We start from the raw sequence: 57,522 nt of genomic DNA, 5'->3' as shown, positions 1-57,522 counted from the left end.
ACGGCAGCAGGCCCTCGGCCAGGGTCTGCCGGGGCGCGTCCCGCAGCTCCCGCACCTCCTCGAACGCGGCCGTGCAGTGCGGGCAGCGCGCCATGTGGGTGTCCAGGTCGGCGCTGCGACGCGGGGCGTCCGGCCGTACCGCCTCCTCGATCAGCCGCCGGAAGTCCGCGCAGCGCGGGTCGTCGGAGGCGGCCAGCCGGTGCCGCAGGCAGGCCCCGGCCAGGGCGGTGAGGGCCCGCGGGGTGTCGTGGGGGACGTCCGCGCGGCCGAGGCCGAGGAAGGCGGCGGTGCGCTCCTCGGGTTCCGCGTCGAGGACGCCGTACCAGAGCAGTCCCTGGGCGCGGGACGGCAGCGACTGGAAGGCCGGGAGCAGGGGCGGGGTCGGGCCCCCCGGGCGGCCGGCCGTGGTCAGCACCAGCAGCAGGCCCGGGTCGACGCCCGCGGCGCGTTCGTCGCGCGCCCAGTCCGCCGCCAGCCGCACGGTGAGCAGCAGCAGCCGGTGGCGCAGGGGGAGGGGCGGTTCGACGCCCCGGGCCGTCTCGCGGGCCGCCGTGGTGAACGTCTCCGCCGCCAGCCGCCTGGCCGCGGGCTCGCTCGTCGCGCACAGCCGGGCGTAGGCGAGGACCGCCGGGTGGTGGCGGTGGCGCAGCTCCCGCAACGCCGGGTAGGCCGTGGGCGCGGGGGAGCGCAGCAGTCCGGTCAGCCGTGCGTCCGGCGCGTTGTCGTGGTCCCCCGCCGTGGCGTGGCCCCGCTCAGCCATGCAACACCCTCCGTCCCGAGAAGGCCGCTGACATACCAGCCAGTCTGGGGACCCATGGTGGTGGACGGGGAAGGCCCCGGGCAGAGGTTTCCGTGAGGAACCGCATAACGGTTGGGCCGCTGGGCACCCGGCACCCGGCGCGGTGGGTGACGGGACGGCGGAGCGGCCCGGCATTCCGGCCGGGCCGCTCACCGCAGTGCGGGGAAGCGCGAGTTCCGTGCGGAGCTCACTCCTCCAGCGTCAGCCCCTTGCGCAGCCGTACCAGCGTGCGCGACAGCAGCCGGGACACGTGCATCTGGGAGATGCCGAGTTCCTCGCCGATCTCCGACTGGGTCATGTTCGCCACGAACCGCAGGGAGAGGATCTTGCGGTCCCGGGGCGGGAGTTCGGCGATCAGGGGCTTGAGCGACTCGATGTACTCGATGCCTTCGAGCCCGTGGTCCTCGTATCCGATGCGGTCCGCGAGCGCGCCCTCGGACTCGTCCTCCTCCGGCTGGGCGTCCAGCGACGCGGCGGTGTAGGCGTTCGAGGCGGCCATGCCCTCGACGACCTCGTCGTTGGAGATGCCCAGCCGCTCGGCCAGTTCCGCGACCGTGGGGGCGCGGTCCAGTTGCTGCGCCAGCTCGTCGCCGGCCTTGGCCAGGTCGAGCCGCAGCTCCTGGAGCCGGCGCGGGACGCGCACGGACCACGAGGTGTCACGGAAGAACCGCTTGATCTCGCCGATGATGGTCGGCATCGCGAAGGTGGGGAACTCGACGCCGCGGGAGAGTTCGAAGCGGTCGATCGCCTTGATCAGGCCGATGGTGCCGACCTGGATGATGTCCTCCATCGGCTCGCTGCGGGAGCGGAAGCGGGAGGCGGCGAACTTGACGAGCGCGAGGTTGAGCTCGACGAGGGTGTTGCGGACGTACGCGTGCTCGTGCGTCCCTTCCTCCAGCGACTCCAGGCGCTCGAAGAGGGTCTTGGACAGGGCCCGCGCGTCGACCGCGCCGATCTCGTCGTAGGGGGGGATCTCCGGGAGTCCCTCGAAGGGGTCGAGGGGGCCGATGGGATGATCCAGTTGTTCCGGTGGGGGTGTCGACGTCGCGAGCGGGGTAGGCGATGCGTCGAGCCGGGGTGACATGGGTGTCCTCCATCGTTCTCGGCATATGGCTGCCGAAGCCAGTACGTGCACTGCGGTGTGCGGCGCCTCCGAAGCCGGCGTGTAGGGGTGTGTGTCCTTACTAGCCCTACCCGCTGCACCGAGCGAGTCGCAAGTGCGTTCTGTAGCTATATGTCCGTTTCTGCGCGGATGTTCGGGTGTCGGAGTGCGCATGGAAGGCGTAATGTTCGAGGGCATCAGCAGCCACGACCTCGGGAGAGAGACGGCATGGACCACGGGACGGTCGGCAGCGCACAGTCGGGCCGGCTTCTGGTGGAGGTGCGGGAAGAGGGCTCCAGCGCCGTTGTGACACCGGCGGGTGAGCTCGATCACCACACCGCCGATCTTTTGCGTGAGCCCCTCGACGACCTCCTGGCCAAGGGCTTCTCGCGGCTCGTAGTGGACTGCTCACGCCTGGAGTTCTGCGACTCCACGGGGCTGAACGTCCTGCTCGGCGCCCGCCTGAAGGCGGAGGCCGCCGGCGGCGGGGTCCACCTGGCCGGGATGCTGCCGGTGGTCGCCCGCGTGTTCGAGATCACCGGGGCCGAGGCGGTCTTCACCGTCCACGACTCCCTGGAGGCGGCCCTGGCCGAGGGTGCCGACTGATCCGCCGCCCCGGCGTCCGGTCCGGTCCCTCGCCGCTTCTCGTGGGCGTTACATGCATCACGTCCAAAACGGGGGGTGTTCCGTCGGATCGGTCGGGCAGGAGAGGGCAGAAGAAGGCGGGAGGCATTCCGCCGGCTGTCGGCCGTCCACCGGGCACCGGTGGCCGGAGGGCGCCCGGGACGGGGCGTGCGTCCGGCGGACGGGCGGGTATGGATCTCCTGGCCGGGCGGCGTGCGGACGGCCGCCGGGCGGTGTGCGGACGGCGCGCGGACGACGACGTTCGGGTGGCGTGCGGACGACATCCCGACCGGACGGGGCCCAGGGTGCCGACGGTGCCGGGCCTTCGACAGGACTGACCGGCCCGAGACCACGGCCGGACTATTGACCGGACTTTTGAATCGTGAACTGGCGAATCGGTGAGGTGAAGCGCTGATGAGCACCACCCGGCCTTACTCGCCGGGCGACCGCGGCCCGGAGCCCAGCGGCGCTTCCGGGGCGTCCGAGGGGGCTGCGCCGACCGTCGGCGCGGCCACGGGGGCAGCCGCGCCGTCCGTGCCGTCCGGGCCGCCGGGCCCGGCCGACGGCGCCCCGCAGCCCCGGGGCCGGCAGGTCCGCAGGCTGCGCCTGGAAGGCGAGAGCGGGGTCGTCCCGCTCGCCCGCGACTTCACCCGCCAGGCGCTGTACGCATGGGGCTGGCTGCCCGCCGCCACCGCCGACCGGCGGGCCGCCGCCGAGGACGTGCTGCTCGTGGTCTCCGAACTGGTCACCAACGCCTGCCTGCACGCCGAGGGCCCCGACGAACTGCTCCTCGCCTGCGACAACAAGGTGATCCGGCTGGAGGTCTCCGACCGGGGCGCCGGCCAGCCGGCCCCGCGCACCCCGCACCGCGCCGGCCGGCCCGGCGGGCACGGCATGTTCATCGTGCAGCGGCTGTGCCTGGACTGGGGCGTGGTCCGCGCCGCCGGCACGCCGGGCAAGACGGTCTGGGCGGAACTGGGCGCTCCCGCCTGAGCACCGGTGGAGGCCACCCGGGAGCACTCGGGTCCCCGCCTCCACTCCGACACCGCTTCGCGCACGCCGGATCACCACAACTCCGGCGTGTGACGTGTCTTCCTTCCTCGCGACCCCGGGCGTACCTTGACGGCCAAATCTGATATGCCGTCAGGAATGGATGGGGTGGGCCGACCGTGTCGTACCCGAAACGAACCGCCGCGCTCGCGTCCGCCGCGGCCCTGGCCGGCTCGGCGGTGCTGCTGGCCGCGCCGACGGCCCACGCCGACGTCGTCGACGTCAACTACCGCTGTCAGACGCCGATCGGGGTCAAGAGCGCCGTCTCGCCGATCGACATCAAGGGCGTCAGGAGCGGCGGTAGCTACAAGATCACCATGTCCTGGCGGAAGGGCGTCTCCTCCAGCCCGGTCGAACTCGGCAAGGGGGCGATGAGCCCGAGCGCCACGATCAGGCTGGGCGGTGCCGGCAGTGGCACGCTCGCGGTCAGCGGACCCGCCAACGACGCGGCGATCCCGGCCGACACGCCGATCAAGATCAGCGACCTGAGCGGCACCTACACGCCGAAGAAGAGCGGCAAGGTCACCTTCACGGCGGGCACGCTCACGATCAAGGCGCTCGGTACGACGACGACCTGCACGCCGACGAACGGTCCGGGGCCGTCCCTGACCCTGGACGTGACAGCGCCCGGCGGCTCGTCATCGTCATCGTCCACATCGGGTGGCACCTCCTCCGCCGGGCAGCTTCCGCAGACCGGCCCCGAGGACTCCGCGGTCGCGCTCGGCACGCTCGGCGGCACGGTCCTCCTCGCGGGCGCGGCGGGCACGCTGTGGCTGACCCGACGGGGTCAGACCGCTCGGCGCTGACCGGTCGGGCAGACGCCGGGCCCCGTCGGGACGGGCCGGCCAGTCCGGCGCAACCGTGTCGGAGCCGACCGGCCGCACCCCTGTCCCGGCCGACCGCGCACCGCCGCCAGGCCCCGACCGGACCGCCACCCGTCGCCCCGGGCCCCGGCCGCCGCACCTCCGGCCACCCCCGCTGAACCGTCCGGCCACCTCTCCCGAACCGTCCGGCCACCCCCGCTGGAGCCGCCCATGCCGCCCGCCGCCCGTGTGCCGGGCCCGCCCCACTCGCCACGCGCCTTCTCCGAGCCGCGCACCTCACCGGCGCCGTTCGCCCTGGACACCCGCCGCACCCGCAGCGCCCCCAGCACCGCCGGCACGCCCAGCACCCAACGCACTCCCAGCACGAGCACCGCCGGCACCCCCAGCACCCGCCACCCTTCCCGCACCCCACTCGCGCTCGTCACCCTGCTCCTGCCGCTCGTCCTCCTGACCAGCGCCCCGCGAGCGTTCGCCGGGTCCGGGGGCTGGTCGGTCGCGCCCCTGGGCGCCGGGCGCGCCGCGTTCTACGCCGAGGGCGCCCCCGGGACGGTCCTGCGGGACAGCGTGTCCGTGACCAACCGGAGCCGGACGCCGGTCACGGTCCGGCTGCGCGGCACCGGTGTGCCGACGGTCTTCGCCCGGAGCGGCCTGCGGGTCCCGCCCCGCACCCGTGCCGAGGTGCCCTTCACGCTGACCGTGCCACCGGGTGCCGCGCCCGGGGACCGCACCGGCGCGATCGTCGTGCGGGACGCGCACGGCCGTGGTGCGACCGTGCGGGTGTGGCTGCGCGTGAGCGGCCCGTCGCTTGCCGCGCTGACCGTCGAGCATCCCGCCGTACACGCCGACCGGATCACGTACGAGCTGGTCAACCGGGGTACGACCGTTCTCGTACCGAAGCTCGCGGTGCGCGCCGACGGACTCTTCGGCCGGGTCCTGGACCGCGCCCCGCGCACCCTGCCGGTCCGGCTGGCCCCGGGCGCCCGGCGCACGCTCAGCGAGCCGTGGCCCGGCCGGCCGGTGCTGGACCGGGTGCGCGTACGGCTGACGGTGACGGCGGCGGGCGGCGCGCACGACACGACGGGCACCACGGCGGCGTACGTGCCGTGGGGCGCGGTGACCGGCGGCGCGGCAGCGGTGGCGGCGGGGGGTGCGGCCGTACTGCTCCGGACCCGCCACCGGCGCCGCCGCCCCGCACGCCCCGGACCACGACCCGGCGCGGTGGAGCCGACGGGAGCGGTGTCGTGAGGCGCGTGCGGCCGGCCCGGACACCGGACCGGCGCCGGGCGACCGGTGCGGCCGGTGCCGGACGGCGTGCGGGACCGGCCCGGACACCGGCCTCGCGTCGGCGAGCGGGCGCGGGTGCTGTCGTGAGGTGGGTCGCCCTGGCGGTGGCCGGTGCGCTGCTGGTGGCCCTCGGCGGGCCCGCCGGGCAGGTGCGGGCCGCCGAGGGGCCGGTCGTCGAGGTGTCGCCGGTTCAGGCCGGTGCCGGTGGCTCGGTCGCCGTCAGGGGTAGCGGCTGGCGGCCCCGCACCTTGCTCATGGTGCTGGTGTGCGGGCGGGCCACCCCGGCACGAGGGGTCGTCGGCGGCACCAACTCCTGCGCGAACGGCGACGGCCGGGCCGTGACCACCGGCGCCGACGGTGCCTTCCGCCGGAAACTGCCGGTCGCCGAACCTCCCGTGCCCTGCCCCTGCGTGGTGCACGTGGCCACGGTGACCGGCGCCCAGGCCGAGGCGGACGCCGTCCTGGAGGTCGCCGGCCATCCCGTGGCCCCGCTGCCCGCCGAGCGCTCCGCGGGCCGGCTGGCGGTGCTGTCCGACACCCGGCTGGCCGGGGCCGGCGGACTGCTCACCTGGTTCGGCGCGCCACCCGGCCGCACCCTGGTCCTCACCGTCGGCAACACCGGCACCGGCCCGATCGAGAACCCGGTGTTCCAGGTCGGCACCGCGCACGGCGTCTTCGCCCCCGAGTGGGACGAGCGGCAGTGGCACGGCACCCTGGCGCCCGGGAAGAAGGCACGGATCAAGCTGCCGGTCGAGCTGTCGGCGGGGGCGCACGGCGACTACACCGTGACGCTGAAGTACGGCGGCCGGGTGCTCGCCGAGCAACCGTGGGGCGTGGGCCGGCCCTGGGGCGTGACGCTCTTCTGGATCCTGCTCTGCCTGGTCGTCCCGGCCGCCCTGTTCCGCGCCGGGATGGCCGTGGTGGACCGGGTCCGGCCCCGTCGGCATCGCCCGCACCGGTCCACCGCCCAGAGCCCCCGTCCCCTCCTGGGCCCGCGCCTGCGCCGCCTGCTCCCGCGCTCCCGTTCCGCCGGGCCCCCGGCCGCCACCGCCCCCGTGGCCGACCCGGCCGCCCCGACCCTGCCGTGGTTCGTCCCCCATTCCGCTCCGGGCGGCCCGGCCGGCCAGACCTCCGCACCGCACGACGACAGACCGGCGAGTCCCACGACTCCCACCACTCCCACCAGGAAGGGACCCACGTGAGCAAGCGAAGGAGAGGCACAGCGGCCGGGGGCACGGGCGCCCTGCTGGTGCTCGGTGCGGCGGGCGTCCTGCTGGGCGCGGCGGTGACCCCCGCGCAGGCGGCCGAGGTGTCGTACGCCACCCACTGCGTGCCGCCCGCGGGCATCGACCCCGTCGACGGCACCACCAAGGTCGAGATCACCGCGCCGGCCACGGCCAAGGTGGGCGACACGGTGGACATCGGGTGGAAGTTCGTCCAGGCCGCCTCGAAGAACCCGGACATCATCGACCTGCCCGCGAACTCGGTCCAGCCGTCCGGCGTGCTGAAGGCGGCCGGCGCGCAGAGCGCCGACATCGCGATGGAGGGCCCGCGGGAGAACCCGGCGATCCCCAAGGGCGGGAACATGGTGCTGTCCGCCATGAAGGGCAGCCTGAAGCTGACGGCGGCCGGCGAGGTGACGCTGACGCCGGACGCGTACACCGTCAACGCCATGTCCACCGACACCAAGTGCGCGCCGAAGGAGGCCGTGCAGAAGGCGGCGACGATCCAGGTGACGGCGGGCGGTGGCGGCACGTCCAGTGCGACCCCCACCCACTCGGCCACGCCGACCGGATCCGCCACGCCGACCGGATCCGCCACCGCCACCCCCACGGCGACCGGCGGCACCGGGCAGACCGACTTCACCGGCAAGGAAGTGCAGATCCCGTACGCCTGCAAGACCCCGATCGGCGACAAGAGCGCGACCTCGCCGGTGCAGATCGACGCGAAGAAGAGCGGCGGCGGTTACGACCTCACCGTGCGGTTCAAGAAGTCGGTGATGGACAGCCCCGCCGACATCCCGAAGGACTCCGTGAAGCCGTCCATGGAGGTCGTGCTGGGCGGCGCCGACAAGGGCACGGTGCATGTGGAGGGGCCGACGAACGCGAACCCGGTCAAGTCCGGCGACCCGATCGGGATCCCCGACCTCACGGGCACCTACAAGCCCGGCGCGAGCGGCACCTCGACGCTGTCCCCGGGCGTGCTGACGGTCAAGGCGCTCGGTACGACCACGACCTGCACGCCGGTGAAGACGGCCGTCTCGCTCACCCTGGACACGACGGAGCAGCCGGGCGGCGCGGCGGGCGGCACGTCGACGTCGGGCGGTTCCTCGGGTTCCGCCACGACCGACGGCGGCGACGGCGGCCTCGCCGAGACCGGCGCGAGCGACCACGGCGCCCTGAAGGCCCTGGGCCTGGTGGCGGGCACGGCGATCCTGCTGGGGGCGGCGGTGTTCACGGTGCTGCCGAGGCGCGGCACGCGATAGCCCACCCCGTCGGCGCTCAGCGGTTCCCCGCACAGCGGAAGGGCCGCCGCACCCCCCTGGGTGCGGCGGCCCTCCCGGCCGGGCCCGAGGGCTAGTTCACGTTGCCCATCAGCTTCTTCACCTTGCCGCGGTACATCCACACCGCGACACCCGCGACCACGGCGAGCACGGCCTCCAGGGCGACGAAGCCCATCTTGTCGAGGTTGACGCCACCGACGGCCGGGTTCGACAGCAGGGCGGTGACGGAGTCGCCCGCGGTCACCGCGAGGAACCAGACGCCCATCATCTGCGAGGCGTACTTCCTCGGCGCCATCTTCGTGGTCACCGACAGACCCACCGGCGACAGCGTCAGCTCACCGACGGTCTGCGCGAAGTAGATCGCGACCAGCCACATCGCCGCGGCCTTGTGACCGCCCTCGGCGATCGACAGCGGGGCGAGGAAGACGAAGAAGGACGCGCCGACCAGCACCAGACCGGAGGCGAACTTCACGATCGTGCTCGGCTCCTTGCCGCGCTTGTTCAGCCACAGCCACAGCCAGGCGAAGACCGGTGCGAGGGCCATGATCATGACCGGGTTGACCGACTGGTACCAGGAGACCGGGAACTCCCAGCCGAAGATGGTGTTGTCGGCGCTCTTCTCGGCGAACAGCGAGAGCGTGGAGCCGCCCTGGTCGTAGATCATCCAGAAGACGGCGGCGGCCACGAAGAACCAGATGTACGCGGACACCTTGGAGCGCTCGGCCGGCTCCAGGTCCTTGTCGCGCAGGATCCGGGAGATGACCAGGATCGGCACGATCAGGCCGATGAGCGTGAGCGGGATCAGCGCCCAGTTCAGGGTGAAGTGGCCGGTGCCGCCGACGACGCCGTAGAAGACCGCGGCGATGGCCAGCCAGATCAGGCCCTTGCGCAGGGTGGACGCCTTCTCGGCGGGCGTCAGCGGGGTCGGGACCTCGCTGCTCTTGGCGTTCAGGTGGCGACCGCCGAGCAGGTACTGGGCGAGGCCCAGCGCCATGCCGAGCGCGGCCAGCGCGAAGCCCAGGTGCCAGTTGACGTTCTCACCGACGGTGCCGATGACCAGCGGGGCGACGAAGGCACCGAGGTTGATGCCGATGTAGAAGAGCGTGAAGCCACCGTCCCGGCGCGGGTCCTCCGGGCCGTCGTAGAGGTGGCCGACCATCGTGGAGATGTTGGCCTTCAGCAGACCGGAGCCGATGGCGACGAGAACCAGGCCGACGAAGAAGCTCGCGGCGGCGGGCAGCGCCAGGCACAGGTGACCGAGCATGATGACCAGGCCCGCGACGGCGACCGTCTTGCGGGGGCCGAGGACGCGGTCGGCGAACCAGCCGCCGGGCAGGGCGAGCAGGTACACGAGCGACAGGTACACGGCGTAGATCGCCGTCGCCGTGCCCGCGCTCAGGTGCAGGCCACCCGGGGCCACCAGGTACAGCGGGAGAAGGGCCCTCATGCCGTAGTAGGAGAAACGCTCCCACATCTCGGTCATGAAGAGAGTGGCCAGTCCGCGGGGGTGGCCGAAGAAGGTCTTCTCGGAACCGGGGGTGCCCGGTCGGACCGAGTCCTTCGTCAGGCTGGACGCCATGGTCGTTCCTTGCTGGTCGGGACGCGCGGTGGAGCGTTGCGCGCCCGGTGGGGGTGTCGGCCGGCACCGGCGGGGTCGGCCGGCCACCCCCACGCCCAGGGGGAGTCCGCCCCGGATCGCGGAGCGGCGGACGGCGACCACCGGGATCCACGCCCCTGACGCGTCACCGCGTCCGGAGCCCGGCCAGAGGTCATTCCTTTCAAGGCTGGTCTGGACCAGCCCGCACACAAAGAAGACCCTCAGCGTCATATGCCCGCCAAAGGTCCCCGGTGTACTACAGGCGTTCAGATCACCATACGGCAGCACACCGCCGGATATGGAAGGACTTGAGACAGGGATCACAGGTGTCGCGGGGACCACGGGACCGGATCGAAGGTCTCTTCTACGATCGCATCCCCAGGTCAATGGTTCGTACCAGCAGCATACGAAGGTAAGAGGCCGGGGTGGCGATCACGCCCCGGCACCGCACGCGGGCGGTCTACCATCACCTCATGACCCGTGTACTGCTCGCCGAGGACGACGCGTCCATCTCGGAACCGCTGGCCCGCGCCCTGCGCCGGGAAGGTTACGAGGTCGAGGTGCGCGAGGACGGACCCGCCGCGCTCGACGCCGGAATGCAGGGCGGCGTGGACCTGGTCGTGCTGGACCTGGGCCTGCCCGGCATGGACGGCCTGGAGGTCGCCCGCCGGCTGCGCGCCGACGGTCACACCGTGCCGATCCTCATCCTGACCGCGCGGGCCGACGAGGTGGACACCGTCGTCGGCCTGGACGCGGGCGCCGACGACTACGTCACCAAGCCGTTCCGGCTCGCCGAACTGCTCGCCCGGGTGCGGGCCCTGCTCCGGCGCGGCGCCGCCGAACCGCAGCAGCCGCCGGCCACGCACGGGGTGCGGATCGACGTCGAGTCGCACCGCGCCTGGATGGGCGACGAGGAACTCCAGCTCACCGCCAAGGAGTTCGACCTGCTGCGGGTGCTGGTGCGGGACGCGGGCCGGGTGGTGACCCGGGACCAGCTGATGCGCGAGGTCTGGGACACCACGTGGTGGTCGTCCACCAAGACCCTGGACATGCACATCTCCTGGCTGCGCAAGAAGCTGGGCGACGACGCGGCGAACCCCCGGTACATCGCGACGGTGCGTGGCGTGGGCTTCCGGTTCGAGAAGAGCTGAGTCCGGGCCCCAGCGAGCACCCCAGGTAACGGAGCATGCGCCGACGTCTCATCCAGTCCACCCTCGCCGTCGTCCTCGTGGTGATCGCGGTCTTCGGCGTGTCCCTGGTGATCGTCGAGACGCGGACGATCGGCAACAGCGCCCAGGAGCGGGTCGAGTCGGAGGCGGTGCGGCTGGCCAGCATCGTGGACAGCCGGATCCTCGCCGCGGAGAACGTGAACGCGGACGTGCTGCGCAACCCGGTCAGCAAGGACCAGTACGCGGTCATCCGCATGCCCGGCAAGCCGCCCATCGAGATCGGGACCAAGCCCGAGGGCGACACCATCCACTACACGCAGCGCGGCGAGGAGGGCGAGACGGTCACCGTGCAGGAGCCCCGCTCCGCGGTGACCCGCGAGGTCGGCCGGACCCTGCTGATCATCGGGCTGGTCGCGCTGCTCGCCGTGGTGGCGGCGGTGCTGCTCGCCGTACGGCAGGCCAACCGGCTCGCCTCCCCGCTGACCGACCTCGCCGAGACCGCGGAACGCCTCGGCTCCGGCGACCCGCGCCCCCGGCACAAGCGGTACGGCGTCCCCGAGCTGGACCGGGTCGCCGATGTGCTGGACGCCTCCGCCGAGCGGATCGGGCGCATGCTGACGGCCGAGCGGCGCCTCGCGGCCGACGCCTCCCACCAGCTCCGCACGCCCCTGACCGCGCTGTCCATGCGGCTGGAGGAGATCACCCTCACCGACGACCCGGACACGGTGAAGGAGGAGGCGACCATCGCGCTGACGCAGGTCGAGCGGCTGACGGACGTCGTGCAGCGGCTGCTGACGAACTCAAGGGACCCGCGGACCGGCTCCGCCGTCACCTTCGACCTGGACGAGGTCATCCAGCAGCAGCTCGCCGAGTGGCGGCCCGCCTACCGCAGCGCCGGCCGGGCCATCGTCAGCTCCGGCAAGCGGCACCTCCAGGCGGTGGGCACCCCGGGCGCGGTCGCCCAGGTGCTGGCCGCGCTGATCGAGAACTCGCTCATGCACGGCGGCGGCACCGTCGCCCTGCGCACCCGGGTCACCGGCAACCAGGCCGTGATCGAGGTCACCGACGAGGGGCCGGGTGTGCCGGCCGACCTCGGCGCGCGGATCTTCGAGCGCACGATCAGCGGACGGAACTCCACGGGGATCGGCCTGGCCGTCGCCCGGGACCTCGCGGAGGCCGACGGCGGACGGCTGGAGCTGCTCCAGGCGCAGCCCCCGGTCTTCGGCCTGTTCCTCTCGCGCACGCCCCCGGCACGCACCCCGGACGACGAACAGCCGACGGTCCGTTAGCCGGTCCGCGCGCCTACGGCACGTGCTGCTTGGGCGTCCGCTTCGTCGGGTCCGGCTCCAGAATCGATTCCGCGCTCGACACGGTCTCGCGGGCGGGCATCGCCCGGAACACCCAGGAGCGGTACGACCAGAACCGGAAGAGGGTCGCGACGCCGATGCCGACGAACTTGAAGACGTTGCTCTGGAGCGGGCTGTCCCAGCCGAAGCCGTAGGTCGCCAGGTACAGCACGCCGTTCTCGATCACCAGGCCGATCGCGCTGAACAGCAGGAACAGCGTGAGTTCCTTGGTGCGCCCGCTCTTGTCGCGGTCCCGGTACGTCCAGTAACGGAAGCCGACGTAGTTGAAGACGATGGCCACGACCGTCGCGATGATGCTGGCCCGCACCACCGGCAGGTCGGAGACGTGCCGGACCAGGTTGAAGACGCCGAGATTGACGAGGACGCCGGCACCGCCCACGGCACCGAACTTGACCACCTCGCGTACGAGCCGTTGCAGCCCCGAGGAACGAGGTTCCATGGCTGTGCAGCTCCCGTCGGTAGGTTTCCTCAACCCCGCCATGCTAGCCGGGCGGGATCGCCGGTGCCCGTGGACCGGGCCACGCCGTGGAAACAGGTCGGAAAGAGGCGGGGAAGCACCGGGTAAGAGTCCGTGAGAGGGACGCGATCCGGCAGCCTCCGCGTGGCCGATACGCTAGGGGTGTGACGTTCCCGGTAGTCGGCATGGTCGGCGGGGGTCAGCTCGCGCGTATGACGCACGAGGCGGGCATCCCGTTGGGCATCAGGTTCAAGCTTCTCAGTGACACTCCTCAGGATTCCGCGGCGCAGGTCGTGAGCGACGTCGTCATCGGCGACTATCGCGATTTGGACACGCTCCGCGAGTTCGCGCGTGGCTGTGACGTGATCACTTTCGACCACGAGCACGTGCCCACCGAGCACCTGCGCGCCCTGGAGGCGGACGGCATCCCCGTGCGCCCGGGGCCGGACGCGCTCGTGCACGCCCAGGACAAGGGGGTGATGCGTGCGAAGCTCGACGCGATCGGCATCCCCTGCCCCCGGCACCGGATCGTGAGCGACCCGGAGGACGTGGTCCGGTTCGCCGAGGAGGGCGACGGCTTCCCGGTCGTCCTCAAGACGGTCCGCGGCGGCTACGACGGCAAGGGCGTGTGGGTCGTGGACAGCGCCGAGGAGGCGGCCGAGCCGTTCCGCGCCGGCGTGCCCGTCCTCGCCGAGGAGAAGGTCGACTACGTCCGCGAGCTGGCCGCCAACGTCGTGCGCTCCCCGCACGGCCAGGCCGTCGCCTACCCGGTGGTGGAGTCTCAGCAGGTCAACGGCGTCTGCGACACGGTCATAGCCCCCGCGCCGGACCTGGAGGAGGACCTGGCGCTGCACGCCGAGCAGATGGCGCTGACCATCGCCAAGGAGCTCGGCGTCGTCGGGCACCTCGCCGTCGAGCTGTTCCAGACCCGCGACGGCCGCATCCTCGTCAACGAACTGGCGATGCGCCCGCACAACTCCGGCCACTGGAGCATGGACGGCGCGATCACCTCGCAGTTCGCCAACCACGTCCGCGCGGTCCTGGACCTGCCGCTGGGCGACCCGCGCCCGCGCGCCAAGTGGACCGTGATGGTCAACGTCCTGGGTGGCGACTTCCCGGACATGTACTCCGCGTACTTGCACTGCATGGCCCGTGACCCCAAGCTCAAGATCCACATGTATGGCAAGGACGTGAAGCCCGGCCGCAAGGTCGGACACGTCAACACCTACGGCGACGACCTGGACGACGTGCTGGAGCGCGCCCGTCACGCAGCCGGCTACCTGAGAGGCACCATCACCGAATGAGCCCCGTTGTTGGCATCGTCATGGGGTCGGACTCCGACTGGCCCGTCATGGAAGCCGCCGCCAAGGCCCTGGACGAGTTCGAGATCGCCTACGAGGTCGACGTCGTCTCCGCGCACCGCATGCCCCGCGAGATGATCACGTACGGTGAGCAGGCCGCCGACCGCGGCCTGAAGGTGATCATCGCGGGTGCGGGCGGCGCCGCCCACCTGCCCGGCATGCTCGCCTCCGTGACCCCGCTGCCGGTCATCGGCGTGCCCGTGCCGCTGAAGTACCTGGACGGCATGGACTCCCTGCTCTCCATCGTGCAGATGCCGGCCGGTGTCCCCGTCGCCACGGTCTCCGTCGCCGGTGCCCGCAACGCCGGTCTCCTCGCCGCCCGCATCCTCGCCGCGCACGACGAGGACCTGCTGCACCGGATCCGCGACTTCCAGCAGGACCTCAACGACCAGGCCACCGAGAAGGGCAAGCGGCTGCGCTCCAAGGTCGAGGGCGCGGGCAGCGGCTTCGGCTTCGGGAAGTGACCGCCGTGGCCACCCTCGACGAAGCACACGCGCTGCTGCGCGAGTTCCCCGTGGTCGACGGGCACAACGACCTGCCCTGGGCGCTGCGCGAGCAGGTCGGCTACGACCTGGACGCCCTGGACATCGCCGGTGACCGGAGCGAGCGGCTGCACACCGACCTGCCGCGGCTGCGCGCGGGCGGGGTCGGCGCCCAGTACTGGTCCGTGTACGTGCCCTGCGAGCAGCCGGATCCGGTCGCGGCGACGCTGGAGCAGATCGACTGCGTCCGGCAGCTGCTGGCCCGCTACCCGGCGGCGCTGGCGCCCGCGCTGACCGCCGCCGACATGGAGGCGGCGCGCGGCGAGGGCCGTATCGCCTCGCTCATGGGCGCCGAGGGCGGGCACTCCATCGCCAACTCGCTCGGCACCCTGCGCGGCCTGTACGCGCTCGGCGTGCGCTACATGACGCTCACCCACAACGACAACGTGGACTGGGCCGACTCCGCGACCGACGAGCCGGGCGTGGGCGGGCTGTCCGCCTTCGGCCGCGAGGTCGTGGCGGAGATGAACCGCCTCGGCATGCTCGTCGACCTCTCCCACGTGGCGGCGACGACGATGCGCGACGCGCTGGACGCCACCTCCGCGCCGGTGATCTTCTCCCACTCCTCCTCCCGCGCGGTGTGCGACCACCCCCGCAACATCCCCGACGACGTCCTGGAACGCCTGCCCGCCAACGGCGGCGTGGCGATGGTGACGTTCGTGCCCAAGTTCGTGCTCCAGGCCGCCGTCGACTGGACGGCCGCGGCCAGTGAGAACCTGCGCGCCCACGGCATGCACTCCCTGGACACCAGCCCCGAGGCGATGAAGATCCACCGGGCCTTCGAGGAGCGCAACCCGCGCCCGGTCGCCACGGTGTCCACGGTCGCCGACCACCTGGACCACATGCGCGAGGTCGCCGGGATCGACCACCTCGGCATCGGCGGCGACTACGACGGCACCGCGTTCACCCCGGACGGCCTGAACGACGTCTCCGGCTACCCGAACCTGCTCGCCGAACTGCTGGACCGCGGCTGGTCCAAGGCCGACCTGGCCAAGCTGACCTGGCAGAACGCGGTGCGTGTGCTCGGCGCGGCGGAGGACGTCGCCCGGGACCTCCAGGCGACCCGCGCGCCGTCCCTCGCCACGATCGAGTCGCTGGACGGCCCGCGCGACGCGAACTGACCGGGGTACGCCCGCCCGGCGAAGGCCAGGATCACCGAGGCGGGCGTTCCCGGAGCGTCACGACCGTTCGATCCGGCACAGGCAGAACGGATGCCCGGCCGGGTCGGCGTACACCTGGAAGTCCTTCGTCTCGCGGTCCTGAAGGTCCAGCGGGCGGGCGCCGAGCGCCAGCACCCGCTCGTGCGCCGCGTCGAGGTCCGCCCAGGTCGGCCCCGCGTCGAAGTCGAGGTGGAGCTGCTGGCCGTTGCGGTCCGCGCGCGGCCACTCCGGCGGGGTGTGTCCCTCGGCCCGCTGGAAGGCGATCCGCGGCCCGTCCGGCACCTGGAGCACGACCCAGTCGTCGTCCTCCGGCCGCGGGGTTCCCCCGGCCACGGCCGCGTAGAAGGCGGCCAGCACGTGCGGATCGGGGCAGTCGAGCACGACGTTGCGGAAACGGGCCACGGACGCCATGGGGTCCTCCTCCGGGACGGGTCAGCAGGCGCAGAGACAGAACGGGTGCCCCGCCGGGTCGGCGTAGACACGGAAGGTCCGCTCGCGGTCCTGCGCGTCCAGCGGCTTGGCGCCCAGTTCCAGCACGCCCTTCTCCGCCGCGTCCAGGTCCTCCACCACCAGGTCCAGGTGGAACTGCTGCGACCGGTCCGCCGCGGGCCACTCCGGCGGCACGAACCCCTCCGCCCGCTGGAAGGCCAGTGCCGCCCCGCCGGGCACCTTCAGGTCCACCCACGCGCTGTCCGCGGGGTCCTCCTCCACCGTGCCGCCCAGCACACCGGCGTAGAAACCGGCCAGCGCGCGGGGGTCGGGACAGTCCAGGACGACGACACCGAGCTTGGCGAGAGCCATGACTACCTCCTCGTAGCGTTACCTGTGGAGACGGGTAACCGGTAACCGTTACTGCATGCTCCCGGTATAGGGGGTAACGTCGCAAGCATGAGCGAGAGATCGGCTGCTCCCGGCGGCCTGGCCCTGATCGAGTCCCTGGTCAACACCCTGGACATCGAGTCGGGCGCGGACGGGCTGGACACGCCGGAGGGCCGCGCCCGCCTCGGGATAGCGGAGGAGGGGCTGGCCGACGCCCGGGAGCTGCGCGAGTCGCTGCGGGCAGCGCTGCTCGCGCACGCCGGACATCCGCCGCACCGCCCGGTGACCCCGCTGGGCACCCTGCTGGTACGCGCCCCGCTGTACGTCGCCGTCGACGACCACGACGGCTCGGCCCGCCTCGCCCCCGCCGACGCGGACCCGTTGCTCTCCCGGGTCGCCGCCGCCGTCGCCGAGGCGCTCGTCGCGGGCACCTGGACCCGGCTCAAGGCGTGCGAGGCCGAGACCTGCCACTGGGCGTACTACGACCGCAGCCCCGCCGGGCGCGGACGCTGGTGCTCGATGCAGGTGTGCGGGGCGCGCGCGAAGATGCGCCGGTACCGGGCGAAGGGCGCGTGAGCGGCGGCGGTGTGGTGCAGAATGCGGACAGACGCCGGTTCGGCCGACTGAGCCTCGGCCGAACCGGCGTCGCCATACGGGCCTCGGGCGCCTACGCCTTGGGACGGCCCATCGCGCGGTACGTCCAGCCGGCCCGGCGCCACAGCTCCGGGTCGAGGGTGTTGCGGCCGTCGAGGATCACCCGGGCCGCCGCCGTCTCGCCGAGCGCCACCGGGTCCAGCTCGCGGAACTCGCGCCACTCGGTCAGGTGCAGGACGACGTCGGCGCTCCGGGCGGCCTCCAGCGCGGAGCCGGCGTAGCCCAGGGTCGGGAAGACCTTGCGGGCGTTCTCCATGCCCTTCGGGTCGTACACGGTCACCTGGCCGCCCTGGAGGTGGATCTGGCCGGCCACGTTCAGCGCGGGCGAGTCGCGGACGTCGTCCGAGTCCGGCTTGAAGGTGGCGCCGAGCACCGCCACCCGCTTGCCGAGGAAGGAGCCGCCGCCGAGCGCCTCCCGGGTCATCTCCACCATCTGGCCGCGCCGGCGCATGTTGATGGAGTCGATCTCGCGCAGGAAGGTCAGCGCCTGGTCGGCGCCCAGCTCGCCCGCGCGGGCCATGAACGCCCGGATGTCCTTGGGCAGGCAGCCGCCGCCGAAGCCGATGCCGGCCCGCAGGAACTTGCGGCCGATCCGGTCGTCGTGGCCGATGGCCTCCGCGAGCTTCGCCACGTCACCGCCGGCGGCCTCGCACACCTCCGCCATCGCGTTGATGAAGGAGATCTTGGTCGCGAGGAAGGAGTTCGCGGCCGTCTTCACCAGCTCGGCGGTCGGGAAGTCGGTGACCACGAACGGCGTGCCCTCGCCGACCGGGCCCGCGTACACCTCGCGCAGCAGCTTCTCGGCGCGCTCGCTGCGCACACCGACGACGATCCGGTCCGGGTGCAGGGTGTCCTGGACGGCGAACCCCTCGCGCAGGAACTCCGGGTTCCAGGCCAGCTCGGCGTCGCCGCCCGCCGGGGCGTGCTCGGCCAGGTAGGCGGCCAGCCGGTCGGCGGAGCCCACCGGCACGGTCGACTTGCCGACGACCAGGGCGGGGCCGCGCAGATGCGGGGCGAGGGAGGCGACGGCGGAGTCGACGTAGCTCATGTCGCAGGCGTACTCGCCGTGCTTCTGCGGGGTGTTCACGCACACGAAGTGCACATCGCCGAAGGCGCCGACCTCGGCCCAGTCCGTGGTGAACCGCAGCCGCCCGGTGGACCCCTCGATCCCGGCCACGTGCCGGCGCAGCAGCTCTTCGAGCCCCGGCTCGTACATCGGGGTCTCGCCGCGCTCCAGCATGGCGATCTTCTCGGGTACGACGTCCAGGCCCAGCACCTCGAAGCCCAGTTCGGCCATGGCCGCGGCGTGCGTGGCGCCGAGGTAGCCGGTGCCGATCACGGTGATCTTCAGGCTCATGGGGTGCGCTCCAGCTCCGGTCCGTCGGTCCTGCTCGGTCATGCTCGGTCATGCGGTGCCTGAGCATAGTCGGGCCGCTCGGCGGGCAGCTTCCCCGCTGTCACCAAGCTCACGTAGGCGGGTTCACACGGGGGCTCTAAAATTCAGTTACTTAACGGTAATTAGCGTCAGTATCACTGCGTCTTTGGAGCGTGAGAGACCGTGGCCGGATCGGCTGACTTCGACCTGTACCGCCCGTCCGAGGAGCACGACATGCTCCGGGACGCCGTCCGCTCCATGGTCGAGGCGAAGATCGCGCCCTACGCCGCGGCGGTGGACGAGGAGGCCCGCTTCCCGCAGGAGGCCCTCGACGCCCTCGTGGCGAACGACCTGCACGCCGTGCACGTCCCCGAGGAGTACGGCGGCGCCGGCGCCGACGCGCTCGCCACGGTCATCGTGATCGAGGAGGTGGCCCGCGCCTGCGTCTCCTCCTCCCTCATCCCGGCCGTGAACAAGCTCGGCTCGCTCCCGGTGATCCTCTCCGGCGGCGAGGAGCTGAAGAAGAAGTACCTGACGCCGCTCGCCAAGGGCGACGCCATGTTCTCGTACTGCCTCTCCGAGCCGGAGGCCGGCTCCGACGCGGCCGGCATGAAGACCAAGGCGGTCCGCGACGGCGACCACTGGGTGCTCAACGGCGTGAAGCGCTGGATCACCAACGCGGGCGTCTCCGAGTACTACACGGTCATGGCCGTGACGGACCCCTCGAAGCGCTCCAAGGGCATCTCCGCCTTCGTCGTGGAGAAGTCGGACGAGGGCGTCTCCTTCGGCGCCCCGGAGAAGAAGCTCGGCATCAAGGGCTCCCCGACCCGCGAGGTCTACTTCGACAACGTCCGCATCCCCGCCGACCGCATGATCGGCGAGGAGGGCACCGGCTTCATGACGGCCATGAAGACCCTGGACCACACCCGCATCACCATCGCCGCCCAGGCCCTCGGTGTCGCCCAGGGCGCCTTCGACTACGCCAAGGGCTACGTCCAGGAGCGCAAGCAGTTCGGCAAGCCGATCGCCGACTTCCAGGGCATCCAGTTCATGCTCGCCGACATGTCCATGAAGATCTCGGCGGCCCGCGCCCTCACCTACCAGGCCGCCGCCGCCTCCGAGCGCGGTGACGCCGACCTCACCTACCTGGGCGCCGCCGCCAAGTGCTTCGCCTCGGACGTCGCCATGGAGGTCACCACCGACGCCGTCCAGCTCCTCGGCGGCTACGGCTACACCCGTGACTACCCGGTGGAGCGCATGATGCGCGACGCCAAGATCACCCAGATCTACGAGGGCACGAACCAGGTCCAGCGCATCGTCATGGCCCGCAACCTGCCGTAACCCGACATGCGGGACGTCGCTCCCCGGCGTAGGACGGAAGCACACGGGCCCCGCCCCGGGTCCCGCCTGCCTCCGAGGAGGAGCCATGACCCAGTCCCAGTCCGGAATGATGCCCGCCCTCACGCAGCAGATGCAGGACTGCATCGACGCCTGCATGGACTGCCACAACATCTGCGAGGAGGCCATGAGCTCCTGCATGCAGCAGGGCGGCCAGGCGCAGATGCAGATCATGCGCGCGCTCATGGACTGCTCCGAGACGACCCGCATGTGCGCCGACATGATGATGCGGCGCTCGCCCATGGCCGGCGAGATGTGCGCCGTCTGCGCGCGGGCCTGTGACATGTGCGCCGAGGCGTGTATGTCCATGCCCGACGACGAGATGATGATGCGCTGCGCCGAGGCGTGTCGCCGCTGCGCGGAGACCTGCCGGGCGATGGCGGGCGCCAGCATGTGAGCCCGCCCCGGCACGGCCGAGGGCACCCCGCGGGGTGCCCTCGAACCGGTGCGTGACGAGGTCAGTTGCCGGAGACGGTGACCTTCTCGTCGTTGTTCAGCTCGTTCACCAGGGTCTTCACCTTGGCCTTGTCCCAGACGAGGTTGCCGCCCACGGAGCCGGAGATCGGCATGTTCATCGAGGTGCCGTCACCGCCGCTGACGCCCTTCATCGCCCAGAACATCGAGCCCAGGTCCCACAGCGACATGTCCTTGTCGACGATCAGGGAGTCCAGGCCCGCGCCCATGGTCGGGTAGAACTTGAACGGGTTGAGGATCGTCGAGGGGGTGGCCACCTGGTGGGCCAGGGCGGCCAGGAACTTCTGCTGGTTCTTGGTGCGCTGGAGGTCGGACGCGGCGAACGCGTGCCGGGTACGGACGAAGGCGAGCGCCTGCTGGCCGTTCAGGGTCTGCTTGCCGGCCTTGAAGTCGGCGCCCGACCACTTGTCCTTGAAGCCCTTGTCGATGGTGATGTCCACGCCGCCCACCGCGTCCACGATGCTGGCGAATCCCTGGAAGCCGATCTCCACGTAGTGGTCGATGCGCAGCCCGGTGTTGGCCTCGATCGTGCGGACCAGCAGCGTCGGCCCGTCCTCGGCGTAGGTGGCGTTCAGCTTCGTGTGCCGCCCCTGCGCCGGGTAGGTCTTCCCGGACGTCGAGCCCTGGTACGACGGGACCACCACGTCGGAGTCGCGCGGCAGCGAGATCAGCGTGTCGCCGTTGCCGCCGACGTGCAGGATCATCATCGAGTCGGTGCGCTTGCCCTCGGCGCCGCCGGTGTGCAGCTTCTTCTCGTCCTCCTTGGACATGCCCTCACGGCTGTCCGAGCCGACGATCAGGTAGTTCGTGCCGTCGCCGCCCTCCGGCCGGTCGATGACCTTCGACAGGTCGACCTCGCGGCGCAGCTTGGAGTCGGCCCAGAAGTAGGTCGCGATCGAGGTGACGACCAGCACGGTCGCCAGGGTGATCGCCGTCCACTTGATCCGGCGCCGCCAGTTCGGAGCGGGGCGCGGCGCCCGGGTGGGCGCCCCCGCCGTGCCGCCGGGGCCCCGGCCGCCGGAGCCGCCGTAGACCTGGCCGGTGTTGTAGCCGCTGTCGTAGTCGCTGTAGCCGGCGCCTTCCTCGTGCCCCTGGCCGTCGACGTACGACGGCTGCCGCGGCACACCGGCCCCGTACGGCGGCGCCGCCGGGCCGCGCCGCACCTGACGCATCACGCGGGCCCCCTCCGGCTGCGCGCCGGCACTGCCGCGTCCGTAGCGCGGGCCGCGGTTGTCGTCGGACCATCCCTCGGGCCAGTCATTCATGCGCCCCAGTGTGCAGGGCTCGGCTATGTACTCGACAAGGGCTGTCGGGAAATCAGGGCCTCGCTGTTGCGAACCCGACACAAAGTCCGCGAATGAGGCTTCGGCATAAGGTAGGGGGCATGACAGACCAGGTCACGGACACGGATCCGGCGATGGAACCGGACATCCCGGGCAAACCCACGTCCGCCTCGCGCACCACCCTCAGCCACATCATGACCCACAACGACACCAACCTGCTGGGGACCGTGCACGGTGGCGTGATCATGAAGCTCGTCGACGACGCGGCGGGCGCCGTGGCCGGCCGGCACTCCGGCGGTCCCGCCGTCACCGCGTCCATGGACGAGATGGTGTTCCTGGAGCCGGTCCGCGTCGGTGACCTGGTCCACGTCAAGGCGCAGGTGAACTGGACCGGCCGGACCTCGATGGAGATCGGCGTCCGGGTCCTCGCCGAGCGCTGGAACGAGTCGGACCCGGCCACCCAGGTCGGCTCCGCCTACCTGGTCTTCACGGCCGTCGACGCCGACGGCAAGCCGCGCCGGGTGCCGCCGGTGATACCGGAGACCGACCGCGATCGCCGCCGCTACCAGGAGGCCCAGATCCGCCGCACCCACCGCCTGGCCCGCCGCCGGGCGATCCGGGAACTGCGGGAGAAGCGGGCGGCGGAAGGCTTCCAGGACTGATCCGGGGACTGATCCCGGGACTGATCCGCGGACCGGTTCGAGGACCGGTTCGAGGACTGGGGGGACGGCCTCAGCACGTCACCTCGTTGCCCCGTACGACGCTCTGGTCCGGCTGCGCCGGGTCGTCGAACCGTACCTTCCGCACGGTCGTGAACTCCGCGCCCGCCGTCACCTTCAGCAGCGGTCCCTGGCCCGGCACGGCCCGCAGCTCGCTGCCCGGCAGCGCCGCGGCCAGGGAACGGGCGGAGCGGTCCCAGCGGGGGTCGTAGAAGACGACCGTGCGCGCCACCCGGGCGGGCGCGGTCACCGGGCGGCGGGTGGTGGCGAAGCCGGTCGCCGCGAGCGCCGCGTCGACCCGTTTGGCCAGCCCCACCGTGCCGCTGCCGTTCGCCACCTGGACCCGGATCGTGTCCGGGGACACCTCCACCGGCACCGGAGTCCGCGCCGGGTCACGGCGCGGCTGCCGATCGGCGAGCGGCTTGTCGTCCCGCAGTGCCCCGAACAGCTGCTCCGCCTTGGCCGGGTCCCACTTCAGGGTCGAACCGATGCCCTTGACCGGGTAGTCCATCCGTCCGATCGGGACGGTGGTGAACTCCGACGAGGACGGCGAGAAGTTCCGCATCGCGCGGCCGAGGTCGAGCAGCTCGTCGGTGCCGAAGCCCGCGTCGGCGCGGACCGAGCCGAGCACCGCCCGGGTCACGTCCCGGAACCGCATCGGGTTCAGCAGCACCCCGGAGGAGGTCGCCCTGTCCAGCAGCGCGGCCAGGAACCGCTGCTGCCGCTTCATCCGGCCCAGGTCGCTGGCCCCGTCGACGTGCCGGGCCCGTACGTACTGGAGCGCCTGCCCGCCCCGGAGGGTGTACGTGCCGGGCGCGAGGTCGAGCCCGGTGTACCGGTCCTTCAGCGGCGTCGGCGTGCACACCTTGACCCCGCCGAGGACGTCCACGGTCCGCATGAAGCTGGTGAAGTCGATCTCCAGGTAGTGGTCGATCTTCACATGGGTCATGCTCTCGACCGTGCGGATGGTCAGCTGGGGGCCGCCCTCGGCGTAGGCCGCGTTGAGCCTGACCGGGTGCGGGCCGTGCCGCTGACCGGTGTTCTGGTCGACGTGCGCGGGCACCTCGGCGTAGGAGTCGCGCGGCAGGCTCACCACGGTGGCCCGCTCCCGGTCCTCCGCGATGTGCACGATCATCATGGTGTCGGTGCAGTGACAGGGTGCCCCGCCCAGCCGGTAGGCCCGCCGGTCCCGCTCGCTGAGCTTGTCGCGGCCGTCGGTGCCGACCAGCAGGACGTTCATGCCGTGCCCGGCCCGGGGCCGGTTCTTCATGTCCTTGAAGGCGTCGATCCGGGCGATGCCCGCGTCCAGGCTGGCGACCACCGCGTGCCCGATCCCGGCGGAGGCGAGCACCACGACCGACAGCGTGGTGACCGCCCGCATGGCCCAGCGTGGCCGCCGCGGCGGCCGGACCGGCCGTACCTGCCGCTCGGGCGGGCGCGGCACCCGGCGGGGTGGCCGCGGGCGGCGCTGCGGGCTGGGAGCCCCTCCCACGCTTCTGGCGGTGGGGGAGGGGGACCGGGGCGGGCTGGGCAAGGGGGACACCTCCGGACGAGGCCGTACGTGGGATCCGCGAGCACAGTAGGCCGATACGATCTCCAGCCCGCGTCGCAGGCCCGGCGGCGCGCACCCGTATCCCCCGTTCGCGGTAACGTGAGGCCCCTATGAACGCCAAGCCCGACGTGCGGCTCCCCGCAGTGTCCGTGATCATGCCCGTCCTCGATGAGGAGCGGCATCTGCGCGGGGCCGTCCAAGCGATCCTCGCGCAGGAGTACGCCGGCGAGATGGAGGTCGTGATCGCCCTCGGTCCGTCCACGGACCGCACGGACGAGATCGCCGCCGAGCTGGTCGCCGAAGACCCGCGCGTGCACACCGTCCCGAACCCGACCGGCCGCACGCCCGCGGCGCTGAACGCGGCGATCAAGGCCTCCCGGCACCCCGTCGTGGTCCGCGTCGACGGCCACGGCATGCTCTCGCCGGACTACATCGCGACCGCCGTACGGCTCCTGGAGGAGACCGGCGCGCAGAACGTCGGCGGCATCATGCACGCCGAGGGGGAGACCGACTGGGAGCACGCGGTGGCCGCCGCGATGACCTCGAAGATCGGCGTCGGCAACGCGGCGTTCCACACCGGCGGCCAGGCCGGCCCCGCCGAGACGGTCTACCTCGGCGTCTTCCGCCGCGAGGCGCTGGAGCAGCAGGGCGGCTACAACGAGGAGTTCATCCGCGCCCAGGACTGGGAGCTGAACTTCCGCATCCGTGAGGCGGGCGGGCTCATCTGGTTCTCGCCCGAACTGAAGGTGTCGTACCGGCCGCGGCCGTCGGTGCGGGCACTGGCCAAGCAGTACAAGGACTACGGCCGTTGGCGGCACGTCGTCGCCCGCTACCACTCCGGCTCGATCAACCTGCGCTACCTGGCGCCGCCGACGGCGGTGTGCGCGATAGCCGCGGGCCTGGTCGTCGGCGCGGCGCTGACCCCGTGGGGCCTCGTGATCCCCGGCGGCTACCTGGCCGCGATCGTCGCGGGCTCCGTCCCGGCCGGCAAGGGGCTGCGGCCGAAGGCCCGGCTCCAGATCCCGGTGGCCCTCGCCACCATGCACATGTCGTGGGGCTGGGGCTTCCTGACCAGCCCGAAGTCCCTGGCGAAGAGGGTCATCGCCTCCCGGCGGCCCGCGGTCGTGGACGCCGCCGCCTGACGGACACACGAAGGGGCCCCTCCCGCGCGGGAGGGGCCCCTTCATGTGCGCCGGGGCGTCACTACCACTGGTAGGGCCCGTACACGTCCATGCAGTCCCCCTTGTCCGAGGCGTTGACGGCGTCGGTGCCCTCGGGCAGGTCGCCCGCCTTCGGCTGGGACTGCTTGGGGTAGCTGCTGCCCGAGCGCCAGTCCGCGCCGACGACGACGGTGACCCCCGACACGTCGGTCGACTTCTTGACCGAACTCATCGGGATGCCCAGCGCCTTGGCCACCGCCTGGGCGTCACCCTCCAGGTCCGCGCTCGGATACCGCACGACCGTCTTGTCCTCGGCCAGGCTCCCCGAGGTGTCGGCCTGCGCCCGCGCGTAGCCCTTCTGCACGAGCACCTGGCCGATCGCCGACGCCCGCTGCTGCACCGGGGCCTCGGTGCCGGTCCGGGTGGCGTTCTGCACCAGCACCCCGAGCCGGCTCGCGTCGAGCGAGGGCTTCTTGGCCGGCTCGTCCTTGCCCGTGTCCTTCTTCGGTCCGGACTCGCCGCCGTTCTTGTCGAGCGGCACGTCGTCCTGGAGCATCTGCCACAGCTTGGCGGCCTTGTCGTCGTCCGGTACGACGTGGTTGTCCGGGTCGTTCGGGTCCGGGAGGTTGGGCATCGTCAGGCTGGTGATGCGGTCGGTCGGCACCGACTTCATCTCCATGCCCAGGTCGTACAGCTTCTTGACCGTGCCGATCTCCTCGGAGACCTTCAGGGACTTGGTGGCCGCGTCGGCCAGGTCCATCAGCCGGCCGGTGTCGGTGAACACGTTCTGCTGCTTCAGCGTGCGGACCATCGAGTTCAGGTACATGTGCTGCGCGCGGGCCCGCATCAGGTCGCTGCCCCAGGCGTGCCGGGTGCGCAGCCACTGAAGTGCCTGCTCGCCCTTCACCTGGTGCGGACCCTTCGTCAGCTTCAGGCCGGAGCCGCCGCGCTGTCGGGGCGTCGAGTGGTCCCAGACGTTCTGGTTGACGCACACCTCGACACCGCCGATCGCGTCCGCCATCCGCACCACGCCCGCGAAGTCGATCGTCATCCAGTGGTCGATGTAGACCCCGGTGAGGTTCTCCCAGGTGAGCAGGGTGCAGCCGGCCCCACCGCGGGCCAGGCTGACGTTGATGATGTCGTTCGTCGCCGGATAGACATGGTCGGTCTTGGGGTCCGTGCACTCGGGGATGTCCACCCGGGTGTCCCGCGGGATGCTCACCATGGCGGCGCTCTTGCGGTCCGCCGAGAGGTGGATGAGCATCTGCACGTCACCGAGCGGCGGGTCGCCGACGTGGTCCCTGCTGCCGCCGAGCTTCAGGTTCTCCTTGGAGTTCCGGCTGTCGGAGCCGATCAGCAGGATGTTCAGCGGGGTCTGGCCGGCCGCGTTCGGACGGGTCCTGTGCGCCTTGGAGTCGTCGCCGTTGGCCCGCTTGCCCTTCTCGATGTTGCTGTTGAGATGCTGGTAGTAGAGATATCCGGCACCGGCCGTGCCGAGTATCACCACCGCCAGCACGGTGGCCGACCAGCGCAGCACCCGCCGTCTGCGCCGCGGCCGTTCGGTCTTCGGCCCACCCGTCCGCCGTCTGCCGCCACGTCCACTGCCGTGCCGGCCGGAACGCGCCGGCGCGTCCGAGTTCTTCGGCGCGAGCGACTTCGTGTCCTCGACCGCCGGAGCCTCCCCGCGCACCTCGCTCTGCGCCAAACTCCCTGCCCTCCCCACCCTTGCGCCAAGCAACGGGCCCGTCCCGCGTCCGGTTAGACGCTTGACGGGCCCGTAGGGTTACCTACGAGGCGCACTTCACCTTGTCCGCCGTGGACTTGTCCACGTCCGGCGCCTTCGTCGGCGCCGTCAGGGAGACCCCCGCTCCCTTGAAGTCCTTGCCCAGGGTCAGCGTCATCGCCGGCAGCCCCTGGGAGTTGGTCACGCTCTCGCCCGGTTTCAGCGCGGCCCCGGACAGGCCCATGATCGCGGCCAGCCGGCGTGCCTGGGCCGCCTCGTCGGGACCGTACTCCAGCGTGGTCCTGGCCAACGGGGCGGGCGCGTTGCCCGCGTTCTCCGACTTGGTCACGCCCTCGTCGTTCTGGAGCCAGTTGAGCACCGCCTGGGCGCTGCCCGCCTGGGCCCCGCCGTTGAGGATGCGCACCCGCACCTCGGAGGCGGGCGCCTTGGTGCCCTTGAGCCGGGCGGCCTGCGCGTCCTTCGCCGCCTTCTCCTTCTTCTTCACGTCGGTGAAGGAGACGTCGTTGCTGATGGCGTCGAAGACCGCCGGAGCCTTCGACTCGTTGAGCACGACCGTGGCGTGGATCTTCTCCGCCGGGTTGTCCACGACCGGCACCGTGGTGAAGGTCAGGTTCTTCGGGTTGAGCTTGCCCAGCTCCAGACCCAGGTCCTTCAGCTTGCCGATGTCCTCGAGCTTGTCGTCGACGGTGAGGGCCTTGGTGCCCGCCTCCGCCAGCTTCACCATCTTCGTCGGGCTGGTGAGCGTGGCGTTGCCCTTCAGCTTGCGCATCAGCGCGCCCAGGAACTGCTGCTGGAGCTCGATCCGGCTCAGGTCGCCGCCGAAGCCGACGGAGTGCCGGGTGCGCACGAACGCCAGCGCCTGCTCGCCGTAGATCGTGTGCTTGCCCTCGGACAGCTTCAGGTGCGACTTGGGGTCGTCGATGTTCTTGGCCAGGCACACCTCGACGCCGCCGACGGCCTCGGTGAGCGTCTTGACCGCGTTGAAGTCGGCGACCATGAAGTCGTCCGGCTTGATCCCGGTCAGCTCGGTCACCGTGCGCATGGTGCAGCTCGGCGTACGGTCGTCCTGGCCCAGGCTCTCGTTGAAGCGGACGCCCTGTGAGCCCGGGATGACCTTGGTGGTGCCGTCCTCCTGCTCGGTCGGGCAGTCCGGGACGTCCACGATCAGGTCGCGCGGGATGCTCAGCGCGGTGGCGTTGGACCGGTCCTTGGAGACGTGCAGCAGGATCGTCGTGTCGGCGTGCCCGACGCTGCCCGAGTCGCCGTAGCCCTCGTTGCCCGCGCCCGTGCGCTTGTCCGTGCCGATCACCAGGATGTTGATCGCCTCGTCCTTGCGGAAGCCGCCGGTGCCGGCGCCGTCGTCCGACACGGACGTGATGTTGTCGTTCAGGTGCTTGATGTAGAGGTAGCCGGCGGCCGACACGGCGACGAGCACGAAGGCCATGGACCCGCCGGTCCACAACAGCACCTTCTTCGCCGTCGACTTCTTCTTCACCGGCCGCCGGGAGGCGCGCCTGCCCTGCGGTGCCTCCGGCTCACCGCCCCGGCGCCGGGCCGAGCGCGGGGCCGGCACCTCGGCGCCGCGCGCCCGGGGCGTCTGCCGGTCCTTGCCGGTCGTCTGCCGCTCCTTGCCGGTCGTCTGCCGGGCACGGCCGCCCGCCGCGTCATCGCCGTCCCGGGGGGACGGTCTGCGCGGTCCGGGAACCGGCGACTGCGCTGCGGTAGGGCTCAGTCGCAGTTCGTATTCGCCGGTGTTCGGATTGAGCACCCACTGGTCTGCGGGGTCGATGTTGTCCGCCCGCCCACGGCCTTGCGCGTCCACGGTTGTCCGAATCCTCCGTCGGGGCCACGCGGCGCCTTCCCCCTCCAAGGCGCTCGGGTCTCGGTGAAACAGTGCACGGCCCCGACAAAGCCCGTCGGACCTCGCGGCCAGGTGCACCGGATCGCTCACACTATCCGCCCAGTTCAGCGTCGAGCGACGCTGGTGACAAATTCGACATGCCTACAACCGGGCAATCCCCCTCATTTTCTGAACGGATTTTCTGAACGGCAGTTCACCACCCCGGTGCACGGCTCACTCACAGGTCTGTTCGGCGGCGGTCCGCCCGCGGAACGTCGGGGCGGGCGAGGGGTCGTCCGCCGTGCCGGACCCCGTGTCCTGCCCGGGAATCTCCTGCGCGTTCTCCTGGGTCACCACGACCGGCCGATCGGCCCGCAACCGGGCGAACAGCATCTCGGCCTGCGGCTCCACGAGTTGATCGCGGTTGGCGTCGTAGACGTACGACTCCCTCGGCACCGTCAGGAACTGGACACGTTCGGTGGGGATGTCACGCAGTCCACGCACCAACTGGTACAAACCGCTCAGGCTTGCCAGTTCCGGATCGGTGGTCAGCGAGGAGGTCGCCGCGTCCAGCACCGGATACAGCTTCACCGGGTTCAACAGGACGTCACTGCTCTGCACCTTGTTGACGAGCGCGCCGAGGAACCGCTGCTGCCGCTCCATGCGTTCGGTGTCGCTGCCGTTCCCCAGCGACTTGCGGGCGCGGACGAACCCGAGCGCCTGCTCCCCGTCGAGCCTGACCTTCCCCGCGGGCAGCTTCAGCTTCGCCGCCTTGTCGTCCACCGGTTCCTTCAGGCACACCTCCACGCCGTCGACGGCGTCCACCATCTCCTTGAACCCGCTGAAGTCAAGGACCACGTGGTGGTCGATCCGGATGCCGGTCAGCTTCTCGACGGTCCGGATCGTGCACGCCGGACCGCCCACCTGGAAGGCGTGGTTGAACATCGCGAACACCGGATCGCTGCGCCCGCCGTCCTTCTGCCCGCAGCCCGGGACGTCCACCATCAGGTCCCGGGGCAGCGAGACGGCGGTGGCGCTGTGCCGGTCGGCGGCGAGGTGCAGCAGGATCGTCGTGTCCGACCGCTCGGTGCCGGCGTCCTTCCCGTACGTGCCGTTGCCGGCCCCGGCCCGCGTGTCGGACCCGATCAGCAGGATGTTCTGCGCGTCCCGCACCAGCGCGGTGGGCCGCTCCCGCTCGAACCGCGCCAGCTCGGCGGCGGCGGCCTCGTCGGCGGTGATGTTGGCGCTGAGCCTGGCGTAGACGGCCCACCCGGCACCCGCGGCCACGACGAGGAGTACGGCAGCCCCCAGCGCGGAGTTCCGCGCCCACCGCCGCCGGCGCCGTATCAGCCCGTCCCCGGTCGCGGAGGCCCCCGCCCCCGGACCGGGACCGACGGGCTTGCCTGCGGTGTCGGTCACGGTAGGGCCATCCCCTCATGGCGTACGAGCGGCGCGTCCTGCACTTACGACGATGGCGGGGCGGGGGAGGGGAGGCGCCCTTTGCTGCTCCAGTCGGGTGACGCGCCACCCGGAAGCCGCCGAATCGCCGGAGGAGCCCCAGGGCCTTTCGTGCGGAGCCCGGCGTCATCCAAGCGAAAGGCCCTAGCGGTACTCGGCTGAGTACGCCTAGCGCAGCACCGTGGTCACCCTCTCGGTCTCCACCCGCTTGGCGAGCGCCTCCTCGTCCAGCCGGTCCAGGTTCCGGCACAGCACCACCGACCCGCCGACGGCCAGCGGCGAGAACAGCCCCGCGCTCAGCCCCTCCCAGGTGTCGTACGGCAGCCCCGACAGCAACCGGGACCCGGGACCCGTGAGGCCCAGCGCCCCCGCTTCGGAAGCGGCCAGCTCGACGACCTCGGCCCCGCTGAACTCCCGCCCGGCGACGATGAGCGCCGGCTCCTCCGGATCCACCGGGGCGAACGGGGCGAACCGGTCGCCCTGAGCCGGGACTTCCACGGCGTAGTCGATGAACCCGGGCGGAGTCTGCGGGAAGCGCCCGCCCAACGGCCGCAGCGCCAGCGCCACTCGCTCACCGGTGCAGGCGCGCGCCGCGTCGAGCGAGTCCGGCCCGCTCACGACGACGTCGGCCGCCGCCGGGTCACCGGCGACGTCCGCGACCGCACCCACCGACGAACAGGCCAGCAGCCACACCGCCGTCTGCCAGTGTGCGGGCAGCAGCACCGCGACCCGGTCGCCGGGCCCGGTGGCGAGGTCGCCCTGGAGGAGGTTGGCGGTCTTGGCCACCCAATTGGCGAAGGTGGCCACGGACAGTTCGACGCGTTCGCCCGTGGCGTCGTCGTAGAAGGTCACCAGCGGGCGGCCGGGATCCGCGGCGAGCGCGGAAGTCAGCAGGTCGGCAGGGGTGCGATCGGTGGCGTTCACCCGGGACAGGGTACGCGCGGGCGGGCGGGCGCGGCGGGCGGTGGGGCCACTGGTTCGGCGGTACGTCCCCCGACAGGCCGTCAGTTCATGGATGGACAGATATGTATGGCTATGTCCAAGATCATGCACATGCGTGGATCCCTCACCTCCTGTCCTGGCGTCTCCCCGCTCGCCGCCTGCTCGATCGGCCTCACCTTCGCCACGGCCCTCGCGCTCGCTCCCGCCGCGCCCGCGACCGCCGCGACCGCGCCCGCGCCCACGACCGGCGCGACCGCACCCGTTTCCGCCGCGACCACTGCGACCACTGCGACCGCCGCGACCGGCCGGGGTCAGGCCGCGGTCCCGGGCAGCACCCGGTCGCTGCCGCTCGTCCCGCTCTCCCGGGAACGGGTCCTCGGCGGAGCCCCGGAACAGGGGCTGTACCGCACCGGCCTCGACCGGTTCGCGCTGGTCGGCGTGGTCTGGGACGACCCGGGCACCGAACTGCGGGGACAGGTGCGGGTGCGCACCCGGTCCGCCGTGACGGGGCAGTGGTCCGGCTGGCAGGACGTCGAGGCGCACAACGCCGACCACGGCGCCGACCCGGACACGGCGGAGGGCTCGTCCCGGCGGGTGCGCGGGGCGACGGCACCGCTGTGGGTGGGGGACGCCGACGGTGTGGACGTGCGGGTGCGGGCGGCCGGGCCGGGCGGCGGGGACGGCACCGGGCTCCCTCCCGGGAAGCGGGCCGGCGGTCCGGGGGCGTCGCTGCCGCCGGGGCTGCGGCTGGAGTTGGTGGACCCCGGGGGCGGCCAGGGCCGGGTGACCGGTGAGGGGCTGCCCGCGAACCCGCGCGGCGACGACCCGCCCCGTACCGCCCTGGACACGGAGGCCGCGTTGGCCGCCTCGGCCGCCAACGCGGACATCACCGCGTTCGGCGCCACCGCGATCCCGGAACTGGACCGGTCGGCCACCGAACAGGAACGGACCCGCCTCCAGGGACCGGTGCGGGGGAAGCCGTACATCGGACCGCGCCCGCGGATCGTCACCCGCCGGGGCTGGGGCGCGGACGAGTCACTGCGCGAGCGCGGGTTCGTCTACACGAAGAAGATCAAGGCGGCCTTCGTCCACCACACCGCCACGGGCAACGCGTACACCTGCGCCCAGGCCCCCTCCGTCATCCGCAGTATCTACCGCTACCACGTGAAGAGCATGGGCTGGCGGGACATCGGCTACAACTTCCTCGTCGACAAGTGCGGAACCCTCTACGAGGGCCGGGCCGGGGGCGTCGCCAAGGCGGTGCTCGGCGCGCACACCCTCGGGTTCAACACCAACAGCATGGGCATCGCGGTGATCGGCACGTACGGCGCGACCAGGCCGTCGAGCGCCGCGGTGAAGGCCATCGCCCGGCTCACCGCGTGGAAGCTCGGGCTCTACGGGGTCAATCCGAGCGGAAAGACATATCTCACGTCGGGCGGTGGGAATCTCTACCCCAAGGGGAAGAACGTACGGCTGAACGTGATCTCCGGCCATCGCGACGGGTTCGCCACCGAGTGCCCCGGCAAGCGGCTGTACGCCAAGCTCGGCACGGCCCGCTCCAGCGCGGCGGGCTACCAGGGGCGCTGAGGCCGGAGCGGGGCGGTCGGGGGAAACCGCACGCCGATCTCGCGGGACACCGCGCGGCCATCGAAGGTGTCGTCGCACGGTCTGCATACACTGACCGGCCGAAACGAGTATGACGAGTAGTTCGGCCGGTCCCGGCAGGAAGCAGAGACGACAGGTGACAGAAGCGATCCTCCTGGTCGGCGGCAAAGGCACCCGGCTCCGGCCGCTCACGGTGCACACACCCAAGCCGATGGTCCCGGCCGCCGGGGTGCCGTTCCTCACCCACCAGCTGGCGCGGGCGCGAGCGGCGGGCGTCGAGCACATCGTCCTCGCCACCAGCTATCTGGCCGAGGTCTTCGAGCCGTACTTCGGCGACGGCTCCGCGCTGGGCCTGCACATCGAGTACGTGACGGAGGAGGAGCCGCTCGGCACGGGCGGAGCCATCCGCAACGTCGCCGCCCGGCTGCACTCCGGCCCCGAGGACCCGGTGCTGATCTTCAACGGGGACATCCTGACGGGGCTGGACATCAGGGCCCTCGTGGACACCCACGAGTCGACGGGCGCGGACGTCTCGCTCCATCTGACGCAGGTGACGGACCCGCGCGCCTACGGCCTCGTGCCCACGGACGGGACCGGCCGCGTCCTGGCCTTCCTGGAGAAGCCGCAGACGCCGGAGGAGATCGTCACCGACCAGATCAACGCGGGGGCGTACGTCTTCCGCCGCTCGGTCATCGACACCATCCCGGCGGGCCGCCCGGTGTCCGTGGAACGCGAGACCTTCCCCGGCCTCCTGGCGGCCGGCGCCCATCTGCAAGGCATGGTCGACTCCACCTACTGGCTGGACCTCGGCACCCCGGCCGCCTTCGTCCGCGGCTCGGCCGACCTGGTCCTGGGCCGGGCCCCGTCCCCGGCGGTCCCCGGCCGCTGCGGCGACCAGCTCGTGCTGCCGACGGCCACGGTGGCACCCGACGCCAAGCTGACGGGCGGCACGGTGGTGGGCGAGGGCGCGTTCGTGGCGCAGGGCGCGCGGATCTTCGGCTCCACGATCCTGCCGGGCGCCGTCATCGAACCCGGCGCCGTCATCACCGACTCCCTCATCGGCACCCGCGCCCGCGTCGGCGAACGCTCCGTCCTCACCGGGACGGTCATCGGCGACGGCGCGATCGTGGGCGCCGACAACGAACTCCGCGACGGCGTGCGGGTCTGGTGCGATGCCCGGATCCCGGCGGGAGCGGTGCGTTTCTCTTCCGACCAGTAGAGGGCACCCGGAGCCTCGGCCACCGCCCATGGGGCTACGCCCTCGGACGCCCGTGGCCCAGGGGTCCCACTCGCCGGATGCCGTCGACCGGCCAGGGGTCCCACTCGCCGGATGCCGTCGGCCCGCCAGGGTCCAAGCCGCCGGATGCCGTCCGCGGCCCGCGGTGGGTCACCCGCGCAGTTCCCCGCGCCCCTGGGGCACTGCACCGCCGTCGGCCGCACAGTGCCGTTCGCCGCTGGGCCGGCCGCCCCCGCTTTGCTGCAAGCAGCCTGCCGCCGCAGCTGCGGGCAGTCGTGCCGCCGGGGCGGCACGGGTGGGCCGGGGGTAATCCCTCCGGGGGAGGCACCCCGCCAGCACCGGTGAGTGACACCCACCCCCGGCCGACCGCAGCGCCGCACACCCGGCCAGCGCCGGCAAGCGAGGCCAGTTGCCCAGACCGCGCCGGGTCACAGCAACCCGATGTCCACCCGCCGCATCTTCGGCTTACGTCGCGCCGGTACGTGCCCGCTCAGCAGGATCAACCGAGCCGCCCGATGCCGCTGCCCGGCATACGGCTCAAGCAAGCGCAGCATCTCCGCATCGTCGGCCTCCCGGTCCCCCGCCAGCGCCCACCCCACGATCCCGGGCAGATGCAGGTCCCCGACCGTCACCGCGTCCGCCGCCCCATGACTGCGCTGCACCACTTCCGCCGACGTCCATGGCCCCACCCCCGGCACGACCTCCAACCGCGCCCGAGCCTCGTCCGCCGGCATCCCCACCGCCTGCTCCAGCCGCGCAGCGACCCGTACGGCCCGCAGAATCGTGGACGCCCGCTTGTCGTCGACCCCGGCCCGGTGCCACTCCCAGGACGGAACCAGCGCCCAGGTCCGCGGCGCCGGCATCACCCACATCGCCCGTTCGCCGACCCCCGCGGGGCCCGGCGCCGACTCCCCGAACCTCCGGACGAGCCGCCGCCACGCCCGGTACGCCTCGTCGGTGGTGACCTTCTGCTCCAGCACGGACGGGATCAGCGACTCCAGCACCAGCCCGGTCCGGGTCAGCCGCAGCCCCGGCCGTCGGTGCCGCGCCAGCGCGACCAGCCGGTGCCGCGGCACGAACGCCTCGGGATCGTCACCGGCACCGAGCAGCTCCGGCAACTGCTCCAGCAGCCACGCGGCACCCGGCCCCCACGCCTCGCCGAGCACCTCACCGCCCTGTGCCCGCACCCGCAGCGTCCCCGGCCCGGCGGGCGTACGGCAGGCCCGCCACACGGAGCCGTCGGCCGTGGCCCGGAAGGTCGGGTCGGCGGGACCGCGCCGCAGCGGCCCGAGGGTCAGCCCGAGGTCCAGCGGCCCCTCAGGCACCCACCGCCGTACCCGCGCGGGCGCGACCGCCTGCCGTGGTATCCCGGCGGCGGCCCCCGCCGGCACGGCGACATGCCCGCCGCGCACGGTCGTACGCGTGGGCCGCTGGGGGAAACGTCCTGCCACGAAGGAGTCCTATGAGTCCGAGGGGTGCGGTGCCGTGCCGGTGCCGTCTACGAGACTAGGCGCTCGACGCGCCACCGGTGCCGCCCCGGAGCGGACCGGGCCGCGTCGAACTCACCGCACCTCCAGGAACGCCCCCGCGTCCCGCTCCGGTCGCGGTCTCGGCTCCTCCGCCGGGTGGCCGACCGCCACCGCTCCCATCGGGTCCCAGTGCGCCGGCAGCCGAAGCACCTCGCGCACCACGTCCCGGCAGAACATCGTGGACGACACCCACGCCGAGCCCAGCCGCTCCCCGGCCAGCGCGACCAGCAGGTTCTGCACGCCCGCGCCCATCGCGACGACGAACATCTCCCGCTCGGCACCGTCCCGCCGGGCGTCGCCGTAGGTGTGCGAGCCGTCCATGACGAGGCACGGCACGACCAGGTACGGGGCGTTGCGCAGCACGTCACCGCGCCGGATCCGCTTCGCGATGGACTCCTCGCTCTTGCCGTCGCGGCGCAGGTCCTCGATCCAGGCGTCCCGCATCGCGTCGAGCAGCCGTACCCGCGACTCCTCCGACTCCAGCAGCACGAACCGCCACGGCGTGGTGTGGTGCGGGGCGGGCGCGGTGACGGCGGCGGCCACTGCGCGCCGGACCGCGCCGGGGTCCACCGGCTCGTCGGTGAACGCCCGCACGGTGCGGCGCTGGGTCACGGCCTCCCGCACGGCCTCGGAGGTGCCGAGCCGGAACATGTCGTCCCGCGCGCCGCGCACCAGGGCCCGGGCCCCCTCCCCGGGCTGGTCGGCCACGGTGTGGGGCAGCCCGCGCACCACGGCCACCGGCAGGCCCGCCGCCTTGCCCTTGACCAGGTCACCGGCGGCGGCCAGCTCGTCCGCCGTGGCGACGACGGTCGCGCTGAGCGGGTTGCCGTACCCGTCCGTGCCCCCGCGCAGGTCGTCCAGCACGCGCACCCCGGCGGCGCCGATCGCGACATCGGTGAGCCCCGCGCGCCAGGGCCGCCCGAACGTGTCACTGACGACGACGCCGACGTCGACGCCGAGGGCGGCGCGCAGGCCGGCCCGGATCGCGCGCGCGGACGCGTCCGGGTCCTCGGGCAGCAGGAGCACGGTCCCGGCGGGAGTGTTGGAGGCGTCGACCCCGGCGGCGGCCATGACCAGGCCCTGCCGGTTCTCCACGATGCGCAGCGGGCCGCGCCGGGCCACGACCCGGACCGTCTCGGCGTCGATCGCGGCCTCCCGGTCGGCCGCCCGCACGATGCGGCCCTCGGCCTTGGAGACGATCTTCGAGGTGACGATCAGCACATCGCCGTCGGCCAGTCCCGGCTCGGTCGCGGCGATCAGCTTGGCGAGGTCGTCGCCAGGCCGCACCTCGGGGATACCGGACAGGGCCCACACGCGGTACCCGGGCCGTCCGGCCCCGGCGGACGCCGTGTCGCTCACGCCCCCCGCACCTCCTCGGCCAGCGCCAGCGCCTCCCGTGCCATCCGCGCCGCCGCGTCCACGTCGGTCATCATCAGCGGTACGGCCCGGCAGCGGATGCCGTCCGCCTCGACCCGCTCGACCGCGCCCGCGTCGACGGTGTCGACCAGCCAGCCGTCCAGCAGCCCGGAGCCGTAGTGCTCGGCGACCGCGGCGGCCGTGGACTCCACGCCGACGGCGGCCAGCACCTTGTCGGCCATGCCGCGCACGGGCGCGTCGCCGACGATCGGGGACAGGCCGACCACGGGCACGCCCGCCTCGGCGATGGCCTCGCGGATGCCGGGCACGGCGAGGATCGTGCCGATGGACACGACCGGGTTGGACGGCGGGAAGAGGATCACGTCCGCCTCGGCGATGGCCTCCAGCACGCCCGGGGCCGGTTTGGCCTGCTCGGCGCCGACCGGGACGACCGCCCCGGCCGGGACGGAGGCCCGCAGCCGCACCCAGTACTCCTGGAAGTGGATCGCCTTGCGCTCCCCGTCCAGCTCGACGGCCACGTGCGTCTCGACGCGGTCGTCGGTCATCGGGATCAGCCGCACGCCCGGCTTCCAGCGGTCGCACAGCGCCTCGGTGACCGCGCTCAGCGGATAGCCGGCGCCCAGCATCTGCGTCCGCACGATGTGCGTGGCGAAGTCCCGGTCGCCGAGCCCGAACCATTCCGGGCCGACGCCGTAGGCCGCCAGTTCCTCCTTGAGGTGGAAGGTCTCGTCCGTCCGCCCCCAGCCCTGCTCCTCGTTGATGCCGCCGCCCAGCGTGTACATCACCGTGTCCAGGTCCGGGCAGACCTTGAGCCCGAAGAGGTGGATGTCGTCGCCGGTGTTGCCGATGACCGTGACGTCCGCGTCCGGCACGGCCCGCTTCAGACCGCGCAGGAAACGGGCACCGCCGATGCCGCCTGCCAGAACCACAATGCGCATGGGAGCAAGTCTCGCAGGCCGGTCCGACAACGCGTCAGGCAGTCACCGGACGCGCCCCGCCGTGCGCCTCGTCGTGCGCCTCGCAGTGGGGAGAGGTGTGCATGGGCATCTCGGTCAGGCCGGGGTAGTACACGTGCAGGCTGACCGCCGGTTCCAGCGCGTCGTTGACGACCTCGTGCACGTAGCCCGGCGCGAACACCCGCTGCGCGCCCGCCGCCAGCGCGTGCGTGCCGCGCTCGGTGCGTTCGGTGAGGGTGCCCTCCAGGACGGTGAGGACACCGGACGAGCGCCCGTGGTCGTGCCGCCCGCTGCCCTGCCCGGGGACCCAGGACAGCAGCCACACCTCGTAGCCGGGGCCGGTGCGCAGCCGGTGGTACCAGCGGGTGGTGGCGTCGTAGCGGACGAGGTGCGCCCACTGGGCGCGGTCGGCGGCGATCGAGCGGGCGAGGCCCGCGAACTCGGCGACCGTGGCCGGGTGCTCGCGCGGCGGCTGGAGCAGGTGCGGGACTTCGAGGATGTCGCCGGCGATCTGGAGGTCGTTGTCGCTGTTCATCGGGGTTCGGTGGTCCTCGGTGAAGAGTGGGGGGCTGGAGCCGGGTGTGGTGCTGGGTGACGCGTACGGTCCGCCCGGGTCACGGGCGGGCGGGGTGCCCTGGATGAGGGATCACGGAGCGTGGAGACGCGGCCGGGCCGGGATGGGCTCGGGGACAGCCGGAGCGGCTTGGCTCAACAGCTGGAACAGCAACAACAGCTACAGCGCGCGCGGGCGGCACCGAGGGACCCGGCGGTGCGGGTCGAGGTGGGTGCCAAGTTCGCGAGCATGCCCACTAGGACATCGGTTCACACCCGCACTGTCAACTCGACGCCCGGTATGTGGGACATGTTTCACCTCATCCGGTTCATCTGAAAAGTGAAAGGTTTGCTCACCGGGGGGTCGGGACACATGGGGCACATCCGAGCGCTTGAGCCTCGCGGAACGGGATCGAACGCGGAGGCGTCTTTCCCCGTACAGAGATCTGTACGGGGTCGTGACCGCCCCCCGGGGTCCTGCTGCGTGTCAAGGTTTATGCCGATTTGAACACTTTCCGCACGGCCTTGGTTCCGCAGAGTGAATAACGGACCCAATAGCAGATCTCGGCTTGACTCGCCCGGAGCAGCACACTTGTAATTTCACTCGTGTCGTTCAGCCGAAATCGGTAACGGCTACGCACGGGGACGCGAAAGACAGACGAGGGGCGCACATGACCGAGCTGGTGCAGCAACTGCTGGTCGACGACGCGGACGAGGAACTCGGCTGGCAGGAGCGCGCGCTGTGCGCCCAGACCGACCCCGAGTCCTTCTTCCCCGAGAAGGGCGGCTCCACCAGAGAGGCCAAGAAGGTCTGCCTCGCCTGCGAGGTCCGTTCCGAGTGCCTCGAGTACGCCCTCGCGAACGACGAGCGCTTCGGCATCTGGGGCGGCCTGTCCGAGCGGGAACGCCGCCGTCTGAAGAAGGCCGCCGTGTGACCGTACGGCCGGCCACCAACGTCGCGAACGGCCCGTCGCCAGTGGGTTATCCACAGGCGGCGGGCCGTCGTCATGGCCAGCCGATAGTGTGGTCGCTCGTCCGAGACGCCCCGCTGTCCCGACGCGGTCGATCCGCTCGACGCACGGGGAGGCACAGGCGTCCACCGCAGTCCATCGAACCGGGGCCCGTACCTCGATGTCCGTGCACAGCCATACGGCAGCCCAAAGCGGCACCGCCACAGCAGCGTTCGACCCAGCCCGCCCGCCCGAGTTCCCGCGTCATGTGGTGACCGCGGTCCTCGTCTCGCACGACGGCGCCCGCTGGCTGCCCGACGCGCTCGCCGGGCTGCTCGGCCAGGAGCGCCCCGTCCAGTACGCGGTGGCCGCCGACACCGGCAGCGCGGACGACTCCGCCCGGCTGCTCACCGACGCCCTCGGCGACGCCAACGTGCTGCACCTGGCCCGCCGTACCGGCTTCGGCCAGGCCGTGGAGGAGGCGAGCCGCACCGCGCCCCTCCTCACCCCGGAGGACCTGCCGTACCTCAAGCGCCCCAGCGGCTGGGACCCGGTCACGCGCAGCTGGCGCGACGACGCCTACGACCTGCCCGAACTGCCGCACGGCGAGCCCGTCCAGTGGCTGTGGCTGCTGCACGACGACTGCGCCCCCGAACCCGACGCCCTCGCCCAGCTGCTGCGCGTCGTCGACAACGAACTCGAACTCGGCCGCACCGACGTCGCCGTCGTCGGCCCCAAGCTGCGCGGCTGGTACGACCGCCGTCAGCTGCTGGAGGTCGGCGTCTCCATCGCCAACTCCGGCCGCCGCTGGACCGGCCTGGACCGCCGTGAGCAGGACCAGGGCCAGCACGACCACGTCCGCACCGTGCTGTCCGTCTCCACCGCCGGCATGCTCATCCGCCGCGACGTCTTCGAACAGCTCGGCGGCTTCGACCGCCGGCTGCCCCTCATGCGCGACGACGTCGACCTGTGCTGGCGCGCCCACACGGCCGGCCACCGCGTCCTGGTCGCCCCCGACGCCGTCGTCCGGCACGCCGAGGCCGCCTCCCGCGAGCGCCGCACGGTCGACTGCGCGGGCCGCACCACCGCCTCCCCGCACAAGGTCGACAAGGCGGGCGCCGTCTACACCCTGCTCGCCAACACCCGTACGGCCGCGCTGCCCTGGGTCCTGCTGCGGCTGCTCCTCGGCACCGTCCTGCGCACCCTCGCCTACCTCGTCGGCAAGGTCCCCGGCCAGGCCGTCGACGAGATCCGCGGCCTGCTGAGCACCCTGCTGCGGCCCGAGCGGATCATCGCCGCCCGGCGCGGCCGCGGCCCCGCCCAGATCGACAAGGGGGAACTGCGCCAGCTGTTCCCGCCGCCCGGCGCCACCATCCGGGCCACCGTGGAGCAGATCGCGGGCAACTTCTCCAGCGGCACCGACGGCGACACCGCCTCGGCCGGCCGGCACGGCGGCGCCGTGGAGTCCGGGCCCGGCGGCGACGACGCCGAGTTCCTGGAGGTCGAGCAGTTCGCCCGGCTCAAGCGGATCGCCCGCAGACCCGGCCCGGTGCTCTTCCTCGCGCTGCTGCTCATCTCCCTCGCCGCCTGCCGCGCCCTGCTCGCCGGCGGCGCGCTCGCCGGCGGGGCCCTGCTGCCCGTCCCGGCCGGCGCCGGCGACCTGTGGTCCCGCTACCTGGACGCCTGGCACCCGGTCGGCGTCGGCGGCAGCCCGTCCGCGCCCCCGTACCTGGCGATCGTCGCCACCCTCGCCTCGATCCTGTTCGGCTCCACCGGACTCACCGTCACCGTCCTGCTCGTCTGCTCGGTGCCGCTCGCCGGGTTCACCGCCTACTTCGCCTCCCGGCCCCTGGTCACCTCCCGGCTGCTGCGCGCCTGGGCGGCCATCGCCTACGCCTTCCTGCCCGCCACCACCGGCGCCCTGGCCGGAGGCCGCATCGGCACTGCCGTCCTCGCCGTGCTGCTGCCGCTCATCGCCCGCGCGGGCATCGCCGCGAGCGGCCTGGCCGGCCGCACCGGCGCGCGCGGCAGCTGGCGCGCCACCTGGGCGTACGCGCTGCTGCTGACCATCACCACCGCCTTCACCCCGATCGTCTGGCCCATCGCCCTGCTGCTCGGCCTCGGCGTACTGGTGCTGCGCCGCCGCGACCTCGTCGCCCACGGCCTGCGCTTCCTCGCCCAGCTCGGCACCCCGCTGCTGCTCCTCGCCCCCTGGTCGCTGACCCTCCTGCCGACCGGCTTCTTCCAGGAGGCCGGCCTGGAGTACGGCCCCTCGGCCGCCTCCGCGCTCGATCTGCTCGGCGCCGCGCCCGGCGGCCCCGGCACCGTGCACGGCCTGATGCTCATCGGCATCGTGCTCGCCGCGCTCGCCGCCCTGCTGCGCTCCGAGCGGCAGCTGGGCATCCGCACCGCCTGGGCCGTCGCCCTGACCGGCCTCGTCTTCGCGGTCCTGTCCAACAAGTCCGCCTGGGCCGGACCGGCGACCCTCGTCTACGGCATCGCCCTGCTGGCCGCCGCCGCCCTCGGCGCCGACGGCGCACGCGCGCGCGTGGCCGAGCAGAGCTTCGGCTGGCGCCAGCCGGTCGCCGCCCTGATCGCCTTCGCCTCGGCCGCCGGCCCGCTGCTCGTCGCCGCCGGCTGGATGATCCGCGGCGCCGACGGCCCGCTGGAGCGCCGCGACCCGGCCCAGGTGCCCGCGTTCGTCGCGGAGGACTCCAGCGGCGGCGACCAGGCCCGCACCCTGGTCCTCGACAGCGACTCCACCGCGCGCGTGCGCTACACCCTGGTCCGCGGCTCCGGCGCCCGCATGGGCGACGCCGAACTCACCGCCGCCGACGGCGACAACGCCCGCCTGGACAAGACCGTCGCCAACCTCGTCGCCGGCTCGGGCGCCGACCAGGCCGACGAACTCGGCGGCTTCGCCGTGCGGTACGTCCTCGTCCACAAGGGCGCCCCGCGCGACATCACCCGCGTCCTCGACGCCACCCCCGGCCTGGCCCGGCTCAGCCAGCAGAACGGCAGCGCCCTGTGGCGCGTCGACCAGGAGGTCGGCCGCGCGGCCATCGTGCCCGCCTCCGGCTCGGGCAAGGCCCAGCCGGTCACCGCGGGACCGGTGGAGATCCACACGACGATCCCCTCCGGCTCCGGCAGCCGCGTCCTGCGCCTCGCCGACAGCGCCGCCGAGGGCTGGACGGCCACCCTCGACGGCAAGCCGCTCACCCGGACCACGGTCGACGGCTGGGCCCAGGGCTTCCAACTCCCCTCCGGCGGCGGCAGGCTGGACGTCACCTACGACGCCCCGATCGCCCACACGGCCTGGCTCCTGGCACAGGGCGCGCTCGCCGTCGTCCTGGTCGTCCTCGCCCTGCCCGGCCGCCGCCGCGACGTCGACGACGACCTGCCCGAGGAGCAGCCCCTGCCCGTCCAGGCCACCGCGGGCGAGGGCCGCCGCGCCCGCCGCCTGCGCGCCCAGGCGGAGGAGAGCGCCGCCGAGGAACAGCCCGGCACGCCTCAGCCCGAGCAGGCCCCGGCCGCCGTGCCGCACCAGCAGGCGTACGACACGGGTGTCCCCCCGGCCGAGCGGAACGAGGACTGGGGGAGCGACCCGGCCACCTACGGGCACGCCGAGACCGCCGGGCACGCCGAGTACGCCGGGTACCCCGGGTACGGCGCGGACCCGTACGGGACCGCCACCGGCTACGACCAGCAGTCGTACCAGCAGCCCGACCCCTACCAGACGGCCCCGTACGACCCGTACGGCTACAGCGGCACCTCCGACCAGATGCCGTACGACCCGGCGGCCTACCAGCAGGGCTACGACCCGGCCTACGACCCCGCCCAGCAGGGCTATGACCCGGCCCAGTACCCCGACCCCCACGGCACCGGCAGCCAGCGCCCCGACGGGAGCCAGCAGTGAACCGCACCACCCTGTCCCTGATCGCCGGCACGGCCGCGCTGGCCGCCGTCACCGCGTTCGCCGCGACCGACTCGCCGTCCGCGTCCGGCGCCACCGCACCCCAGGCGGCGGCCCGGCTGCCCGTGGAGCGCACCAGCCTGCTGTGCCCGGCGCCGAGCACGTCGGACGTCGCCGACACGGCGTACACGTCGTTCACGCCGGTCACCGAGGGTGCCGGGAGCGGCGGCAAGGCCCGACTCCAGCCGGCCGTCGGGCAGTCGGCCGACGGCACGGACGGCAGCAAGGGCGGCAAGGGCGCCGGGAAGAAGTCCGACGAGCCGGTGCTCACCCCGAAGGCACCGGGCACGCCGGCCACCGGAGAGATCTCCGGCGCCGACGCGCCCGCGCTCGTCGGCACCGCGGACGGCAGGTTCGCGTCCGGCTGGACCGTCCAGGAGACCACCGAGGTCGCCGTAGGCAGCGGCCGGGGCCTGCTCGGCGTCAACTGCACAGGCGCGGACACCGAGTTCTGGTTCCCGGGCGCCGGCACGGCCGCCGGCCGCACGGACTACGTCCATCTGACCAATCCCGACGACTCCGCCGCCGTGGTCGACATCGAGCTGTACGGCAAGGACGGCGCGATCAAGTCCCCGCTGGGCGAGAACCTCACCGTCAAGCCGCACGCGAGCGAGCCGATCCTGCTCTCCACGCTCACCGACGAGCGGCAGACCGACCTGACCGTGCACGTCAGCGTGCGCAGCGGCCGGGTCGGCGCCGCCGTGCAGGCCCTGGACGACAAGGCGGGCGGCGACTGGCTGGCCGCCGCCACCGACCCGGCCGGCAGCCAGGTCCTGCCCGGCATCCCGAAGGACGCCACCGACGTCCGCCTGATCGCCTTCGCCCCCGGCGACGACGACGCCGACCTGAAGATCCGCCTGGCCTCGCCCAGCGGCCTGATCACCCCGGCCGGCCACGAGACCCTGCACGTCAAGGCCGGCATGACCACGGCGGTCGATCTCGGCGACGTCACCCGTGGCGAGGCCGGTTCGCTGTTCCTCACCCCCACCGACCAGAGCGTCCCGGTCGTCGCGGCGCTCCAGGTGGTGCGCGGCAAGGGCGACAAGAAGGAGACGGCGTTCATCCCGGCCACGGCCGCCGTCGGCACGCGCGCGACCGCGGCCGACAACAGCGCGAAGGGCACGACGCTCGCCCTGACGGCCCCCACCGGCACGGCCACCGTCAAGGTGACGGCGTCGGCGGGCAGCGAGGGCGGAACCGCGGTGACCAAGACGTACACGATCAAGTCCGGCACCACCCAGGACGTCGACGTCCCCGTCCCGTCGGGCCTGAAGGGCACGTACGCCCTCACGGTCGAACCCGTCTCCGGCGCCCCCGTCTACGCCTCCCGCACCCTCGCGGCCACCGAGGGGGGCGTCCCCGCCTTCACCGTCCAGACCCTCCCGAACGACCGCGGAACGGTGTCGGTACCGACGACGGAGCAGGACCTGTCGATCCTCCAGAAGTGAGGGGCCGGGGCGGCCGATCACCGTCGGGCGAACCCGCCCCGCCCGGCCCGGCACCGGCACCGGGCGCCGGTGGGAGCGCCCTAGTCCTCCCCGTACCGGGGGTCCACGGTCTCCGGCGTCAGCCCCAGCAGCTCGGCGACCTGCTCCACGACCACCTCGTGCACCAGCGCGGCCCGCTCGTCGCGCCCCTTGGTGCGGATCTCCACCGGCCGCCGGTACACGACCACCCGTGCCCGCCGCCCGTCCCGCGCGGGGACGATCCCCCCGAGCGGAACGGCGTCGTCCGTCCATGCCGCCTGATCCCCGCGCCCCTCCAGCCGGGGCACCTCCAGCACCAGGAAGTCGATGTCGGCCAGTTGCGGCCACCGCCGCTCAAGACGTTCCACGGAGTCCTGCACCAGGTCCGCGAACACCTCGGCGCGGCTGGCCGCCAGCGGCACCTGCGGCGGCGCGATCGGCCCTCGCATGCCCCGCCCGTGGCGATCACGGCGACGGGGCCCGGGGCCGGCGGCACGGGGCGGTACACGGTTGTCCATCACTGGTGAAGGGTAGTCCCCGCGCCCTCCGCACGTCCGGCTCCGTGCGGCAACCGGCCCATGCCTCCGCATGTCACAGGATGACCATTTCAGCCAAGGTCTGGCTCGTTTCCGTAACTCTCCGAGACCGCCGAACTCAAGGCAATTGACGGTGTTTGTACCGGCTCATGACCGGACACGGTCCCGCCCGGCACCCGCCGGACATGCGTCCATGCAGGTCAACGAAGTCCGCTCAAAGGGGTGTGTGGGGCGTTTCACAGCACGACACGGGGGAGTGACCTGGTGGAGAGTCGTCGCGGCCCGCTCAAGAGTGCGGTACCGTCCAACGTCGTGAGCCCTGTACGTCGCTGTTCGCGCACCGCCTGCGGCCGACCCGCCGTCGCGACGCTGACGTACGTCTACGCCGACTCGACCGCGGTCCTCGGCCCGCTCGCCACCTACGCCGAACCCCACTGCTACGACCTGTGCGCCGAGCACTCCGAGCGCCTCACCGCCCCGCGCGGCTGGGAGGTCGTACGACTCCTCGACGCCTCCGCGCCCGCGCGGCCCAGCGGGGACGACCTGGAAGCCCTTGCCAACGCCGTGCGCGAGGCGGCCCGCCCGCAGGAGCGCGCGGCCGAGGCGGGCGGCGGCGGATCGCGCGCCGCCGACCCCATGGAGGTCGCCCGCCGCGGCCACCTGAGGGTCCTGCGCTCCCCGGACAACTGAGCGCGTCGGCCGGCCGGCACCACGCCTGAGGCCCCACCGCGCGCCACGGCCGAACGCCACCCCGCGCCACCCCCGCCCCGCGTGACGGTCGGACCCTCCGGGCGTTACGGAAGAGGGCCCACCGAGCGTCCGGCCGGTGTCCGCGCGGGCGCCCTCGCTCCCGACGGGTAGTTTGTGGGCACCCATAGGACTTCAGGAGGGTTGGCCGTGACTGCTGATCTGTCGCAGATCGTGAAGGCGTACGACGTGCGCGGAGTGGTCCCGGACCAGTGGGACGAGGCACTGGCCGGACTCTTCGGCGCCGCCTTCGCGGAGGTGACGGGAGCGACGGCCATCGTCGTCGGCCACGACATGCGGCCCTCGTCCCCCGGCCTCTCCCGCGCCTTCGCGCGCGGCGCGGCGGACCGCGGTGCGGACGTCACCGAGATCGGCCTGTGCTCCACGGACCAGCTGTACTACGCCTCCGGCGCGCTGGACCTGCCGGGCGCGATGTTCACGGCCTCCCACAACCCGGCCCGGTACAACGGCATCAAGCTGTGCCGCGCGGGCGCCGCCCCCGTCGGCCAGGACACGGGTCTCGGGCAGATCCGCGAACGCGTCGAGCGCTGGCTGGCGCAGGGCGCCCCGGACCCCGTGGACCGGCCGGGAACCCTCTGCGCGCGCGAGACGTTGGAGGATTACGCGGCGTACCTCCGCTCCCTGGTCGACCTCACCGCCATCCGCCCCCTGAAGGTCGTGGTCGACGCCGGCAACGGCATGGGCGGCCACACGGTCCCCCCGGTCTTCGCCGGCCTGCCCCTGACCCTCGTCCCGATGTACTTCGAACTGGACGGCACCTTCCCGAACCACGAGGCCAACCCGCTCGACCCGGCCAACCTGGTGGACCTCCAGAAGCGGGTCCCGGCGGAGGGCGCCGACCTCGGCATCGCCTTCGACGGCGACGCCGACCGCTGCTTCGTCGTGGACGAGAACGGCGACCCGGTCTCCCCGTCCGCGATCACCGCGCTGGTCGCCGCCCGCGAACTGGCCCGCAACGGCGGCAGGGGCACGGTCATCCACAACCTGATCACGTCCCGCACGGTCCCGGAGGTGGTGAAGGAGAACGGCGGCACCCCCGTCCGCACCCGCGTCGGCCACTCCTTCATCAAGGCGGAGATGGCCCGCAGCGGCGCGATCTTCGGCGGCGAGCACTCCGCCCACTACTACTTCAAGGACTTCTGGAACGCCGACACGGGCATGCTGGCCGCCCTGCACGTCCTCGCCGCCCTCGGCGGCCAGGAGGGCCCGCTGTCCGCCCTGGTCGCCCAGTACGACCGCTACGCCGGTTCCGGCGAGATCAACTCCACCGTCGCCGACCAGTCCGCCCGCCTCGCCGCGATCCGCACCGCGTACGAGGGCCGCGCCGGCGTCACCCTCGACGACCTCGACGGCCTCACGGTCGCCGCGGCCGACTGGTGGTTCAACGTCCGCCCGTCCAACACGGAACCGCTCCTCCGCCTGAACGCCGAGGCGAAGGACGAGGCCACCATGACGAAGATCCGCGACGAGGCACTGGCGATCATCAGGGGCTGAGCGGCCTGCCCATGAGCGGTACGCTGACCAGGCATATGCACAGACACCCGTACGCCCTCTGAAGGGACAGCACATGCCGCTCGAAGCCGGCCTCCTGGAGATCCTCGCCTGCCCGGCCTGCCATGCCCCCCTGAAGGAGCAGGACACCGAGCTGATCTGCACGGGCCAGGACTGCGGCCTCGCCTACCCGGTCCGCGACGGCATCCCGGTCCTGCTGGTCGACGAGGCCCGCCGCCCCGAGTGACGGGGCCCGTCACCTCGTAGCACCCCAGGATCCCGGCGATCGGAGGCTGCCGCCCATGCTGGACGAATCGCTGCTCGACACCCCGGAGGGCCTCGCGGAGGCCGACCACCGGGGTCTGCTCCGCGGCGCGGCGGAGGCCGGCGCCCGCGTGCGCACCGCCGCCCGGCACGCCACCGAGGCCGGCGTCGGCGAGCTCAAGCCCGATGGCCGCCCCCGCGCGGTCCTCATCGCGGGCCCCGGCGCCGCCGCCACCCACACCGCCGACCTCCTCGGCACCCTGGCCGGCCCCGGCAGCCCCGTCGTCCGGCTCGCCCCGGCCGGCGTCGCCCCGGCCGCGGGCGCCCTGCGCTGGGAACTCCCGGGCTGGGCCGGCTCCGTGGACCTGCTGCTGATCGCCACCCCGGACGGCAGCGAACCGAGCCTGTCCCTCCTCGCCGACCAGGCATACCGCCGTGGCTGCTCGGTCGTCGCCGTGGCCCCGCCCCGCACCCCGCTCGCCGAAGCGGTCGCCGGCGCGCACGGCCTGTTCGTACCGATGGCGACGGCGCCGTACGACCAGGAGGAACCGCTCGCCGCGTCCTCCCCGGGCGTCTTCTGGGCGCTGCTGACCCCGCTGCTCGCGCTCCTGGACCGGATCGGCCTGATCGCCGCCCCGCCGGACGCCCTGGAGAAGGCCGCCGACCGCCTCGACCACATCGCGGAGCGCTGCGGCCCCGCCATCGCGACCTACAGCAACCCGGCGAAGACCCTCGCCGCCGAACTCGCCGACGCGCTCCCCCTGGTGTGGACGGAAGGGCCCTCGGCCGGTCCGGCGGGCCGCCGCTTCGCCGCCGCGCTCGCCGAACTCGCCGGCCGCCCCGCCCTGGTCGCCGAACTGCCCGAGGCGCTCGCCGCGCACAGCGCCCTGCTGGCCGGCCCGCTCGCCGCCAGCGCCGACCCGGAGGACTTCTTCCGCGACCGCGTCGAGGAGCCGCCCGCGCTGCACGCGCGCGTGGTGCTGCTCCGCGACCGCCCGATCAGCGGCCTCACCGCCGCCCCCGCCGCCCGTGACGTGGCCCTCAGCCACGACACCGCGATCAGCGAACTCGAACCGGAGGAGGGCGGCGAACTGGAGACCCTCGCGGAACTGATCGCCGTCACGGATTTCGCCGCCGTTTACCTGGCACTCGCTTCCGGGGCCTGATCCTGCTCCGGGCCGGACGACCCCGAGCCCGCCCCGCCCCCGGCACCGCGACCGGCACAGTCGCCGGTGCGGCCGAGCAGCGTACGTACGGAGACAGAGAAGACACATGGACCGCCTCGACAACACCATCCGCCCCTACGCCTGGGGTTCTCCCACCGCCATACCGCACCTCCTCGGCGTCGAGCCGACCGGGGAACCCCAGGCGGAGATGTGGATGGGCGCGCATCCGGGCGCCCCGTCACGCACCGCGCGCGGGACCCTCGCCGAGGTCATCGACGCCGACCCGGAGCGGGAACTCGGCGCCCGCGCGGTCGCCAGGTTCGGCCCCCACCTGCCGTTCCTGCTCAAGATCCTCGCCGCCGGCGCGCCCCTGTCCCTCCAGGTGCACCCCGACCTGAAGCAGGCCAAGGAGGGGTACGCCGACGAGGAGCGGCGCGGCATCCCGGTCGACGCCCCCTACCGCAACTACAAGGACGCCAACCACAAGCCCGAACTGATCTGCGCCCTCACCGAGTTCGACGGCCTGTGCGGTTTCCGCGACCCGGTCCAGGCCGCCGACCTGCTCGACGGACTCGGCGTCGACTCCCTCAAGCCCTACATCGACCTGCTGCACGCACACCCCGCGGAAGCGGCCCTGCGCGAGGTCCTCACCGCGATCCTCAGCGCCGACCCGGAGGAGATGGCCCACGCGGTCGCCGAGACCACCGCCGCCTGCACCCGCCTCGGCGGTGCCTACGCCCCCTACGGCGACATCGCCCGCCACTACCCTGGCGACCCCGGCGTCATCGCGGCCATGCTGCTCAACCACGTCCGGCTCCAGCCCGGCGAGGCCCTGTACCTCGGCGCCGGCATCCCGCACGCCTATCTCAACGGCCTCGGCGTCGAGATCATGGCCAACTCCGACAACGTCCTGCGCTGCGGCCTGACCCCCAAGCACGTCGACGTCCCCGAACTCCTGCGGATCGTCCGCTTCGAGCCCATGGACCCGGGCGTGCTGCGCCCGGAGGCCTCCCCGGAGGGGGAGGAGGTCTACGAGACCCCGATCGACGAGTTCCGGCTCTCCCGGTACGTCCTCCCCGAGGGCGGCGCCGCCCACGACCTCACCCGGGACACCTCGCAGATCCTGCTCTGCACGGCCGGCACCGTCCGGGCCGGCGAGTACGAACTGCGCCCCGGCCAGTCGGTCTTCGTTCCGGCCGGCGAGCAGGCAAAGATCAGCGGCGCGGGCACCGTCTTCCGCGCCACCGTGATCGTGTGACCGAGGCCGTGGACGGCCTGTGGATCATATGACCGGGGTTGTGGATACCTGACGCACCAGTGCCCGGCCGGGCTGCAAGAATGGCCCACCGGCAAAGGCCGGGCAAAGCCGGGCACTCGTCCGGACGGACGCACCAGGACGACAGAGGCGAAGGGACAACGCGACCACATGAGCGCGTCAGGCGGTACCAAGGCGATCGTGGCGGCACTCGGCGCCAATCTCGCCATCGCGGCATCGAAGTTCGTGGCGTTCGCGTTCAGCGGCTCCTCCTCGATGCTCGCCGAGGGCGTCCACTCGCTCGCCGACTCCGGCAACCAGTTCCTGCTGCTCGTCGGCGGCAAGAAGGCGCAGCGCCAGGCGAGCCCGCAGCACCCCTTCGGCTACGGCCGCGAGCGGTTCATCTACGCCTTCCTCGTCTCGATCGTCCTCTTCTCCATCGGCGGCATGTTCGCCATCTACGAGGGCTACGAGAAGGTCCGCCACCCGCACGACCTGGAGCACTGGTACTGGCCGGTCGGCGTCCTCGTCTTCGCGATCATCGCCGAGGGCTTCTCCTTCCGCACGGCCATCAAGGAGTCCAACGGCCTGCGCGGCACGCTCTCCTGGAAGGAGTTCATCCGCCGCGCCAAGGCACCCGAGCTGCCCGTCGTCCTCCTGGAGGACTTCGGCGCGCTCATCGGCCTGGTCCTCGCCCTCGGCGGCGTCGGCCTCTCCCTGCTCACCGGCGACGGCGTCTGGGACGGCGTCGGCACCCTCTGCATCGGTGTCCTGCTCGTCCTGATCGCCCTCGTCCTGGCCGCCGAGACCAAGTCGCTGCTGCTCGGCGAGGCCGCCGGGCTCGACGACATAAAGAAGATCGAGGCCGCGATCGTCGACGGCGACACCGTCACCCGCATCATCCACATGCGCACCCTCCACCTCGGTCCGGAGGAGCTGCTGATCGCCGCGAAGATCGCCGTCCAGCACGACGACACGGCCACCGAGGTCGCCGGCGCCATCAACGCCGCCGAGGCCCGCATCCGCGCCGCCGTCCCCATCGCCCGCGTCATCTACCTGGAACCGGACATCTACAGCGAGGCCGAGGCCGCCAAGGGCCCGGACCCGGCGGCGACCCCGGGCGGCCCGACCCCGCACCCGGCGGGTCACTGAGCAAGCCGGGCGGTACGCCCCTCAGCCCTGAGCCGGCTGCGTGGGCCAAGGCGCCGGCGGCACCGTCGGCGCCTTCCGCCGCCGCACCACCACGGCGGCGATCCCCAGCCCGGCACCGGTGAGGACCAGCAGATCGCCCACGAGCAGGACCGTGCCCAGCAGAGCTGGACCCGTACGGTCGTCCGTCACCCGCCCCCGCACGGCGTCCACCGGCACGGTCCCGCCGTGATCGGCGGCGAAGAAGCGGGAGTCCATCGAGTCGGACCGGTGGTCACCCATCAGGAACAGCCGGCCCCGCGGCACCTTCACGTCGTACGGCCGGTGCACACCGTCGGCGTCCCCCTCGTAGACATACGGCTCCCTGACCGGCTCGTCGTTCACGGTGACCCGCTCCTCGGAGCCCACGGTCGTGCAGCACGCCACACGGTCACCGCCCACGCCGATCACCCGCTGCATGAAAACACCCTCGGCCCGGTAGCGCCCGGGCATCGAGAACACCACGACGTCCCCGCGCCGCACCTCACTCCCGTCCACCCGCTCCCAGATGATCCGGTCACCCCGCTGGTACGTCGGCTCCATGTTCCGGCTCGGCTGCGTGCCCGTGCCGTACGCGCCGCGCCCGTAGACGAAGGCACCGCCGGCCAGCACCACACCCAGCAGCCCCACCATCAGCGCCGCGACCCCCAGTCCCCGCCCTCTGCCCGCCATGTCCCGCCCCTCCCCACGCGGCCCGTCCGCGGCGCGGAGGACAGCGGCCCTCTGTGAACGTTCTGCGCCGCCGGGCTCGCCGTGACCGCTCGACGCGCCCTGATCCGTCACCGGCCCCCGCCGACGAAAACGCCGCGCGCCCGACCCATCGAATGCTCAGGCGGACTGGGGCCGACCGGGCCGACCGTGTAGCTTGGGACGGAGCCAGACGTCGCTGCTGATGGCGGTCGGGCGGTCCCGCGCGGACCGACCGAGGGAGAGAGGGCCTCCGACGGACTGCGCTGCGCGTACGCGGGCATGCCTGTGTCCTCTTCTTGGGCACCCCTGTGTCCGCCGCCGCGCAGACCAGCCGTACCCACCTCGACCCAACCCCGAGGAGCAGCTCGTAATGACGACTGTCGAGAACCGACAGGACTTCAAGGTCGCCGACCTCTCGCTGGCCGAGTTCGGCCGCAAGGAGATCACCCTCGCCGAGCACGAGATGCCCGGCCTGATGGCGATCCGCAAGGAGTACGCCGAGGCCCAGCCGCTCGCCGGCGCCCGCGTCACCGGCTCGCTGCACATGACCGTGCAGACCGCCGTGCTCATCGAGACCCTGGTCGCCCTCGGCGCCCAGGTCCGCTGGGCCTCCTGCAACATCTTCTCCACCCAGGACCACGCCGCCGCCGCCATCGCGGTCGGGCCGAACGGCACGCCGGACAACCCGCAGGGCGTCCCGGTCTTCGCCTGGAAGGGCGAGACCCTGGAGGAGTACTGGTGGTGCACCGAGCAGGCACTGACCTGGCCGGACAGCCCCACCGGCGGTCCGAACATGATCCTGGACGACGGTGGTGACGCCACCCTCCTCGTCCACAAGGGCGTCGAGTACGAGAAGGCCGGCGAGGTCCCCGCCCTCGACACCGCCGAGTCCGACGAGCACCGCGTCATCCTCCAGCTGCTGCACCGCACCCTGGGCGAGAACCCCCAGAAGTGGACCCAGCTCGCCTCGGAGATCCGCGGCGTCACCGAGGAGACCACCACCGGTGTCCACCGCCTGTACGAGATGCAGCGCGACGGCGTCCTCCTCTTCCCGGCGATCAACGTCAACGACGCCGTCACCAAGTCGAAGTTCGACAACAAGTACGGCTGCCGCCACTCCCTGGTCGACGGCATCAACCGCGCCACCGACGTCCTGATCGGCGGCAAGACCGCCGTCATCTGCGGCTACGGCGACGTGGGCAAGGGCTGCGCCGAGTCCCTGCGCGGCCAGGGCGCCCGCGTGATCGTCACCGAGATCGACCCGATCTGCGCCCTCCAGGCCGCGATGGACGGTTACCAGGTCACGACCCTCGACGAGGTCATCGACAAGGCCGACATCTTCATCACCACGACCGGCAACAAGGACATCATCATGGCCTCGGACATGGCCAAGATGAAGCACCAGGCCATCGTCGGCAACATCGGCCACTTCGACAACGAGATCGACATGGCCGGCCTCGCCAAGGTCCCCGGCATCGTCAAGGACGAGGTCAAGCCGCAGGTCCACACCTGGACCTTCCCCGACGGCAAGAAGATCATCGTGCTGTCCGAGGGCCGCCTGCTGAACCTGGGCAACGCCACCGGCCACCCGTCGTTCGTGATGTCCAACTCCTTCGCGGACCAGACCCTGGCCCAGATCGAGCTGTTCACCAAGCCCGACGCGTACCCGATCGGCGTCTACGTGCTGCCCAAGCACCTCGACGAGAAGGTCGCCCGCCTCCACCTGGACGCGCTCGGCGTCAAGCTCACCAAGCTGCGCCCGGAGCAGGCCTCGTACATCGGCGTGGAGGTCGACGGCCCGTACAAGCCGGACCACTACCGCTACTGATCCGGCGATCGCGTAGTCCGGCCCGCCGGGGGAGTGCGCCGGTGCACCGACGCACCCTCCCCGGCAGCAGGTCCTCCGAGGCAGGCCCCCCGCACCCCCGTGCCGGGGGCCTGCCCCTTTGGTTCCCTGAGGGCCTGCCCCTCCGGCCACCGGAGTGCCTGCCCCTCGGCGCCCCGACCCATGGCTTCCGGGACCAGGAGTCTTAGGGAGCCAGGAATCTGCGGGACCCCTCGCCGCACTCGCCGCACCGCTTCCGGACCCATGCCTCCCGGCCGGATCAGCCCGTCAAAACCCAGGACCCCCATGCCCCGCGGCCGTTATTCGCTCCACGATCCGCACGATCACACCCCCCTCGCGGACGAACACTTCCAGTGCGCCCCCGGCCCGTCCGGCTGGCGCTATGTCTCCCGGCTGACCGGCCCCGCCGGCGACCACCGCGGCTCGGTCGACCTCGCCCTGGACGACCTCGGCCGTCCCCTCCGCCTCGAACTCCACGCGGGTGACTGGCAGGTGCGCGGCGCCGCCCTCGACGGCGTCACCTGGGTCCGCACCGACCCCACCGGCACCCAAGCCACCGAAGGCAATGTGCGCGCCCACGCCTTCACCGGCACGTCCCCCGCGTTCCTCGTCGCCACCGCCCGGCTCCTGCGCCTCACCCCCTCGTCCGCCGCGACCCGCGTACGCCTCGTGGCCTTCACCGACCCCGTCCTCGCCCCCCGCACCGTGGACCAGTCCTGGGCTCTGGTGAACAGCGAAGCACACGCCACTGACAGCGGCCCCCTGACCGTGGACGAATACCAGGTCACAGCCCTGGACACCGGGGAACAGCACACCGTCCACATCGCCGGCGACGTCGTCCTCGCCGCGCCAGGGATCGAGCTGGAAGACCTCCAGTCCCCACCGTCGCGATTCGACTGACCCCGGTACCTCCGGCGGCCCCGGGTGCGGCGAGCACGGTGGGACCACACTCCGCGCCTACGCCGGCGGCGCGAACCCCGTGGCCGGCCGGTCGGCCCGCGACTCCTCCCGCGGCGGCGCCGACGAGGTGGCGAGAGGGGCCTGCGGCGGCTGCGGTGCGGCTCCGTATGCCATCCGCGGTACCGGTGGAGCGAAGCCGCCGGACGGCGCGCCGCCGCCCCTTCCGAACGCCTGCCGGGCCTCACGGGACTGCCGCTCGTGCACCACGGCCGCCAGGAAAGCGGCGGGAGGCAGATCCCGCGGCACCGGCGTCCCGGTCCGCTCCGCGAGGTCGGCCGCCAGCCGCTGCGCCATGCCCGTCGAGACCTGCGGATCAAGCTGCCGCATCCGCGTCAGGTACTGCCGGACGGCGAGCCACAGCCCCTCCGGGACCGCCGACAGGTCCAGCCCGGCGAACCGCCCCACGAGCCACGGCGGCGGAGGCGGAACGAAGCCGGCCCGCCCGGCGGGTATCCGCTCCCGCACGACCAGGGTGCCCGCGAAAACGTCCCCGAGCCGTCGCCCCCGGGCCGAGACCAGCGAGGCGATAGAGGCCACCACCCCGAACGTCATCAGGATCTCCACCACTCCGATCGCGCCCCGCACCAGCGCGTGCCGGAAGCGGATCGGCCCACCGTCGTCCCGCACCACCCGGAGCCCGAACGCCAGCTTCCCCAGCGAACGCCCGCGACTGAGCGTCTCGACGGCTATCGGCCCGCCGACCAGCACCAGCAGAAACGTCGCGATCGACAGCGCCAGCTGCGCGGCCTCGTCCAGCGAAGCCGTCGACACGGCCAGCACCATCAGCACGACGATGTACGCGACCACCGTCACGACCAGGTCCAACAACACGGCCAGCGCCCTGCTCGGCAGCTTCGCGGGCCGCAGTTCGAGCGCCACCGCCTCGCCCGTCACCAGCTCACTCACGCCCGCCGCCCTTCCCTGGTCTGCCCCCTGAACCGCAAGTCTGCCAAGCTGAGGGCGCGTCGCGCCGCAGTACGACAAGCTGACAGCAAGCCCGAGCACCCACGACGAGCCGTGGACGACCAGCCGAGGAGCAGGCAGACCCGATGGACCTGGACGTCTTCGTCTCCGTACACCGAGCCGAATGGGACCGGCTCGATGCACTGCTCGGCCGCCGACGCCGGCTCACCGGCGCCGAAGCAGACGAACTCGTCGTCCTCTACCAGCGCACCGCCACCCACCTGTCCCTCATCCAGTCGAGCGCTCCGGACCCGCAACTGACCGGGCGGCTCAGCCGGCTCGTGGCACGCGCGCGCAGCACCGTCGCCGGCACCCGCCGCGCCTCCTGGCGAGACGTCACGCGCTTCCTCGGCCAGGGCTTCCCGGCCGCCGTCTACCGCACCCGTCACTGGTGGGTGCCCACCGCGCTGGTCTCCACCGCCGTCGCCATCCTCCTGGGCTGGTGGATCGGCACCCACCCCGAGGTGCAGTCGTCCATCGCGGCACCCGGCCAGCTGCGCGAGCTGACCCGGCCCGGCGGTGAGTACGAGACCTACTACTCCAGCCATCCGGCAGCCGCCTTCGCGGCCCAGGTGTGGACGAACAACGCCCAAGCGGCGGCGATGTGCCTGGTCCTGGGCGTCTTCCTCGGGCTGCCCGTCCTCTGGATCCTCTTCCAGAACATGCTCAACCTGGGCGTCGGCTTCGGCCTCATGTCCTCGGCCGGCCGCCTCGACACCTTCCTCGGCCTGGTCCTCCCGCACGGCCTGCTCGAACTGACCGCGGTGTTCGTCGCCGCCGGTACGGGCCTGCGCCTCGGCTGGACCGTCATCGACCCCGGCCCGCGCACCCGGCGCGCGGCGCTCGCGGAGGAGGGACGGGCCGCCGTCGGCATGGCGATCGGACTCGCCCTGGTCCTGTTCGTCTCCGGAGCCATCGAAGGCTTCGTCACCCCCTCCGGCCTGCCGACCTGGGCCCGCATCGGCATTGGTGTCGCGGCCGAGCTGGGGTTCCTGGCGTACGTCTACGTACTGGGCGGACGTGCCGCACGCGCAGGTGAGACGGGCGATCTCGAAGCGATGGACCGCAGCGCATCGGTCCCCACGGCCGCCTGACGGCCGGCGGATGTGCGCTCGACCCCTGTGAGCTGCTAATCTCCTCTTCGCCCCACGAGAGCCGTTGACACGGAGGGAGTGGGGAGGTAGATTCAAACAGTTGCCCGGAGCTGGACAAGCTCCCCGGCGGCCGATAGAATCCATGAGCTTCCTCAGAAGTCCTGAGTGACATTCCGAGAAGCACCCCCCGATTACTCAGAAATGAGCGGCTGGTTCGACCGGCCAAAAACTTCTGATAAAGTCGGAACCGCCGGAAAGGGAAACGCGAGAGCGGGAACCTGGAAAGCACCGAGGAAATCGGATCGAGAAAAGATCTGATAGAGTCGGAAACGCAAGACCGAAGGGAAGCGCCCGGAGGAAAGCCCGAGAGGGTGAGTACAAAGGAAGCGACCGTTCCTT

General features: G+C 72.5%; 50 protein-coding genes (1 of these 50 only partly in view). 30 read left to right on the top strand and 20 right to left on the bottom strand.

The window, feature by feature from the left end; genetic code table 11:
• On the bottom strand, positions 1-760 hold the 5' portion of the coding sequence (locus IE294_RS31010; RefSeq protein ID WP_189891554.1) for an RICIN domain-containing protein. It extends 767 nt beyond the left edge of the window; only the first 760 of its 1,527 coding nucleotides appear in the window; its start codon is at positions 758-760; its stop codon lies off the left edge, out of view.
• A gap of 226 nt (positions 761-986) precedes the next feature.
• Positions 987-1,883 carry an RNA polymerase sigma factor SigF gene (locus IE294_RS31005; RefSeq protein WP_189891552.1) on the bottom strand — a complete coding sequence of 299 codons (897 nt, stop codon included), beginning with the start codon at positions 1,881-1,883 and terminating at the stop codon, positions 987-989.
• Positions 1,884-2,129: 246 nt separating this feature from the next.
• On the opposite strand from IE294_RS31005, the gene IE294_RS31000 reads away from it, so the two are divergent.
• The 6 genes from IE294_RS31000 to IE294_RS30975 all read left to right on the top strand — a co-directional run bounded on the left by IE294_RS31000 (position 2,130) and on the right by IE294_RS30975 (position 8,168).
• Positions 2,130-2,507 (top strand): STAS domain-containing protein, encoded by a 378-nt coding sequence (locus IE294_RS31000; RefSeq protein WP_189891550.1) that lies wholly within the window; start codon positions 2,130-2,132, stop codon positions 2,505-2,507.
• Positions 2,508-2,939: 432 nt separating this feature from the next.
• The gene (locus tag IE294_RS30995) at positions 2,940-3,518 is read left to right on the top strand and encodes an ATP-binding protein (protein ID WP_189891548.1); all 579 of its coding nucleotides are present in this window, start codon (positions 2,940-2,942) and stop codon (positions 3,516-3,518) included.
• 176 nt (positions 3,519-3,694) lie between these two features.
• Positions 3,695-4,381 carry an LPXTG cell wall anchor domain-containing protein gene (locus IE294_RS30990; RefSeq protein WP_189891546.1) on the top strand — a complete coding sequence of 229 codons (687 nt, stop codon included), beginning with the start codon at positions 3,695-3,697 and terminating at the stop codon, positions 4,379-4,381.
• 228 nt (positions 4,382-4,609) lie between these two features.
• Entirely contained in the window at positions 4,610-5,644 is a 1,035-nt protein-coding gene (locus tag IE294_RS30985) for a COG1470 family protein (protein WP_229917442.1), read from the top strand.
• Between the two features lie 122 nt (positions 5,645-5,766).
• Positions 5,767-6,885, top strand: coding sequence for a hypothetical protein (locus IE294_RS30980; protein ID WP_189891544.1), 1,119 nt, complete (start codon positions 5,767-5,769; stop codon positions 6,883-6,885).
• Positions 6,882-8,168: a hypothetical protein gene (locus tag IE294_RS30975; protein ID WP_373315870.1), complete on the top strand. Its 1,287-nt coding sequence runs from the start codon at positions 6,882-6,884 to the stop codon at positions 8,166-8,168. Before IE294_RS30980 ends, IE294_RS30975 begins: the two co-directional genes overlap by 4 nt.
• 91 nt (positions 8,169-8,259) lie before the next feature.
• On the opposite strand, the gene IE294_RS30970 is transcribed toward IE294_RS30975, so the two are convergent.
• The gene (locus IE294_RS30970) at positions 8,260-9,765 is read right to left on the bottom strand and encodes a peptide MFS transporter (RefSeq protein WP_189891542.1); all 1,506 of its coding nucleotides are present in this window, start codon (positions 9,763-9,765) and stop codon (positions 8,260-8,262) included.
• 491 nt (positions 9,766-10,256) lie between these two features.
• On the opposite strand from IE294_RS30970, the gene IE294_RS30965 reads away from it, so the two are divergent.
• On the top strand, positions 10,257-10,934 hold the full coding sequence (locus IE294_RS30965) for a response regulator transcription factor (protein WP_030653180.1): 678 nt from the start codon (positions 10,257-10,259) through the stop codon (positions 10,932-10,934).
• A 35-nt stretch (positions 10,935-10,969) separates the two neighbouring features.
• Positions 10,970-12,241 (top strand): sensor histidine kinase, encoded by a 1,272-nt coding sequence (locus tag IE294_RS30960; protein WP_014673125.1) that lies wholly within the window; start codon positions 10,970-10,972, stop codon positions 12,239-12,241.
• A gap of 13 nt (positions 12,242-12,254) precedes the next feature.
• Here the strand turns inward: IE294_RS30960 and IE294_RS30955 are convergent, their stop codons facing one another.
• On the bottom strand, positions 12,255-12,758 hold the full coding sequence (locus IE294_RS30955) for a GtrA family protein (RefSeq protein ID WP_189891540.1): 504 nt from the start codon (positions 12,756-12,758) through the stop codon (positions 12,255-12,257).
• 182 nt (positions 12,759-12,940) lie between these two features.
• Between IE294_RS30955 and IE294_RS30950 the strand changes: the two genes are divergently transcribed.
• From IE294_RS30950 to IE294_RS30940, 3 genes are read left to right on the top strand one after another with little or no spacing between them, the layout of a single operon-like run.
• Positions 12,941-14,080: a 5-(carboxyamino)imidazole ribonucleotide synthase gene (locus IE294_RS30950; protein WP_189891538.1), complete on the top strand. Its 1,140-nt coding sequence runs from the start codon at positions 12,941-12,943 to the stop codon at positions 14,078-14,080.
• Positions 14,077-14,601 carry a 5-(carboxyamino)imidazole ribonucleotide mutase gene (gene purE / locus IE294_RS30945; protein ID WP_189891536.1) on the top strand — a complete coding sequence of 175 codons (525 nt, stop codon included), beginning with the start codon at positions 14,077-14,079 and terminating at the stop codon, positions 14,599-14,601. Before IE294_RS30950 ends, purE begins: the two co-directional genes overlap by 4 nt.
• A gap of 5 nt (positions 14,602-14,606) precedes the next feature.
• On the top strand, positions 14,607-15,800 hold the full coding sequence (locus IE294_RS30940; protein ID WP_373315873.1) for a dipeptidase: 1,194 nt from the start codon (positions 14,607-14,609) through the stop codon (positions 15,798-15,800).
• A gap of 57 nt (positions 15,801-15,857) precedes the next feature.
• Here IE294_RS30940 and IE294_RS30935 read toward each other — a convergent pair whose 3' ends face one another.
• Together IE294_RS30935 and IE294_RS30930 are read right to left on the bottom strand one after the other, a co-directional pair.
• Entirely contained in the window at positions 15,858-16,250 is a 393-nt protein-coding gene (locus tag IE294_RS30935) for a VOC family protein (RefSeq protein ID WP_189891532.1), read from the bottom strand.
• A gap of 21 nt (positions 16,251-16,271) precedes the next feature.
• A complete protein-coding gene (locus tag IE294_RS30930; RefSeq protein ID WP_189891530.1) occupies positions 16,272-16,640 on the bottom strand; it encodes a VOC family protein in 369 nt (122 codons plus the stop codon).
• Positions 16,641-16,727: 87 nt separating this feature from the next.
• On the opposite strand from IE294_RS30930, the gene IE294_RS30925 reads away from it, so the two are divergent.
• The gene (locus IE294_RS30925; protein WP_189891528.1) at positions 16,728-17,234 is read left to right on the top strand and encodes a CGNR zinc finger domain-containing protein; all 507 of its coding nucleotides are present in this window, start codon (positions 16,728-16,730) and stop codon (positions 17,232-17,234) included.
• A gap of 91 nt (positions 17,235-17,325) precedes the next feature.
• Here the strand turns inward: IE294_RS30925 and IE294_RS30920 are convergent, their stop codons facing one another.
• Positions 17,326-18,669 carry a UDP-glucose dehydrogenase family protein gene (locus IE294_RS30920; protein ID WP_189891526.1) on the bottom strand — a complete coding sequence of 448 codons (1,344 nt, stop codon included), beginning with the start codon at positions 18,667-18,669 and terminating at the stop codon, positions 17,326-17,328.
• A gap of 201 nt (positions 18,670-18,870) precedes the next feature.
• On the opposite strand from IE294_RS30920, the gene IE294_RS30915 reads away from it, so the two are divergent.
• Together IE294_RS30915 and IE294_RS30910 are read left to right on the top strand one after the other, a co-directional pair.
• Positions 18,871-20,028 (top strand): acyl-CoA dehydrogenase, encoded by a 1,158-nt coding sequence (locus tag IE294_RS30915; RefSeq protein ID WP_268252821.1) that lies wholly within the window; start codon positions 18,871-18,873, stop codon positions 20,026-20,028.
• An 85-nt stretch (positions 20,029-20,113) separates the two neighbouring features.
• Entirely contained in the window at positions 20,114-20,482 is a 369-nt protein-coding gene (locus tag IE294_RS30910; protein ID WP_014673115.1) for a four-helix bundle copper-binding protein, read from the top strand.
• A gap of 61 nt (positions 20,483-20,543) precedes the next feature.
• On the opposite strand, the gene IE294_RS30905 is transcribed toward IE294_RS30910, so the two are convergent.
• On the bottom strand, positions 20,544-21,824 hold the full coding sequence (locus IE294_RS30905; protein WP_189891524.1) for an LCP family protein: 1,281 nt from the start codon (positions 21,822-21,824) through the stop codon (positions 20,544-20,546).
• Positions 21,825-21,943: 119 nt separating this feature from the next.
• Between IE294_RS30905 and IE294_RS30900 the strand changes: the two genes are divergently transcribed.
• Complete coding sequence (locus IE294_RS30900) at positions 21,944-22,504, top strand: acyl-CoA thioesterase (RefSeq protein ID WP_229917441.1); 561 nt, start codon at positions 21,944-21,946, stop codon at positions 22,502-22,504.
• Between the two features lie 70 nt (positions 22,505-22,574).
• Here IE294_RS30900 and IE294_RS30895 read toward each other — a convergent pair whose 3' ends face one another.
• A complete protein-coding gene (locus IE294_RS30895) occupies positions 22,575-24,095 on the bottom strand; it encodes an LCP family protein (protein ID WP_435858197.1) in 1,521 nt (506 codons plus the stop codon).
• A gap of 128 nt (positions 24,096-24,223) precedes the next feature.
• On the opposite strand from IE294_RS30895, the gene IE294_RS30890 reads away from it, so the two are divergent.
• Positions 24,224-25,255 (top strand): glycosyltransferase family 2 protein, encoded by a 1,032-nt coding sequence (locus IE294_RS30890; RefSeq protein WP_189891518.1) that lies wholly within the window; start codon positions 24,224-24,226, stop codon positions 25,253-25,255.
• A 61-nt stretch (positions 25,256-25,316) separates the two neighbouring features.
• Here IE294_RS30890 and IE294_RS30885 read toward each other — a convergent pair whose 3' ends face one another.
• The 4 genes from IE294_RS30885 to IE294_RS30870 all read right to left on the bottom strand — a co-directional run bounded on the left by IE294_RS30885 (position 25,317) and on the right by IE294_RS30870 (position 31,239).
• Positions 25,317-26,978, bottom strand: coding sequence for an LCP family protein (locus tag IE294_RS30885; RefSeq protein WP_229917440.1), 1,662 nt, complete (start codon positions 26,976-26,978; stop codon positions 25,317-25,319).
• An 82-nt stretch (positions 26,979-27,060) separates the two neighbouring features.
• Entirely contained in the window at positions 27,061-28,839 is a 1,779-nt protein-coding gene (locus IE294_RS30880; protein ID WP_189891516.1) for an LCP family protein, read from the bottom strand.
• A gap of 252 nt (positions 28,840-29,091) precedes the next feature.
• Positions 29,092-30,276: an LCP family protein gene (locus IE294_RS30875; protein WP_189891514.1), complete on the bottom strand. Its 1,185-nt coding sequence runs from the start codon at positions 30,274-30,276 to the stop codon at positions 29,092-29,094.
• 207 nt (positions 30,277-30,483) lie between these two features.
• Positions 30,484-31,239 carry a TIGR03089 family protein gene (locus IE294_RS30870; protein ID WP_189891512.1) on the bottom strand — a complete coding sequence of 252 codons (756 nt, stop codon included), beginning with the start codon at positions 31,237-31,239 and terminating at the stop codon, positions 30,484-30,486.
• Between the two features lie 111 nt (positions 31,240-31,350).
• Here IE294_RS30870 and IE294_RS30865 point away from each other — a divergent pair, with 111 nt between their 5' ends.
• Both IE294_RS30865 and manB read left to right on the top strand, forming a co-directional pair.
• On the top strand, positions 31,351-32,844 hold the full coding sequence (locus tag IE294_RS30865) for a peptidoglycan recognition protein family protein (protein ID WP_373315872.1): 1,494 nt from the start codon (positions 31,351-31,353) through the stop codon (positions 32,842-32,844).
• Between the two features lie 154 nt (positions 32,845-32,998).
• Positions 32,999-34,081: a mannose-1-phosphate guanylyltransferase gene (gene manB / locus IE294_RS30860; RefSeq protein WP_189891509.1), complete on the top strand. Its 1,083-nt coding sequence runs from the start codon at positions 32,999-33,001 to the stop codon at positions 34,079-34,081.
• Positions 34,082-34,527: 446 nt separating this feature from the next.
• On the opposite strand, the gene IE294_RS30855 is transcribed toward manB, so the two are convergent.
• The 4 genes from IE294_RS30855 to IE294_RS30840 form a co-directional block, all read right to left on the bottom strand.
• Positions 34,528-35,550 carry a DNA-3-methyladenine glycosylase family protein gene (locus tag IE294_RS30855; RefSeq protein ID WP_189891507.1) on the bottom strand — a complete coding sequence of 341 codons (1,023 nt, stop codon included), beginning with the start codon at positions 35,548-35,550 and terminating at the stop codon, positions 34,528-34,530.
• A gap of 111 nt (positions 35,551-35,661) precedes the next feature.
• Positions 35,662-36,987, bottom strand: coding sequence for a coenzyme F420-0:L-glutamate ligase (locus IE294_RS30850; protein WP_189891505.1), 1,326 nt, complete (start codon positions 36,985-36,987; stop codon positions 35,662-35,664).
• Positions 36,984-37,943, bottom strand: coding sequence for a 2-phospho-L-lactate transferase (cofD, locus tag IE294_RS30845; RefSeq protein ID WP_189814207.1), 960 nt, complete (start codon positions 37,941-37,943; stop codon positions 36,984-36,986). Before cofD ends, IE294_RS30850 begins: the two co-directional genes overlap by 4 nt.
• A gap of 34 nt (positions 37,944-37,977) precedes the next feature.
• Positions 37,978-38,496 carry a cysteine dioxygenase gene (locus IE294_RS30840; protein WP_189891503.1) on the bottom strand — a complete coding sequence of 173 codons (519 nt, stop codon included), beginning with the start codon at positions 38,494-38,496 and terminating at the stop codon, positions 37,978-37,980.
• A 688-nt stretch (positions 38,497-39,184) separates the two neighbouring features.
• Here IE294_RS30840 and IE294_RS30835 point away from each other — a divergent pair.
• The 3 genes from IE294_RS30835 to IE294_RS30825 all read left to right on the top strand — a co-directional run bounded on the left by IE294_RS30835 (position 39,185) and on the right by IE294_RS30825 (position 44,884).
• Positions 39,185-39,448 (top strand): WhiB family transcriptional regulator, encoded by a 264-nt coding sequence (locus tag IE294_RS30835; protein WP_003975777.1) that lies wholly within the window; start codon positions 39,185-39,187, stop codon positions 39,446-39,448.
• A gap of 196 nt (positions 39,449-39,644) precedes the next feature.
• Positions 39,645-43,379 carry a glycosyltransferase family 2 protein gene (locus tag IE294_RS30830; RefSeq protein WP_229917439.1) on the top strand — a complete coding sequence of 1,245 codons (3,735 nt, stop codon included), beginning with the start codon at positions 39,645-39,647 and terminating at the stop codon, positions 43,377-43,379.
• Positions 43,376-44,884 (top strand): DUF5719 family protein, encoded by a 1,509-nt coding sequence (locus IE294_RS30825; RefSeq protein ID WP_189891501.1) that lies wholly within the window; start codon positions 43,376-43,378, stop codon positions 44,882-44,884. The genes IE294_RS30830 and IE294_RS30825 overlap by 4 nt, the downstream gene beginning before the upstream one ends.
• 80 nt (positions 44,885-44,964) lie before the next feature.
• Here the strand turns inward: IE294_RS30825 and IE294_RS30820 are convergent, their stop codons facing one another.
• Entirely contained in the window at positions 44,965-45,351 is a 387-nt protein-coding gene (locus tag IE294_RS30820; RefSeq protein WP_189891499.1) for a metallopeptidase family protein, read from the bottom strand.
• Positions 45,352-45,702: 351 nt separating this feature from the next.
• Here IE294_RS30820 and IE294_RS30815 point away from each other — a divergent pair, with 351 nt between their 5' ends.
• The 6 genes from IE294_RS30815 to IE294_RS30790 all read left to right on the top strand — a co-directional run bounded on the left by IE294_RS30815 (position 45,703) and on the right by IE294_RS30790 (position 51,534).
• Positions 45,703-46,128: a DUF3499 domain-containing protein gene (locus IE294_RS30815; protein WP_014673095.1), complete on the top strand. Its 426-nt coding sequence runs from the start codon at positions 45,703-45,705 to the stop codon at positions 46,126-46,128.
• 207 nt (positions 46,129-46,335) lie between these two features.
• A complete protein-coding gene (locus IE294_RS30810; protein WP_189891497.1) occupies positions 46,336-47,700 on the top strand; it encodes a phosphomannomutase/phosphoglucomutase in 1,365 nt (454 codons plus the stop codon).
• Positions 47,701-47,773: 73 nt separating this feature from the next.
• Positions 47,774-47,944: a Trm112 family protein gene (locus IE294_RS30805; protein WP_014673093.1), complete on the top strand. Its 171-nt coding sequence runs from the start codon at positions 47,774-47,776 to the stop codon at positions 47,942-47,944.
• A gap of 55 nt (positions 47,945-47,999) precedes the next feature.
• A complete protein-coding gene (locus IE294_RS30800; RefSeq protein ID WP_189891496.1) occupies positions 48,000-49,127 on the top strand; it encodes an SIS domain-containing protein in 1,128 nt (375 codons plus the stop codon).
• Between the two features lie 106 nt (positions 49,128-49,233).
• Positions 49,234-50,385 carry a mannose-6-phosphate isomerase, class I gene (manA, locus tag IE294_RS30795; RefSeq protein ID WP_189891494.1) on the top strand — a complete coding sequence of 384 codons (1,152 nt, stop codon included), beginning with the start codon at positions 49,234-49,236 and terminating at the stop codon, positions 50,383-50,385.
• A 168-nt stretch (positions 50,386-50,553) separates the two neighbouring features.
• Entirely contained in the window at positions 50,554-51,534 is a 981-nt protein-coding gene (locus tag IE294_RS30790) for a cation diffusion facilitator family transporter (RefSeq protein WP_189891493.1), read from the top strand.
• A 21-nt stretch (positions 51,535-51,555) separates the two neighbouring features.
• On the opposite strand, the gene lepB is transcribed toward IE294_RS30790, so the two are convergent.
• A complete protein-coding gene (gene lepB, locus IE294_RS30785; protein ID WP_189891627.1) occupies positions 51,556-52,113 on the bottom strand; it encodes a signal peptidase I in 558 nt (185 codons plus the stop codon).
• A 517-nt stretch (positions 52,114-52,630) separates the two neighbouring features.
• Between lepB and ahcY the strand changes: the two genes are divergently transcribed.
• On the top strand, positions 52,631-54,088 hold the full coding sequence (gene ahcY, locus IE294_RS30780) for an adenosylhomocysteinase (protein ID WP_189891492.1): 1,458 nt from the start codon (positions 52,631-52,633) through the stop codon (positions 54,086-54,088).
• A gap of 303 nt (positions 54,089-54,391) precedes the next feature.
• The gene (locus IE294_RS30775) at positions 54,392-55,006 is read left to right on the top strand and encodes a hypothetical protein (RefSeq protein WP_189891491.1); all 615 of its coding nucleotides are present in this window, start codon (positions 54,392-54,394) and stop codon (positions 55,004-55,006) included.
• A gap of 57 nt (positions 55,007-55,063) precedes the next feature.
• Here IE294_RS30775 and IE294_RS30770 read toward each other — a convergent pair whose 3' ends face one another.
• On the bottom strand, positions 55,064-55,972 hold the full coding sequence (locus IE294_RS30770; protein WP_189891490.1) for an RDD family protein: 909 nt from the start codon (positions 55,970-55,972) through the stop codon (positions 55,064-55,066).
• A gap of 143 nt (positions 55,973-56,115) precedes the next feature.
• Here IE294_RS30770 and IE294_RS30765 point away from each other — a divergent pair, with 143 nt between their 5' ends.
• The gene (locus tag IE294_RS30765; RefSeq protein WP_189891489.1) at positions 56,116-57,123 is read left to right on the top strand and encodes a stage II sporulation protein M; all 1,008 of its coding nucleotides are present in this window, start codon (positions 56,116-56,118) and stop codon (positions 57,121-57,123) included.
• Positions 57,124-57,522: the final 399 nt, after the last annotated feature.

Origin of the sequence: Streptomyces canarius (assembly GCF_014650735.1) — a bacterium.
GTDB classification, from domain to species: Bacteria; Actinomycetota; Actinomycetes; order Streptomycetales; family Streptomycetaceae; genus Streptomyces; species Streptomyces olivaceoviridis.
The sequence above is the reverse complement of the archived record's forward strand: the minus strand, read 5'-3'. Positions and strand labels throughout refer to the sequence as shown.

Coding starts and splice junctions, on each gene's coding strand:
- IE294_RS31005 (WP_189891552.1), bottom strand. CDS start 1,883: ATGTCACCCCGGCTCGACGCATCGCCTACCCCGCTCGCGACGTCGACA.
- IE294_RS31000 (WP_189891550.1), top strand. CDS start 2,130: ATGGACCACGGGACGGTCGGCAGCGCACAGTCGGGCCGGCTTCTGGTG.
- IE294_RS30995 (WP_189891548.1), top strand. CDS start 2,940: ATGAGCACCACCCGGCCTTACTCGCCGGGCGACCGCGGCCCGGAGCCC.
- IE294_RS30985 (WP_229917442.1), top strand. CDS start 4,610: ATGCCGCCCGCCGCCCGTGTGCCGGGCCCGCCCCACTCGCCACGCGCC.
- IE294_RS30970 (WP_189891542.1), bottom strand. CDS start 9,765: ATGGCGTCCAGCCTGACGAAGGACTCGGTCCGACCGGGCACCCCCGGT.
- IE294_RS30965 (WP_030653180.1), top strand. CDS start 10,257: ATGACCCGTGTACTGCTCGCCGAGGACGACGCGTCCATCTCGGAACCG.
- IE294_RS30960 (WP_014673125.1), top strand. CDS start 10,970: ATGCGCCGACGTCTCATCCAGTCCACCCTCGCCGTCGTCCTCGTGGTG.
- IE294_RS30955 (WP_189891540.1), bottom strand. CDS start 12,758: ATGGAACCTCGTTCCTCGGGGCTGCAACGGCTCGTACGCGAGGTGGTC.
- purE (WP_189891536.1), top strand. CDS start 14,077: ATGAGCCCCGTTGTTGGCATCGTCATGGGGTCGGACTCCGACTGGCCC.
- IE294_RS30935 (WP_189891532.1), bottom strand. CDS start 16,250: ATGGCGTCCGTGGCCCGTTTCCGCAACGTCGTGCTCGACTGCCCCGAT.
- IE294_RS30930 (WP_189891530.1), bottom strand. CDS start 16,640: ATGGCTCTCGCCAAGCTCGGTGTCGTCGTCCTGGACTGTCCCGACCCC.
- IE294_RS30925 (WP_189891528.1), top strand. CDS start 16,728: ATGAGCGAGAGATCGGCTGCTCCCGGCGGCCTGGCCCTGATCGAGTCC.
- IE294_RS30920 (WP_189891526.1), bottom strand. CDS start 18,669: ATGAGCCTGAAGATCACCGTGATCGGCACCGGCTACCTCGGCGCCACG.
- IE294_RS30910 (WP_014673115.1), top strand. CDS start 20,114: ATGACCCAGTCCCAGTCCGGAATGATGCCCGCCCTCACGCAGCAGATG.
- IE294_RS30905 (WP_189891524.1), bottom strand. CDS start 21,824: ATGAATGACTGGCCCGAGGGATGGTCCGACGACAACCGCGGCCCGCGC.
- IE294_RS30900 (WP_229917441.1), top strand. CDS start 21,944: ATGACAGACCAGGTCACGGACACGGATCCGGCGATGGAACCGGACATC.
- IE294_RS30890 (WP_189891518.1), top strand. CDS start 24,224: ATGAACGCCAAGCCCGACGTGCGGCTCCCCGCAGTGTCCGTGATCATG.
- IE294_RS30865 (WP_373315872.1), top strand. CDS start 31,351: ATGTCCAAGATCATGCACATGCGTGGATCCCTCACCTCCTGTCCTGGC.
- cofD (WP_189814207.1), bottom strand. CDS start 37,943: ATGCGCATTGTGGTTCTGGCAGGCGGCATCGGCGGTGCCCGTTTCCTG.
- IE294_RS30840 (WP_189891503.1), bottom strand. CDS start 38,496: ATGAACAGCGACAACGACCTCCAGATCGCCGGCGACATCCTCGAAGTC.
- IE294_RS30835 (WP_003975777.1), top strand. CDS start 39,185: ATGACCGAGCTGGTGCAGCAACTGCTGGTCGACGACGCGGACGAGGAA.
- IE294_RS30830 (WP_229917439.1), top strand. CDS start 39,645: ATGTCCGTGCACAGCCATACGGCAGCCCAAAGCGGCACCGCCACAGCA.
- IE294_RS30820 (WP_189891499.1), bottom strand. CDS start 45,351: ATGCGAGGGCCGATCGCGCCGCCGCAGGTGCCGCTGGCGGCCAGCCGC.
- IE294_RS30805 (WP_014673093.1), top strand. CDS start 47,774: ATGCCGCTCGAAGCCGGCCTCCTGGAGATCCTCGCCTGCCCGGCCTGC.
- IE294_RS30800 (WP_189891496.1), top strand. CDS start 48,000: ATGCTGGACGAATCGCTGCTCGACACCCCGGAGGGCCTCGCGGAGGCC.
- manA (WP_189891494.1), top strand. CDS start 49,234: ATGGACCGCCTCGACAACACCATCCGCCCCTACGCCTGGGGTTCTCCC.
- IE294_RS30790 (WP_189891493.1), top strand. CDS start 50,554: ATGAGCGCGTCAGGCGGTACCAAGGCGATCGTGGCGGCACTCGGCGCC.
- lepB (WP_189891627.1), bottom strand. CDS start 52,113: ATGGAGCCGACGTACCAGCGGGGTGACCGGATCATCTGGGAGCGGGTG.
- ahcY (WP_189891492.1), top strand. CDS start 52,631: ATGACGACTGTCGAGAACCGACAGGACTTCAAGGTCGCCGACCTCTCG.
- IE294_RS30775 (WP_189891491.1), top strand. CDS start 54,392: ATGCCCCGCGGCCGTTATTCGCTCCACGATCCGCACGATCACACCCCC.
- IE294_RS30765 (WP_189891489.1), top strand. CDS start 56,116: ATGGACCTGGACGTCTTCGTCTCCGTACACCGAGCCGAATGGGACCGG.